Consider the following 43678-nt stretch of genomic DNA (forward strand, 5'->3'; position numbering starts at 1 on the left):
GCCCGGCCGGCCCGGCCCGGCCTGCGCAGCCACGCGCGTGCTCGCGCCGGCGCTCATCGCGTCTCGACCCCGCGCGGCCCGGTGGGGGCGCTGCCGTGCAGCAGCTCGCGCACCTGGCTGACCGAGTGGAAGAAGTCCGCGTCTTCGCGCAGATTCTCGCCGCGGTCGCTCATGCGGCCGAGGTTCACGCCGAGCACGTCGCGGATGCGGCCGGGCCGCGGCGACATCACCACCACCCGGTTGGAGAGGAACACCGCCTCGGGGATGGAGTGGGTGACGAAGACGACGGCGGCGCTGGTCTCGGCGCAGATGCGCACGAGCTCGTTCTGCATGCGCTCCCGGGTCATCTCGTCGAGCGCGCCGAACGGTTCGTCCATCAACAGCAGGCTCGGGCTTTCGGCCAGCGAGCGGGCGATGGCCACCCGCTGCTGCATGCCGCCGGAGAGCTGGTCGGGGTAGTGCCCGGCGAAGTCGCTCAGGCCGACAAGTTCGATCAGCTCCGCGGCGCGCTCGCGGCGGGCGGCCTTGCCGGCGCCGTGCAGCTCCAGCGGCAGTTCGATGTTGCCGGTCACCGTGCGCCAGGGCAGCAGGCCGGCCTGTTGGAAGGCGATGCCGTAGTCCTGATCGATGCGCGCCTGACTGGCGGTCTTGCCGAACACCTTGATCGTCCCGCTGGTGGGGGTGTCGAGGTCGGCGATCAGCCGGAGCAGGGTGCTCTTGCCGCAGCCGCTGGGCCCGATCAGCGAAACGAATTCGCCGGGGGCGACGGTGAGGCTCACCGCATCCAGGGCCGTGACGGATGCGCCCTTGCGGCCGGCGAAGACCCGGCTGACGTCGGTCACCTCCACGGCGTGCTGTACCGGTGCTGCTGCCGTGGTCATGCGGCCACCTCTCCCCTGCGGAATCGACGTAGGAACAGTGAGATCAGGCCGACAAAACCGGCGGCGACGAGGCCGACCAGGATCGACCCGAAGATGGGGGCCCAGGGCTTGCCAGGGTCGCTGCCGGCGGCGCCGGCGTATTCGACGATGAGCCGGCCGATGCCGCCGCGCAGACCGATCGACACCTCGGCGACGACGCTGCCGATCACGGCGCTGGCCGCCGCGAGGCGGAGGGCAGGCAGCAGGTAGCCCACGCTGGCCGGCAACCGCAGCCGCCAGAGCGTCTTCCACCAGCCCACCGCGTAGCAGTGCATCAGGTCAACGTGGTTGGTGTCCGGGGAGCCGAGGCCCTTGAGCGCGCCGATCGAGACCGGGAAGAAGGCGAGGTAGGACGCGATCAGCGCCACCGACATCCAGTTCTCCCAGGTGAAGGCGCCGAACTCAAGCTGCGCGCCCCACCGCCGCACCAGCGGGGCCAGCGCGATCAGCGGCACGGTCTGGCTGAGGATGACCCAGGGCAGGATGGCCGATTCGGCCAGCGCGAAGCGCTGCATCAGCAGTGCCAGGGCCAGGCCCACCGAGACGCCGACGATCCAGCCGACGGCCGAGATGCCCAGGGTGAACAGGGACGCTTCGAAAACGGCCTGCCACATCGGTACCGCGCTGGCGCTGCCGGTGACGGGCTCCAGGATGCGCTCGAGCATCACCCACAGGTGCGGCATCGCCATCTCGCTGGCCCGCGGCAGCACGGTGAGACCGCCGATGACCACGCCGTCTTCGGGGCCGAAGAAGATGTAGAGCTCCCAGAGCACGGCGAGCACAAGCAGGCCGAGGGCGCCCACCAGGATGCGCCGCGGCATCCCCTGCCCCAGCCAGGCCCGGCCCCGCGCCGCCGCGCTGGACCTCGCGGGTCCGGTGCGCACGGAGCCGGCCGGGGTCATGCCTTGGCCGTGATGTGGTTGGCGAGGGCGGGGATCACGGTTTCGCCGTAGACCCGCAACGTCTCTTCTTTATTGTCGTGCTGCAGGTAGCCGGCGAACTGGTCGACGCCGAGTTCCTTGAGCGCCTTCAACTTCTCGATGTGAGCCTCGGCCGGCCCGAGCAGGCAGAACCTGTCGACGATCTCGTCGGGCACGAAGTCGGCGTGGGTGTTGCCGGCGCGACCGTGCTCGTTGTAGTCGTAGCCCTCGCGGCCCTTGATGTAGTCGGTCAGGGCCTGCGGCACCGCCCCGGACTGGCCGTACTTCTCCACGATGTCGGCCACGTGGTTGCCGACCATGCCGCCGAACCAGCGGTTCTGGTCGCGCATGTGCTGGATGTCGTCACCGATGTACATCGGCGCGGCCACGCAGAACTTGATGGCGTCAGGGTCGCGACCCACGTTCTCGGCGGCGGTGCGCACGGTCTTGATCATCCATTCGGCCACGTCGAGGTCGGCCATCTGCAGGATGAACCCGTCGCCGACCTCGCCGGTGAGCTTGAGCGCCAGCGGGCCGTAGGCGGCCACCCACACGTCGAGGGTGGAGCCCCTGCTCCAGGGGAACTGGAGGGTGGCACCGTTGTACTCGACCGCCCGGGAGTTGGCGAGTTCACGGATGACGTGAATCGATTCGCGCAGCGTCTTCAGGGTGCTGGGCCGGCCGTTGGTGACCCGCACCGCGGAGTCGCCACGCCCAATCCCGCAGATGGTGCGGTTGCCGTACATCTCGTTGAGGGTGGCGTAGGTGGACGCCGTGACGGTCCAGTCCCTGGTGGCCGGGTTGGTGACCATCGGGCCCACGATCACCTTGCGGGTCTCGCTCAAGATCTTGCTGTAGATCACATAGGGTTCCTGCCAGAGCAGGTGCGAGTCGAAGGTCCACACGTGGCTGAAGCCGTGGTTCTCGGCCAACTGGGCCAGCTGCACGGTGCGCGCCGAGGGCGGGTTGGTCTGAAGTACTGCGCCGAAGTCCATGGGGTTCCCGCCTAGATCAGGTACTGGCTGAGGCCGCGTTTGATGTACTTGCCATCACCCTTGGCGCCGAGGTACGCGTTGTCGTCGATGACGACCTTGCCGCGGGAGAGCACGGTGTCGACGTGGCCGTCGATCTCGAAGCCCTCGTAGGCGGAGTAGTCCATGTTCATGTGGTGGGTCTTGTCCAGGCCGGCTTCGGGCATCCCGATGGAAGTGTGGCCATTGGGGTCGTAGACCACCACGTCGCCGTCGGCACCGGGCTGGATGACACCCTTGGTGCCGTACATACCGAACATCCGCGCCGGGGTGGTGGAGGTGACCTCCACCCAGCGTTCGAGGGAGATCTGCTTGTCGACGACGCCCTGGTAGAGCAGGTCCATCCGGTGTTCGACCGACCCGATGCCGTTGGGGATCTTGGAGAAGTCGGTGAGCCCCATGTCTTTCTGTCCCTTCATGCAGAACGGGCAGTGGTCGGTGGAGACCATCTGGATGTCGTTGGTGCGCAGGCTCTGCCACATGTGGTGCTGGTGGCCCTCTGCCTTGGAGCGAAGCGGTGTCGAACAGACCCATTTGGCGCCCTCGAAGTCGCCCCACTCCTCGCTGTGGGCACCGAGCTGGTCCTCGAGTGAGAGATAGAGGTACTGCGGGCAGGTCTCGCCGAACACGTTCTGGCCGCGGTCCCGGGCGACGGCGATCTGCTCCACGGCCTGCTTGGCGCTCACGTGCACCACGTAGAGCGGCGCCCCGGTGAGGTTGGCGAGCATGATCGCCCGGTGGGTGGCCTCCTCCTCGGCCTGCCAGGGCCGGGTGAGGCCGTGATAGTAGGGCGTGGTGTTGCCGGCGGCGACGGCCTGCTGCACGAGCAAGTCGATGACGCTGCCGTTCTCGGCGTGCATCATGATCATGCTGCCGTTGCTCGCTGCCTTCTGCATGGCCTTGACGATCTGGCCGTCGTCGGAGAGGAACACTCCCTTGTAGGCCATGAACAGCTTGAAGCTGGAGACGCCCTCGTTGACGAGTTCGTCCATCGCGACGAGGGAGGAGTCCTGCACGTCGGAGAGGATCTGGTGGAAGCCGTAGTCGATGGCGCACTCGCCCCGGGCCTTTTCCTGCCAGAGGTGGTACTGGTCAAGCACGTTTTCGCCGGCGTACTGCACCACGAAGTCGACGATGCTCGTGGTGCCACCCCACGCCGCGGCGCGGGTGCCGGTCTCGAAGGTGTCGCTGGCCTCGGTGCCGCCGAACGGCATCTGCATGTGGGTGTGCGCGTCGATGCCGCCGGGGATGACGTACTTGCCGGCCGCGTCGATGACGGTGTCGACGTTCCGCTCGATGTCGAAGCCGAGCAGGGTGGAGCCGGGTGCGAGCACCGCGGCGATTCTCTCGCCGTCGATCAGCACATCCGCTGTGGCCGTTCCCGTGGAATTGACCACGGTGCCGTTCTTGATCAGGGTCTTCACGATGTTCTCCTGTTCGCTGCTTCGTCTGCGGGTCGCGCCCGTCTCGTTGGTTGAGCTTGTCGAAACCCCGTGAGCTGTTCTCTGAACGTAGGCTCGGTCACGGGGTCTCGACAGGCTCGACCGACGGATGGCCGGGTTTCGAGGTCGGGTGACGGGTGCTGCCCTTACGGCTTGGGGATCGAGGTGTACGAGTCCGGGCGGCGGTCCCGGTAGAACTGCCAGTTGTTGCGCACCTGGCGGATCATGCCCAGGTCCAGGTCACGAATCACGACCTCCTCGTCGACGCCGCTGCCCAGCTCGCCCACGTAGTTGCCCTGCGGGTCGACGAACTGGCTGGTGCCGTAGAACGTCACGGCGTCCTCGCCGTACTCGTTGTCCTCCCGGCCCACCCGGTTGGGCGCGGCCACGAAGTATCCGTTCGCGGCGGCCGCGGCCGGCTGTTCGATTTCCCAGAGCCGGTTCGACAGACCGGGCTTGGTCGCGTTGGGGTTGAAGACGATCTGCGCGCCGTTCAGGCCCAGCTCCCGCCAGCCCTCTGGGAAGTGCCGGTCGTAACAGATGTACACGCCGATCGGTCCGACGGCGGTGTGGAAGACCGGGTAGCCGAGGTTGCCGGGGCGGAAGTAGAACTTCTCCCAGAACTTGTCGAGGTGGGGAATGTGGTGCTTGCGGTATTTGCCGAGAATGGTGCCATCGGCATCCACCACCACAGCGGTGTTGTAGTACACGCCGGGCTGCTCTTCTTCGTAGATGGGCAGCACCATCACCAGGTTGAGCTCCTTGGCCAGGGCCGCGAAGCGTTGCACGATGGGGCCGTCGGCCGCCTCGGCATAGTCGTAGTACTTGGCGTCTTCGGTAATGCCGAAGTACGGGCCGTAGAACAGCTCCTGGAAGCAGATCACCTGCGCGCCGTCTGCGGCCGCATCGCGGGCGAACTTCTCGTGCTTGTCGAGCATCGAGTCGATGTCCCCCGTCCACGTGGTCTGGGTGATCGCCGCTCGCACGATGTTTGCTGTGCCACGGCTGGGTGTGTCAACGCTCATACTGTCTGCCTCCACTGGGTCTCACACTGTGGAACCTCGTCAGCGGGGGTCGGACGGCAACGCGATGTTCTGCGAGCTGAACGGTGAGAGAGCCTGTCGAGATCGAGCCACGTTACGGTGTCCGGTTTTGTTATTATTCGACGTAAACATTTCTGTTCTGTTTCTTCACATGACGCATGCGTAAATCATCATCCTGTCGTCAGAGGATGCTGCTGGCAAGCATTTGCCCCGGAAGGACCCCGTGCAGCTATACCTGGACGAGATCGAACAGGCCACGCCGGCCGGAATCGCCGCCGCCCTCGGCCGGCTGATCAGCACCGGCCGGATCGCCCCCGGCGAGCGCCTGCCCACGGTGCGGGACCTCGCCGGCGGACTCGGGGTGAGCCCCGCGACGGTCAGCCACGCCTGGCAGGCGCTCTCCGCAGCGGGGTTGATCGTCTCCCGCGGCCGCAGCGGCACCTTCGTGCGGGAACAGTCCCCACACTGGCTGCCGGCCCGCACCCAGTCGCTGGCCGGGCATCTGAGCGACACCCGCATCGACCTGTCCCGGGGCATGCCGGACCCGCTTCTGCTGCCCGCGCTCGGCCCCGCGCTCTCCAGGGTGTCCCAGCGGGCGATGACGCCCAGCTACCAGGCGTCACCGGTGATCCCGGAACTGCTCACCGTGCTGACCGGGTCCTGGCCGTACCGGTGCGAGTCGATCACGGTGGTCGACGGGGCCCTCGACGCGATCTCCCGCAGCCTCGAGCAGGTGGCCAGGTTCGGCGACAGGGTCATCGTCGAAGACCCGGGCTTCCCACCGTTCTTCGACCTGCTCGAGCAGATGGGCATCGAACGTCTGCCCGTGGCGGTGGATGCGGAGGGCATCGACCCGGCCGCCTTCCAGGCGGCGCTGGCGCAGTCGCCGGCCGCGGTCATCCTGCAGCCACGCGCGCACAACCCCACCGGCGCGTCGATGTCGCCGGACCGGGCCGAGGAGCTGGCCCGACTGCTGGCCGCCAGTAAACGCGCCGCGCATACCGTGGTGATCGAGGACGACCACTCCGGCGCGATCAGCACCTCCCCGGACGTGTCGCTCGGCCGCTGGCAGCCCGAGCGCGTGCTGCACGTGCGCAGCTACTCCAAGTCGCACGGGCCGGACCTGCGCATCGCCGCCCTCGGCGGGCCGGCCGCCCTGGTCGACCGGATCGTGTCCCGGCGGATGCTCGGCCCGGGCTGGACCAGCCGGATGCTGCAGACCATCCTGCACGAGCTGCTCACCGACAGTGCCAGCATGGCGCTGGTGTTCGAGGCCCGGCACGTGTACTTCGCAAGGCAGAAGGCGCTGGCGGATACCCTCACCGGGTTCGGCCTGCCCCTCGCCCGCGCCGACGGCATCAACGCCTGGGTGCCGGTTGCCGACGAGCGCGACGCCATCGTGAGGCTGGCGGCGTCCGGCATCCGGGTGGCCGGCGGCAGCCCGTTTCTCGCGGTGGACCGGTCCGAGGCGTTCATTCGGGTGACGGCAGGGGCGCTGGTGGACGACATGGTGCCGGTGGCGCGGGCGATCGTGGCTGCGGCCGGGCGCTGACGCATCCGCGCTCATCTGGCGCAATCGCGGCCGGGGTCGCGGGCGCCGGGACCGGGGGGCATGCTAGGCGCAACCGGAGACTCACCGGTGCGGTCCGGCGGATCCGACTCGGGCATGATCGACGCCGCGCTCGACAGGTGTGGAGGAATGATGATCGACGGCTTCGCGGGCACTGTTCTCCTGCCCGATTCGGACGAATTCCTGATGGCGGCCACGGCCTACGGGAAGGTCGGCAGTCCCGCGCTGGCTGTTCGCCCGACCACTGCGGCAGATGTCGCGGCGGCGATCGCCTATGCCAGGGCCCAGGGCCTTGTGCTGTCGGTACGGAGCGGCGGGCACAGCCCGTTGAACACCAACGATGGCGGAATGGTGCTGGACCTCTCCCGCATCCGTGACGTTGAGGTTCTCGAAGGAAACCGGGTACGGCTGGGCAGCGGCGCGACCTGGGGCGGTGTGGCCCAGGAACTGATCGAGTACGATCTGGCGGTCTCCAGCGGCGACACCTACACGGTGGGCGTTGGCGGTCTCACCCTGGGCGGCGGCATCGGGTGGTTGGTGCGACAACATGGCCTGGCGATCGACAGCCTGTGTGAGGTCGAGGTGGTGCTACCCAGTGGCGCCGTCGTGACGGCCAGCGAATCCAGTGAGCCAGAGCTGTTCTGGGCACTGCGCGGGGGCGGCGGCAACTTCGGCGTCGTCACGAGGTTCACCTTCCAGGCGCACCCGCTGCGGGGTGTGGTCTTCGGCACCATCCACGTGCGGCCGACGCATCTCGCCGACACTCTGCGCGGCTGGCGGGACGTCATGCGCGCGTCTCCGGAAGAACTCAATTCGACGGTGTATGCGACGCCCGAGTTCGGACCGGAGATGCCCGCGGAGACAAAAATTCTGGTCTGCTACGGCGGTGCCGACCAGGGCGAGGCCATGTCGGCCATCCGGCCCCTGCTCGCTCTGCCGGGGGTGACCGGCAACGACGTGGAACTCACGCTCTTCGTGGAGGTCTTCGACGAACCATCGGCCCCGCCGGGGTCGATCCGGATTGTCGACCGCAACGGCTTCGCCAGGGACTTCGACGACGAGCTCATCGAGCGGCTCACCATCGCGAACGCCGCGCCCGATTCGGCGGTGCTGATGGTGCGCTACCTGCGCGGGGCGATGAACCGGGTGCCCGCAGCTGCCACGGCATTCGCGCACCGTGATGTGGAGGTGCTGGTGATGTCGGCGGCGTTCCTGCCGCTGGATGCCCCCGACGAGGCCGAGCGGCGCATCCTGGACGGCTGGTGCGTCGTGGCCGCGAGATTGACGGGCACCTACGGCAGCTTCAATCTGCGCGCTTATCCCGACGTGCTCGGCCTGGCGTACCCGCCGGCCACCCTGGACCGGCTGCGGGCGGCGAAACGTCGCTATGACCCCGAGAACGTGCTGGCCCACAACCTCAACATCGTGCCCTGAGCCCGGTCCGCGGGGCGGGCGCCGAACATCTGTTGCCGATCCGGACAAGTGTTGCCGGCACACCGGGCGCAGATGTCCGCACGGGCAACAGTCGGCCGCCCGGCCCATTCGCGCTCCGACCACGGCATCCGCCCCGAACAGCAGGGGTTTAGGCTGATGGTGACCCCCGGTTCGATCTGACCGGTTGCGCCGGCCCGGATTTGGGCGGCAGGTCGGGGCTTTGCCTTCAGTTTCACCCCCACCTCGTTCGAGCCTGCTCCGACGCGTTCCGCGGCGCCGGCCGGTGCCTGTGTCGCCCGCGACACCGTGTTCGGTCCGTTACGTCGCGACCTTGTCGACGGATGCCCGGCTCCCGCCGCTCAGATTGGTCCCATGAAGACTCGCTACCCCGCCATCGCCACCACCGCGGCCGTGCTGCTGCTCGCCGGCTGCGCCTCCGGATCGACGGCCGCCGCGCCGGCTCCCAGCGCCTCGGCCGGCGACGCCGGTGCCTTCCCGGTGTCGGTTGAGAATTGCGGCACCACGCTCACCCTCGAGGCCGCGCCGGAGCGCATCGTCACGATCAAGTCGAACACCACCGAGCTGCTGCTCGCCCTGGGACTCGGCGAGCGCATCGTGGGCTCGGCGTTCCTCGACGGCCCGCTGCCGGCATCCCTCGCCGACGCCGGCGCCGATCTCAACGTGATCAGCGATTTCGTGCCCGGCCAGGAGGCCGTTCTGGCGCTCACCCCCGACTTCATCTACGGCGGTTGGGAGTCGAACTTCTCCGCCGAGGGCGTCGGCGAGCGTGCCGCGCTGACCGACCTGGGCATCGGCAGCTATGTTTCGCCGGCCGCGTGCAAGGGCGACGCCATGCCGGACCCGCTGACCTTCGAGACCGTGTTCGCCGAGATCGACGAGGCCGGGGCCCTGTTCGGCGTGCCGGATGCCGCCGCCGAACTGGTTGCCGAGCAGGAGGCCGAACTGGCCGCGCTTGAGCCCGCCACCGGTGACACCACCGCACTCTGGTACTCCAGCGGCACCGACACCCCGTACGTGGGCGCCGGCATCGGTTCGCCGCAGCTGATCATGGATGCGGCGGGGCTGACCAACATCTTCGCCGACGTGCAGGACACCTGGACCTCGGCCGGCTGGGAGTCCGTCGTGGCGGCGAACCCGAGCGTGATCGTGCTCGTGGATGCCACCTGGAACACCGCGGACTCGAAGATCGCCAACCTCAAGGCCAACGCGGCGACTGCCGGGCTCGACGCCGTGGTGAACGACCGCTACATCGTGGTGCCGTTCGCGGCGACCGAGGCGGGCATCCGCAACGTGGAGGCCGCCGGGTCTATCATCGACCAGCTCGCCGCGCTCGAGGCCAAGTAGGCCGACGGCAGGCAGCCAGACCGCACACCAACCCGATTCGAAGGACCGCGGATGACCGTCACCCCGAGCAGGCAGGGCCTCGGCACCGACTTGCCCAGCGGGTCGGCCGCGCCCGGGGGGTCCGGCTCGCCCGGCGCATCCGGCGCATCCGCGGCATCAGCTCGCGCCCGGCGCAGCGGCACGGCCCGGTACCTGGTCTGGCTGGTCGCAGCGCTGGTGGCGCTCGTGCTCGGCAGCGCGGTGGCCGTGACGATCGGCCCGGCCGACGTGAGCCTGGCGCAGGTCTGGGGCAGTGTGGCCGGCCACCTCGGCCTGCCCGGGCTCGCCGGCGACACCCCGGTGCCACCGCTGACCGACGCCATCGTCTGGCAGCTGCGGATGCCGCGGGTGCTCACCGCGGCCATGGTGGGCGCGGGCCTGGCGCTCAGCGGAGCGGTGATGCAGAGCGTCACCCGCAACCCGCTGGCCGATCCCTACCTGCTCGGCCTGTCCTCCGGGGCGTCGCTCGGCGCGGTCTGCGTGGTCATCCTCGGCATCGGTTTCGCGCTGCCGGCGGCCGCGTTCGCCGGGGCCCTGATCGCCCTGTTCGCCACCCTCAATATCGCCCGCGTCGGCGGCAGCATCACGCCCGGCCGGGCCGTGCTGGCCGGGCTGGCGATCGCCCAGCTGGGCTCGGCAGGCACCTCGTTCATCATCTTCTGGGCGGCCAAGGGCGACTCCTACCGGGAGATCCTCAACTGGCTGCTCGGCTCCCTGGCCGGCAGCTCGTGGAGCAGCGTACTGATCTCCGCGGTCGCGCTGGCCGTGGTGGGCACCGGCATCCTGCTCGCCGCCAGCCGGCTGGATGCGTTCACCTTCGGTGACACCAACGCCGCGTCACTGGGCATCAACGTGAACGCCACCCGCTGGGGATTCCTCGTGGCGGTGGCCCTGCTCACCGGAGCGATGGTGGCCGTCAGCGGGGCGATCGGCTTCGTGGGGCTGATCCTGCCGCACCTGGTGCGCGGGCTCAGCGGGCCGGGCCACCGGCGCCTGCTGCCGCTCGTCGCGGTGGTGGGGGCACTGTTCCTGGTGCTCGCCGACACCCTCGCCCGCACGGTCTTCGACCCACGCGAGCTGCCGGTGGGCATCATCACCGCGTTCATCGGCGTGCCCGTGTTCATCCTGCTGATCAAGCGCAAACGAAGCGCGGCCTGGGCATGAGTCGCGAGCACGCGGCCGCCGCGGCCGCACCGCGAGTTGCCGCAGATACCCCCTTCGAGGGCTCTGAAGGGGCACTTTCCCGCAATTCGGGAGAGTCCGGCTCGCGAGTTGCCGCAAACTCCCTCATGAGCAGCTCTGAAGCGGCACTTTCGAGCAACTCGCGCACGCCGGGCGACGCGGGGGTCGTGCTCGACGGGGTGTCTCTGAGCATCGAGGGCACGCGCATCCTGCAGGGTGTCTCGGCGACCCTGCCGCCCGGCACCGTCACGGGGCTTCTCGGACCGAACGGGGCGGGCAAGTCCAGCCTGTTGCGCATCATCGCGGGCATCGACCGGGCGGATGCCGGCACCGTCACCCTCGACGGCGCCGTCGTGGGGCAGCTGCGGCGGCGGGAGGCCGCCCGGCGCATCGCCCTGCTCGAGCAAAACGTGGCGCCCAGCGTGGACCTGTCCGTGCGGGAGGTGGTGCTGCTCGGCCGCATCCCGCACCGCAGCCGGCTGCTGGGCAGCTTCGGCGGCGAGGACGACCTCGCCGTGGCCACGGACGCGCTGACGATGGTGGGCGCCACCGACCTGGTGGACCGGCGCTGGCACACCCTCAGCGGTGGCCAGCAGCAACGGGTGCAGATCGCCCGCGCCCTGGCCCAGCGGCCGAGCCTGCTGCTGCTCGACGAACCCACCAACCACCTCGATGTGAGCGCCCAGCTGTCGCTGCTGCACCAGGTGCGCGGGCTGGGCCTCACCTCGGTGCTCGCCCTGCACGACCTCAACCTCGCCGCCGCCTATTGCGACCACATCGTGCTGCTGCAGGGCGGCCGACTCGCGGCGTTCGGCACCCCCGCCGAGGTACTGCGACCCGACACCATCCGGGCGGTCTACGGCGTCGACTGCGACATCGTGCCGCACCCCCGCACGGGACGGCCGGTGATCGTGTTCTCCGGGCCCGACGAGCAGCCGCCGCCATCCGCCCCGCCCGCGGCGCGAGATGCCACTTCAGGCCCCCTCAGCGCCCCGCAACCGGCCGCAACTGGCAACTCGCGCCCCACTCCCCCACGAAATGCCACATCGCGCCCCCTCAGCGCCGGTCAACCGGCCGCAACTGGCAACTCGCACCAGCACCCCTAGGCCTGCAGAAGGAACCCCATGACCCGAGTCACAGTTCTCGCCGGCGGTGTCGGCGGCGCCCGCTTCACCCGCGGGTTGCTGCAACAGCTGGCACCAGGCGACGAGCGAATTGCCGCAAATGCCCCCTTCGGCGGCCCGGAAAGTGCACATTCCGGCACGTCGGCGCAGGACGGCACCGCCGGCGAGGTCACTGTGATCGTCAACACCGGCGATGACATGTGGCTGGACGGGCTGCGTATCTGCCCCGACCTCGACACCGTGATGTACACCCTCGGCGGCGGCATCAGCGAGGAGCAGGGCTGGGGCCGGCCCGACGAGTCCCGGCGCACCTCCGCCGAGATCGCCGCCTACGGGCGCGGCTGGTCCTGGTTCACCCTCGGCGACCTCGACCTGGCCACCCACATCGTGCGCACCGACCTGCTCCGGGGCGGCGCCACCCTCAGCGCCGCCACCGAGTTCCTCTGCCGCCGCTGGAAGCCCGGCGCGCGCCTGCTCCCGATGAGCGACCAGTTCGTGGAGACCCACGTGCGCCTGGCCGCCGACGCCGACGAGCACCGCGCGGGCGACCTTATTCACTTCGAGGAATGGTGGGTGCGCTACCGCGCCGGCCAACCCGTCACCGAGTTCGTGCAGGTGGGCCTGGCCGACGCCGTCGCGGCGCCCGGCGTGATCGACGCCATCCTCAGCGCCGACCTGGTGATCCTGCCGCCGTCGAACCCCGTCGTCTCGGTCGGCACGATCCTGAGCATCCCTGGCATCCGCGAAGCCCTGCGCGCCACCACCGCCCGGGTCGTGGGCATCTCACCGATCATCTCCGGCGCCGCTGTGCGCGGCATGGCCGACACCTGCCTGACCACCATCGGCGTGGAGACCTCCGCCCTCGCGGTGGGCCTGCACTACGGCTCCCGCCAACGCGACGGCGTGCTCGACGCCTGGCTCGTCGACGAGACGGATGCCGACGCCGTGCCCGCGCTCGAGGCCGCCGGCATCCGTTCGACCGCCGTGCCGCTCTGGATGAGCGATGTGGCCGCCACGGCGCAGATCGCCGCCGAGGCCCTGCGGATCGCCGCCGACCTGACGGCCGCCGCTCACCCGGCGACCCACGACCTGCCGATCGCGGAGTTCGCCTTTCCCGGCCCGCTACGCGACCAGCTTGTCGCCGCGATCCTGGACGGCTCGAAAACGTCGACGACGTCCACACTCATCGAATACGGCATCGAGGACGAGCCGCTGCCCGTGATCGGCAGCCGGCAGGTCGTGATCGACTCGGCCGGCCGCCCGGCGGCGATCATCGAGACCACGGGGATGCGCGTGGTGCGTCTCGGTGCCGTGGATCTCGACCACGCCCGCGCTGAGGGCGAGGGTTATGACTCCGTGGCCGCCTGGCGGGTCGGCCACGAGTCCTTCTGGCACAGCGACGACATGCGCGCGTACCTCGGCGATCCTGCCTTCACCGTCACCGACGACACCGAGGTCGTGCTCGAACGACTGCGGCTGATCGAGGTGCTGCCCCGCGCCTGACCCGCCCGGCCAAGCGGAACTCCGCCGAGCGGCCTACTATCACCGGTAAGCCGGTTCGATTGTACGGAAGGCGGAACTGTCATGGACACTGCCACGGTCATCTGGATCATCGTGGGTATCGTCGTCGTGCTCGCGATCATCGGCGTCATTGCGGTCGTCGCGTCCCGGCGTGGCCGGGAGCAGCGCGAGAAGAAACGCCGTGCCGACCAGCAGCGGGCCGAGGAGATGCGCCGGGACGCGGAGGCCCGTGCCCTCGACGCCCGCGAGAACGAGGCCAAGGCCACCCGTGCTCAGGCGGATGCCCAGCAGGCGCAAGTGGACGCCGACCGCCTGCGCCAGGAGGCCGACCAGCGCCAAGCCCAAGCGCAGGAGCTGCGCGCCCACTCCGAGAAGCAGAGTCGGCATGCCGACGAGATCGATCCGACCGTGGACACGCGCCACGGCGGACGCCACGACGACCCCGCGACAGGTGTCGGCACGGCAGACGAGCGCCAGGAGACCACCAAGGCGCGCCACACCGATCCGCCCCCGCCGCAGAGCACCGAGAACCGAACCTGAGACAACCGCATACCGCCGCGAGCGAAGGGCCAACCTCATGTCTCCAACTCCCCCGCCGCCCCGCGTCTACGGCACCTGGCCGGGCGGGATGCCGTTCCTCGCCGTCGGCGCCGGCCCTCCGCTGGTCTTCCTGGCCGGGATCACGCCCAACCACGAGCCGCCTACGGGCTCCGACCGGCGCTTCCAGACCCGGCAGCTGCTGCCCTTCGCCGCGTCCCGCCGGGTGTGGTGGGTGAACCGCCGCCCTGGCCTCGAGCCCGGCGCCACCATGGCCGATATCGCCGCCGACTACGCCAACGCGATGCTGCGGCGCTTCGACGAGCCCGTCGACGTGATCGGCGAGTCCACCGGCGGCAGTGTGGCGCTGCAGCTGGCCGCCGACCATCCCGCCGTGGTGAAACGGCTCGTGATCGTGTCGGCCGCGTATCGGTTGGGCGACGAGGGCCGGGACACCCAGCTTCGGACCGCCGACAACGTGCTCGACGGACGACCGAGGGCCGCCAGTGCCGAAATGATGCGCATGCTCGGAGCCGGCACTCAATCCAGGCGGCTGCTGGCTGCTCTCGGCTGGTTGGTCGGTGCGCGATTCTTCGGCCACACCACGGCCGACCTGATCACCACGATCCGGGCCGAGGATGCCTTCGACCTGCACACCAGGCTGGCCGATATCGTCGCCCCGACCCTGGTGATCGGCGGGGGCCGGGATGCCTTCTACTCGGCCGAGCTGTTCCGCGAGACTGCCGAGGGCATCCCCCGCGGCACCCTGGCCCTGTACCCCGGGCGCGGGCATCTGGGCACCATGCTGGATCCCCGGTTCCTGCCGGACGTGCTCTCGTTCCTGGACCCGCCCGACGACGCCGGCTCGCCGGCCACCCTGGCCGAACCGGGCGTGGGCAACGATGACATCACGCGCTGACCAGTGCGCCTGCATGCTCCGGCCGCACCTCGGTACAGTGAGTGAGACATCCGCCCCACATCGAAGTGAGCACAGTGGAAAAATCCCGCGCCACGGTCCGATCGGCATCTCCCGTCGTTCCGTTTCTGCCCATCATCGTGGTCGGTCTGATACACCTGGGCGCCATCCTGTTGTCGCTGCACGGCCTGGCGGAGTGGACGAAGCCGCTGCTGATGCCGGCCCTGGCGACCGGGCTCATCTGGGGTGCGCCGCAGCGTCGCTCGCCGGCGATTGTGCTCGGGGTGGTCGCGCTGTTCTTCTCGTGGGTGGGAGACGTCACGATCCCGTGGTGGTTCGTCGTCGGCCTGGTCTTCTTCCTGCTGGCGCACATCACCTACCTCGTGCTTTTCGTCTCCCGGATCGCGGTACGCCGGGTGCAATGGTGGGCCATCGCCTACGCGGTCTGGCTCGTCGTGTTGCTGATGATCCTGGGCCCGCATACCGGCTCGCTGCTGGTTCCGGTCATCGCGTACGGCATCGTGCTCTCCGCGATGGCCGCCTTCGCGTCTCGGTGCAACCGCTGGGTCGCCTGGGGCGGGGCGCTGTTCGTCGTCTCCGACTCGCTCCTGGCGATCAACAGGTTTTTGCCGGATGCCGGCATCCCCCTGGCGGATTTCCTGATCATGGTCACCTATATCGCGGCCCAGACGCTCATAGTGTGGGGGCTATTGCGGCACGAGCGGGCTCGGGCGGCTACGGCGTAACAGCCGCATCGCGTTGACGATCACGAGGAGAACGGATGCCTCGTGCACGAGCATCCCCACGGCCATGGTCACGCCGCCCCACAGCACCCCGGCCAGCAGCAGCGCCACCGTGACCAGGGCGAGGGCCACGTTCTGATGCATGGTGCGCACGGTGCGCCGGGCCAGGTCGATGGCCGCGGGGAGCATCAGCAGGTTGTCACCCATCAGGGCGATGTCGGCGGTTTCGACCGCCACCGCAGACCCGGCCGCGCCCATCGCGATGCCGATGTCCGCGGTGGCCAGCGCCGGGGCGTCGTTCACGCCGTCGCCCACCATCGCCACAACGTGGCCGTCCTGTTGCAGCCGCGTCACGACGTCGAGCTTGTCCTCCGGCAACAGCGATGCCCGGATCTCGTCGATGCCGACCGCGGCGCCGACAGCCGCGGCCACCAGCGGCCCGTCGCCGGTGAGCATGATGACCCTGTGCACCCCGGCGGCGCGCAAGGCCGCCACCATACCGGCGGCGTCGGGGCGCACCTCGTCGGCGACCGCGAGGACTCCGGCCACGGTGCCGTCGATCACGACGATCAGCGGCGTACGCCCGCGGGCGGCGAGGTCGGCGGCCACCGTGACGGCCGCATCCGGGTCGTAGATGGCGTGAGCGGCCAGCAGCGCCGGGTTGCCGATCAGCACGGAACGCCCGGCCACGGTGGCGGTGATGCCCTGGCCGGGGATCGACGTGATGGTGTCGGGCAGGAGGGTTCCACCGGCACCGCGATCTGCCGCACCGACCGTCTCCAGAGCGTGCTCCGCTGCGGCCAGCACGATCGCTCCGGCCAGCGGATGCTCGGAGCCGGCCTCGGCCCGAGCGGCCCAGCCGAGCACGTCGGCGCGGGTCAGCTCGGGGTTCAGCACCACGACGTCGGTCAGCCGCGGGCGACCCCTGGTGAGGGTTCCGGTCTTGTCGACGGCGACGACGGTGACCTTCGATGCGCTCTCGAGGAACTCGCCGCCCTTGATCAGGATTCCGGACCGGGCGGCGCGGCCGATGCCGGCGACGATCGCGACGGGAATCGAGACGACCAGGGCGCCTGGGCAGCCGATGACCAGCAGCGTCAGCGCGAGGAACAGGTCGCCGGAAAGCAACCCGACGACCACGGCGAGCACCAGGATGCCTGGGGTGTACCAGGCGGAGAACCTGTCCATGAAGACCTGGGTCGGGGCGGTGGCATCCTGCGCCTCCTCGACCCTGTGCACGATGCGGGCCAGGGTGGTGGCCGCACCGACCTCGGTGGCCTCGACCTGCAACAACCCGCCGGTGGACATCGTGCCGGCAAAGACCCTGTCGCCGGGAGCCTTGGCCACCGGGAGGGATTCGCCCGTGATCGAGGCTTCGTCGAGGGTGCCGGTGCCGTGCCGCACGGTGCCGTCCACCGGAACCCGCGCGCCGGACTTGACCAGCACGGTCTCCCCGGTGAGCACGTCGGCGGCCGGCACCTCGGTCTGCGCACCATCGCGGAGCACCAGGGCCACGTCGGGGGCCAGCGCCACAAGGGCGGTCAGGGCGGACCGGGTGCGGTTCAGGGTGGCCGTCTCGAGGGCGTGGCCGATGGCGAACAGGACGGTCACCGCTGCGGCCTCCCAGTATTCGCCGAGCACGATCGCGCCCACCGTGGCCACGGTGACGAGCAGGTCGATGCCGACCACCCGCCCGGACAGGCCGCGCAGGGCCGCCCGGGCGATCGGGGCGCCGGCCACAACGGCGGCCGCCACCATCGCCGCGTCCGAGGCCAGGCTCAGCGCGGGCACCGGGCCGGCCAGCCAGGCCGCCGCGATCAGCGTCCCTGATACCACCGGAATCGTCCACCGGGTGTTCAGGCGGCGGCCGATCCCGGCCGCGGTGCGCATGTCACTCCCCCAGCCTGGCCGGTCAGAACGCGGCCAGGCGGGCGGGGTAGCCGGCCTTGCCGACCGCGGCGATGAGGGCATCCGTGCTCACGACGGCCGGGTCGTGGTCGATTTCGATGCGGGCGGAGGAGAAGAACACGGCGACGCCGGTGACGCCGGCCAGTCGACCGATCAGCTTCTCGATCTTGGCGACGCAGGAGGGGCAGGAGAAGCCGTCGGCCCGCAGGATGGTGTGGGTGCTGGGTGAGGTGAGGGTGGTCATGATGGGTGCCTTTCGGTGTGCCGTGCACCCCGGTTGACCGGGGCATTAACGACGTTACGGAGGCTGCCGGGCGGCGACCATGACGGCCGTCACTTTGCCGCGAGCAGACCGGTCCGGTCGAGCACAGCGGTCCAACGCCGACCCGAGTCGATCAGCCCGTCGCGGCGGAGCCGGCTCATCGTGCGGGACACCGACTCGGCGCTGGTGCCGGCCATGGCGGCCAGGTCGGCCCGGGTCAGGGGCAGCTGGATGAGGGTCGCGCCGGGCTCGTCACCCGGCACACCGAAGGTGTCGGCCAGGCGGAGCAGGCCGGCCGCCACCCGTTCGGTGACGGTGTTGGAGGCCTGCTGCTGCTCGGTGGAGCGGGCGCGGGCGAGACGGTCCGAGACCACGTCGAGCACGCCGAGAGCCACCGACGGATGCGCGAGCATCACCTCGCGGAAGGCGCCGGCGTCGATGCGGAGGGCGCAGGTGGTGACCAGGGCGACGGCCGTCTCGGTGTATCCGCTGCGGCCCGCCCAGGTGAGGCCGCCGAGCACGTCGCCGGGCCCGAAGAAGTCGAGGCTGGTGCGCTGGCCCGTCGGGGTGGTGCGGAAGGCCTTCGCCTGGCCGGCCGCGAGCAGGTAGACGTGCTCGGCGGGGTCGCCTGCGGTGAACACGGCCTCGCCGGCCGACCAGGCCAGCGACTGGATCCGTGCGCCGATCGAGGCCAGCTCAGTGCCGGACAGGCCGTGGAAGAGGCCGATCTGCTCGAGGATCCGCAGTTGCATCGCGGGCGGGCACGGGTGCGGGCGACCGCAGGTACTGCGCAGCGGTACCGAGCGCAGCGGCACCGACCGCCGGGCCTCACTCACGGGAGCACCTCGAGGATGCCGCGGGCGCCCTTCTCGGCATCCGACATGACGTGGCTCACGAACGGGTAGTGACCGGCCTGGCCGAAGGTGAGCTCCACGAACCCGCCCTGCGCTGCGGCGAGGTCGAGCACCTGGGAGCCGCCGGTTCCGGTGCTGCCGCCGTCTTTGAGCGTGTAGTCGCCCTCCTTATAGACGGTATCGAACTGGCCGCCGACGACGTGGAAGGCGCTGCCCAGGTTGGGTCCGGCAGCCAGCACCCAGACGCGAACGGTCTCGCCCACCCGGGCCGCGAGAGGGCGGGCGGCGTACTGGTTGGCGTAGCCGTTGAAGACGACCAGGTCTGGGGTCTGCGCCTCGACCTTGAGGTCGTCGACCTCGCCGCCCTGCGTGCCGAGGTAGAGCTCGGACTGCACAACGAGGTACTCCCGATCCACCTCGGCCAGCCCGGGCGGGTCGATGATGACGGCACCGAACATGCCGTTGGCGATGTGCACCGACATGGGCATGGTGGAGCAGTGGTACAGCCAGATGCCGGACCGGGTGGCGGTGAACGTATAGACCAGGCTCTCGCCGGGTTGGATGGTGCGCATCACCTCATCCGGGGCGACGTCGCCGGCATGGAAGTCGATGGAGTGCCCCATCGTGCCCTCGTTCACCAGGGTGATCTCGAACACGTCGCCCACAGTGCCGCGCAGAGTGGGGCCGGGCGCGGTGCCGTTGAAGGTCCACAGCATCTGGGTGACCCCCGGGGCCACCTCGGTCTCCACATTGCGCACGGTCAGGGTCTGCCGGTGCACGGTGGCGGATGCGGCGGGCGGCAGTGCGGCGTCCCTCGCCTGGAAATCGGCGTCGGGTTCAGCCATCGGGTCGAGGTCGTCGGCGGCGGAGGCGCCCGTCGCGGTGGAACCGTGGCCGGTGTGGGTGCCGTCCGCGGACGTGCCCGCCGTGCCGTCCATCGACGTGCCGGCACCGGCCGTGCTGTCGTCGCCGCCCACCGCGATGATGCTGATCTCCATGCCCAGCAGCCGGTGTCCGGCGATCGAGCACCAGCCGTCCACACTCGCGCCGATCACGCCCACCGCCACTGTCTCGGTGGCGCCAGGGTCGAGCGACGACGAGACCAGCCCGGACTCGAGCACCAGGTTGTGCACCATGTCGTCGCTATTGGTGAGTTCGATCACCAGTTCGTCACCGACCGGCACCTCGATGCGGTCGGGCACAAAACGGGTGTCCACCATGTCCACCGCCACCGTGGTGGTGTGCCCGGTCGCGGCGGCGGCCGTGCCGGCGGCCGGGGCGGCCATGGTCGACAGGCCGATTGAGGCCGGGTCGGCCACGATGCCCGCGGTCACCGTGAGCAGCAGCACGGTCGCGGCCGCGAGCATCCGTCCGGTGCTGCGGGGTCGCTCGGTCGGCGCGGTGCGTTCGCCCGGCGCGATCCGCACTAGCGGGAGGGCGCGTACCCGACGGTTGGTGCGGAGGGCCAGGCTGAACAGCACCAGGAAACTGGCCAGGGTGCCCACGGTCAGCACCGACAGCAGCACCGTGATGGTGCTGGACACCGGCAGGAGCGAGAGGACGAGGGCACCGTTGACGAGGACGACCCGGACCAGGCCGCCGCGGTCGAGTTCGGCCGCGGTGGCCTTGAGGGCGGGCGGGCCGCCGCCGAGCACCACGGGCACCAGGTGGCTCAGGGCGCCGAGCAGGATCTGGGCGGCGAAACCGACCGCAAAGTAGGGCACCAGGGTTTCCACGCCGGCGGCGGCCGCGGTCCAGCTCGGGGCGAGTGCCAGCTGCAGGCCGAAACCGAGGGTGCAGAGCGCGAACCAGACCATCGCGGCGCCGAGGCTCCACGCCGCGAAGGTGACCGCGGGCGCGCGGCGCAGGTGGCCGACGGCCTCCCAGAGCACCCGGCCCAGCCCGGCCAGGTAGACCAGCACGCCCAGGGCCACGATCAGGCGCAGGTCGGCCAGGCAACCGAGGGCGAGCAGACCGAGGGCGCCCACGAGCACCATCAGGGTGTGCCCGCCGGCGAGCGTGGCGCCCTCCACTCGGGTGTGCAGCACCGTGGGCCAGAGCAGGGCGATGGTGCCGATCACGGTCAGGCCCACCCAGCCCAGTAGGTTGAGGCCGAGGTGCCCGATGAAGAGGCGTTCGTAGTCCTCACCGCCACCGTCGAGCCTGGCCATCAGGATGCCCAGGACCACGCCAGCGGCCAGCATCAGCGCACTGGCTACGTAGTAGCGCACCAGCGGGGCGAACCGGCCCGGCATCGCGCCGCGGGACTGGCCGACGATCACGACGGCGTGAATGACCGCGTTCAGGCCCACCAGGATGCCGCCGACCAGCACCAGCGGGTACCCGTCGATGACCATGCCCGTCATCACCAGGATCGCGCCCACGGTGTGCACGCTCAGCCGCAGCCCCAGCGAAAGCCGGTGGCCGAGGGCCTTACGTCGCAACAGGGTGTCGGCGAAGTGCTGGCTCCAGATCAGGATGGCGGTGCTCACCGCGCCGAGCAGCAGCAGGTGCACGAGCAACCACCCCGATGACGGCACCAGGCGGTGCAAAAAGGTGAAGACCACCGCGGCGACCAGCCAGGCCGGCACCAGGGTGCCCGAGACGATGTGCCAAAGCTTGTCCTTCATAGGAGCGAGCCTCGCGGGGAGGGTGCCGGCGGCACGGCGGTACTGCGCGCTGCTGCTCGCGCGGGCAACACGGTGCTGCCGCGCAGCACCGAGACCACGGCGATCAGTACAAACAGCAGCACCGCGACGATGTTGAAGACGCCGCCCCACTGCACCAGGGCCGGCACACCGTAGGCGTCACCGAACAGGACCCGGGCCAGCAGCGAGGCGTGCAGCAGCCCGGCCGGCAGGTACATGATCGGTCGGTAGGGCAGCGGTCGGCGCAGCACGGCCGGAAGGATGGTGGGGGCGTGGGCCATGATCATCGACATCACAAAACCGAGGAACACGGCGTGCATCATCGCGTCGTAGCCGGGGCCGGAGTAGACCGGGCCCTGCAGAAGCCAGATGCCGCCCACCACGACGAGCCAGCCGTAGCCGGCCAGGAGGCACCAGGCCATGTAGCGGGGCAGCCCGACCGAGCGCACCATGCGGGTAGCGATGTCGTGGCGGAACAGCCAGGCCACCAGCGCCAGCATTCCGGCGCCCAGGAGCGGGTAGCCGGCGATCGGCCAGACCAGGGCGATGACCGAGCCGAAGCTGAGGGAGAGGCTGATGCCGAGCATCCACTGTTCGGCTCGACGGTTCACGGTGGGCGAGATGCGGGACAGCTCGAGGCGCTCGCCGGCGATGGTGAGCACGAGGTACAGGATGAGCAGCGGCGCGAGCTGCGGGATGCCGATACCGCGCAGCCACAACACCGTGGCCATCAGCCCGGCGACGGCGCCGAGCACTTGCACCGCGGTGGACACCGACCCCTGCCGGCGCCAGATCTCGGCGTAGATGGCCAGCAGCACGGCGCAACCGGCGACGAGGGCGACCTGGCCCACGACCACCGGCAGCGGCGAGATGAGGGCGAGGCCGCCGGCGCCGAGCAGGCCAGGGGCGAGGTACGCCCAGCCGCGGCGCACGGCCACGGCCCGCTCGAGCACGACGACGGTGCCGACGAAGCCGAACACCATCAGCGGCCCGTGCACCGCACCGAGCCGGGCGCTGTCGACCGGGGCCGCCAGGCCGAGCAGCAGCAGGGCGCCGTCGAGGCCGGCGAGCAGGGCGATGCCGCCGAGGAGCAGGAAGACCAGCCGGCCGGTGACCTTCGGCCGTGCCGCTGGACCGGTGCCGCGCAAGGCGCTGCCGGTGCGGCGGAGGGGGCTGAGCATGGTCATCGGCGGCGTCGGGCGGGCAGGTGCCGGCTAGTTGGCGCGGGTGAGGCGGATGGTCCAGGTTTCGGGGCCGTTCTCGAGGTACGAGACGACGAAGTCGCCGGGGCGGCTGCTCTCGAGCTGGCCGAGCAACGGCAGCGGGTTGTGCGAGGCGATCAGGTCGAGGGCGAAGCCGGGCTGGATGGCGCCGAGAGCTCCGAAGATCGTGGCGTGGCGGATGGCGTGCGGGATGGTGCGGGAGTCGAGGACGATCTTCTCGGTGTCTTCGTGGCCACAGGCGCAGGCATGCCCAGCGGGGGCTGCGACGTCCACGGCACCGGGGCGGCTGGATGAGAGGTTGATCGGTTCGGCAGTCACAGAAATTCTCCTTCGCCGGGTCGAATGACCCTAGTGAGTCACTTTAGAGGATGTCTATCCTTTTAATCGGGACGTTCGTCCCATCGGCCCAGGCCGCAAGAAGAATCGGCAGGAACGAGAAACAGATGGCAACCAGGGTGTGCGCGGAATCCGAGCTCGAGCTCGGCGAGGCGATCAAGGTGATGGTCGACGGTGTGGCGGTGGCCCTGGTGAAAGACAGCGCCGGAAACTGCTTCGCGCTCGGCGACATGTGCTCGCACGCCGACATCTCCCTCTCCGACGGCTTCGTCGAGGGCGACGACCTGGAGTGCTGGGCGCACGGCGGCCGGTTCGAGCTGTCCACCGGGCGCGCCCGCACCCTGCCGGCCTCAGAGCCGGTGCCGGTCTACCCGCTCACCATCGTCGACGGCGACGTCTACGTGGACGTAACCGCGCAGGTCGACGTGTCCTCCTACGTGGGGTGACAGTTCGCGAACTGTGAGAAAAGCACCGACTTCGGCCCGCACTGGGGGCTTTTCCCTCAGTCCGTGAGACCCGGGGGCAACTCCACGAGGCAGAGGTCGGGCTGCACGAACGGGAGCAGGCGGATGGCGGACGCGTCGTGGCCTCGCTCCCGCACCAGGCCCTGGATCAGGCCCAGGTGCACCGAGCAGACCACATTAGGGTTGGCCCGCGCCTCGGCCCGGAACGGGCAGGCCGGCAGCGCGATGGTGTTCTCGTATGCGCGCAGCTGAGGCTCGAAGCCGATCTCGGTGAGCACCCGCAGCAGCGGAGGCACGATGTCGGTTCCGGCCGAGGCGGCGGACGGGGTGCCCACCAGGTCGACCGGATCGGCGGCATCCGCCCCGGCCGCGTACTGCGCCGACCAGCGCTCGCCGGCGCGCACCGAGCGGGCGCGACCGCCGTCGGCGTCCTCGCCGATCACCGAGGCGAGGGCCTGGGTGAGCTGCTGTTGGGCGTCTTCGACGGGCAGCGGCGCCGCCACCGGGCTGAACAGCACGTGCGGGCGGCCACGCTGGCCGGCCCTGGCCACCTGGCGCTCGACCAGTCCCACGGCCTCGAGCTGCTCCAGGTGGAACCGGGCGGTGGTGACATGCAGGCCGATGCCCGCAGCGACGGTGACGGCGTCCAGCGGCTCGGCGGCAGCGGTGAGCAGGCCCAGCACCCGGCGGCGCGGCTCACTGGCCAGGGCCGCGTGCCTGGCGTCACTCTGATCGATCGAAACCATGATTTTAGAGTAGCAGCGTGCGGTTAAACCGGGTCGGGCGGCGATCATCCGCCGATGTAGGACATCTCGATCTTCTTTCCGGAGGAGCGCACCGCTCCGGTCTGGGCGCTGCGCAGTGCGGAGGCCCGGTCGGTGCGCTGCCGCCAGATGGAACCCATCGCGGCCGAGAGCTGCTCGTCGCTGCTGCCGTCGCGAAGCAGCGCGCGCAGGTCGTGGCCCTCGCTGGCGAACAGGCAGGTGAACAGCTTGCCGTCGGTGGAGACCCGAGCGCGGGAGCAGGTGTGGCAGAACGACTGGGTGACGCTGGAGATCAGGCCGATCTCGCCCTCGCCGTCGATGTACCGCCAACGACGGCTGGTCTCGCCGGTGTAGTTGGGCGCCACTTCCTGCAACGGCAGTTCGGCGTGGATGCGGTCACGCACCTCACTGGACGGCAGGACGGCGGCCATGTCCCAGCCGTTGCTCGTGCCCACGTCCATGAACTCGATGAATCGCAGGATGTAGGGGGTGCCCTTGAAATGCCGGGCCATGTTGACGATGTCGTGGTCGTTCTGGCCGCGCTTGACGACCATGTTGATCTTGATCGGGCCCAGGCCCACGGCGTGGGCGGCGTCGAGGCCGGCCAGGATGCGGGCGACCGGGAAGTTGACGTCGTTCATGGTGCGGAAGGTGGTGTCGTCGAGGGAGTCGAGGGAGACCGTCACGCGCTTGAGGCCGGCATCCTTGAGCGCCTGCGCCTTCATCGCCAGGGCGGAACCGTTGGTGGTGAGGGCGATGTCCACGGGCCGGCCCGCCGGGGTGCGGAGGGCGGCGAGCATTGCGATGAGCTCTTCGAGGCCCTTGCGCAGCAGCGGTTCGCCGCCGGTGAGCCGGATCTTCTCCACCCCGTGCGCCACCGAGATACGCGCCAGCCGGGTCATCTCCTCGAACGAGAGCATCTCGTCGCGGGGCATGAAGGCGAAGTCCTTGCCGAAGATCTCCTTGGGCATGCAGTACACGCAGCGGAAGTTGCACCGGTCGGTGACCGAGAGGCGCAGGTCGTGCAGCGGGCGACCGAGGGTGTCGACGAGCTGGGTATCCGGGGCCAGGGCTGGCCCGAGCGTCACGTCACCGGCCAGCGGCTCGATGACGCGCACGGGAATCGGTGCACCGGGCATACACCGACCCTAACCCCGAACGGTTCGGGTTCGCCGCAGCCCTGGCCCCGGCTAGATCCAGCCCTGCTGCCAGGCGATCTCCGCCGCCTCGTGCCGCGACCGCGCGTTGAGCTTCGTCATCGCCGATGACAGGTAGTTGCGCACGGTCCCGGCCGCGAGGTGGAGCCTGTCGGCGATGTCCTGCACACTCATCGTCGACCGACTGAACCGCAGGGCGTCGAGTTCACGGTCGGTGAGCGGGCAGCGTTCCGCCGTCAGCGCCGTCGCCGCGATCTCGGGGTCGACGTACCGTTTGCCTGCTGCCACGGCGCGGATCACGTCGGCGAGGTCCTCGGCCGGAGTCGACTTCGGCACGAATCCCGACACCCTTGCTCCCAGCGCGCGCCGCAGTACACCGGGGCGGGCATGCCGCGTCACGATCACGACCTTCGTCGCCACGGTCGAGAGGATGCGCGTGGCCGCCTCGATGCCGTCGGCCTCGGGCATTTCGAGATCGAGCAGGCACACGTCGGGCTTCGTCTCCAGCGCCCGCTCCGCCGCAGCGACGCCGTTGCCGACGCTCGCCACGACCTCGATATCGGCCTCCAGGCTGAGCAGGGCGCTGAGCGCACCGCGAATGAGGTGCTCATCGTCGGCGATCAACAGCCGGATGACGCGGGGCGCCGCGCTCACGCGCCGACACCCACTCCGGCGGCGACGAACGCCCGCAGCACAAAGGTGTCGCCGTCACTTTCGGTGACCAAGTGCCCGCCGATCGCCGCGACCCGGTCCCGCAAACCGGTCAGGCCGCTGCTGAGGACGCGCCCCGGCGCATCCGTCGCGGGCGACGCCGCGTTGTTGACGACCTCGAGGGTGCTGCCCTCGGCGTTCGTCGAGAGGGTGATCGCCGCCTTGCTCGCGGTGCTGTGTCGCAGGATGTTGGTCGTCGCCTCCCGCACGACCAGCGCGAGGACCCTGCGGACCTCGATACCCGCGGGCAGGACACCGAGTTCGAGCGCGCAGTCGGCCCCGGATGCGGTCAGCACCTCTCGGGCGTTCTCGAGTTCGGTCGCCAGGTCGACCTGGCGGTATCCGGCGACGAGGGATCGGGTCTCTTCGAGCGCCTGCTTGGCGATGAGCCGGGTCTCGTGCAGGTGCTCCCGGGCGGCATCCGGATCGATGGAAAGGAGGCGTTCGGCAAGTTCGGACTTGAGCGCGATCACCTGCAGGTGATGGCCCTGGATGTCGTGCAGATCGGAGGCGAAGCGCAACCGCTCGTGCGCGACCGCGAGCTCCGCGGCGACCGACCGGTGCCGATCGAGGGTCACCACGATCTCCCACCACCACAGGCTGGAGAGCACCATCATCGGCAGAAACGCGCCATAGGTGAACAACAGCCAAACCCCCGAGATGCCCGACGCCTCGAGTGGATGGCCGAAGAGCGAGGACGCCAGCAGCGGGTGTGCCAGGGTCACGGCGGCTCCGCCGACAAGAACCGTCCACCGGCGGGCACGGGGCAGCAGGGGTGCGATGGCGTTGAGACCCATCCACAGCGGGAAGGCGGCGAACAAGCCGGCGCCCGGGGTGGCGAGGCCGAGCAGCCACACGGTGACGGCGGGAACGATCAGTGCCACGGTCCAGGCGAGCCGCGGCATCCCACCGCCCCGCCCGACGCGGAGGAACCAGCAGTAGCGCACGTGCATCGCCCCGCACACGAGAATCAGCACGATGAGGGCGGCGTCACGGCCATCCTCGGTTGCCTCGAAGTTCGACGCAGCGACGCCCAGCAGGATCGAATCCAGCACGACGAAGAAGAAGACGATCGATGCGAGGGTGTAGGTCCAGGTCGTGTGCACGCTGCGCGCCTGTCCGGCCGGGCGCGGTGATTCGCGGGTGAGGGCGTCAGGCATGCTGCCAGCGTAGAGCAGTGACATTTGTCACTATCCGATGTGTGGAAGTGCCCGGCACGCGGTGACACGGCGACACTTCAGCGGAGAGCGGCCGGCCCGGAGGATTGAGTCATGACCCGGACCACCGGGCCCTCTGACGAAAGGCTTCATCTTGATTGACGCGCTGCGCGACTTCACCGCCTCCCTGCCCGAGCTCCTGCAGTGGGTCGGTATCGTCCTCGCCGCCGCGATCCCGTTCGTGGAGTCGTACTTCGGAGCAGCCATCGGCATTCTCGCCGGGGTCAATCCGGTCGTCGCCGTCCTCGCCGCCATCGTCGGCAACGTGCTCTCAATGCTCGTTGTCGTCCTCAGCGCCCACGGGGTGCGGTCCCGGGTTCGCCTCGGCAAAGCCACCAAGCCCGACTCGCCCCGCCGGGCCAAGTTGCGCGAACGCTTTGACAGGTACGGCGTTGCCGGCGTCAGCCTCCTCGGCCAGACGATCCTGCCGAGCCAGATCACCTCGGCCGCGATGGTGTCCTTCGGCGCCTCGAAGAACGCCGTCATTTTCTGGCAGATCATTTCGATCATCATCTGGGGCGTGGTCTTCGGCGTGCTCACCACCGTCGGCGTCACCGTCCTCCGCTAGGCGCGGCTGGAGGCCGGTATGGCCCAAGAAAAGTTATCCACAAGTTGACTTTTGCTCACACAAAGTTTCGGAATCGGGCTAGATTCGGGGCATGACAAACCGGTCGAGTGTCGCAGACATCTTCGCTACTTCCCGCGGCGATGGGCTGGTGGATGCGGCGGTCGACGTGGCCCGGCTGGGCTCCTGCAGTGCCGATTACGACAAGCTCACGGATGCCGCTGTCCTGTCCGGTCAGCAGACCCTGGCCCGGGCCCAACGCGAGCTGGACACCCGCAAGGCGTGGCTGGCGAAGACCCTGGCCCAGCGGTCCCGGTGGGAGCTGGGCCAGTCCGGTTTGGCTGCGCAGCAGGGCTTTTTGAATCCCGAGGGGTTGATTCAGAAGCTGACCGGCACCAGCAAGGTCGAGTCGCGGAAGCTCGTGGGGGTGGGCCGGATGCTCGCCGAGGTTGAAGACGCCCAAGCGCAGGCGGCCGCGACCGACGCCGAAGCGGCCCGCCGGTTGCTCGAGGGGGTGCTGGACCCGGACATCCCTGATGGGCTCGACGGGGTCGACGGGTTCGACGGCCACGGCGGGGTCGCTCCGGTCGTTCCGCTGCCGGCGCCGATGCCGTGGCACGCACCGATCTCGCACGCCGTGACCGGCGGAACCCTCTCGATCGATGCCGCGCACGCCCTACGCACCGGCCTGGGCGACATCGATACCGTCGTCACCGGCCCGGTCCTCGCCGATGCCTTGGCGGGGCTGCTCGCCGACGCCGCGGCGATGGACGTGGACCAGCTCCTCAAACGGGCCCGGCAGACGCGCGACAGCCTCGACGAGGCCGGCATTAGGGTACGGGAACAGAAAGCCTGGGACGACCGCTACCTGCGCATCTGGACCCTGAACACCGGCCAGGTCCGCATCGACGGGCTCTTCCCGGCGGAACAGGGCGAGTTCATCAAAGCCACCTTCGACAGTCTCACCAGCCCCCGCCGCGGCGGCGTGCGCTTCGTCGACACCGAACGCGCCGCCTGGGCCAAACGCGTCAAGAACGACCCCCGCAACACCAGCCAAATCACCTGCGACGGCTTCCTCGACCTCCTCAAAGCCGGCACCACCATCAACCCCAACGAGATGCTCGGCGGCCGCCGCCCCGCCGTGCAGATCCTCACCACCACCGCCACGACGGCCAGACCCGCCGCGCCCACAGGACCGGCCGCCGCCGACGACATCCTGATCTGCCTTCCCGGCCAAACCGGGCACGGCTACATCGAGGGCAACAACGCCCCGGTCTCCCCCGAAACCATCGAACGCCTCATCTGCGACTCGGGAAGTGTTGAGATCACCGTCGACGAGGTCAACCGGCCCCTGGACCTGGGCCACGAACAACGCCTGTTCAACCGGGCCCAACGCCAAGCCCTCGCCGCCCGCGACGGCGGCTGCCGGTGGCCCGGCTGCGACCGCCCACCGGCGTTCACCGAAGCCCACCACATCGAACACTGGCTCAGAGACCACGGCAGAACCGACATCAACCAGGGCATCCTGCTCTGCCCCGCCCACCACCTGCTGCTCCACAACCAGCACTGGCAGATCTTCGAAAACACCGGCCGCTACTGGCTCCGCCCACCCACAACCATCGACCCCGGCCAAGCACTCATCGAGATGCCCGGCCGCACCCGGGACGGACCGCCAAAAACAACAGCACCACCCAGGGCCTGATCCCGCAATCCGCGGATCGCCCACCCGTCGCCTGTCACACGCCAGCGCCGCCCGCCGCCCGCCGCTGCCACCCATCGACTGCCGCCCGTGCCGCCCGCCGCGTACCGCCAGCCACCTGCCACCTGCCACCTGCCACCTGCCACCTGCCACCTGCCGGGATTGTGCAGCGGCAGGGGTCGTCGCCGACTACCCCGCGCGGTACAGTCTGCGCGTGACGACAGACGACCACAGCTGCTGTGCACCCGCACACGAGGTGATGACCAACGCCCAACGGCCCGAGGCCGCGCCAGAGAAGTCCACTGGACACGTTACGCAGCACAGCGCCCGGCACGATGCCGTTGACTCTGCGACCGGGCTCGCCAGCCGGCATCATCTCGACCAGGCGCTGGTGCCGGCGCAGGTCTTCGCCATGGGCGACGCCGACGGCGCGGGCAATCCCGGTGACGGCGAGACCCCCGTGCACGAGGTGCGGCTGGATGCCTTCTCCATCGACACGACGACGGTCACCAACGCCGCCTTCGCCCGGTTCGTGGCCGATACCGGGTATCGCACCGAGTCGGAGCTGTTCGGCTACTCCGCGGTGTTCCACCTCGCGTTGCAGGCCGACCTCGATGACGTGGTCGGCCAACCCCCGCAGACACCCTGGTGGCTGGGGGTGCGCGGCGCGGACTGGGCGCATCCGGCCGGCCCCCGTTCATCGCTCGACGGGCTGGCCGAGCATCCGGTGGTGCAGGTGAGCTGGAACGACGCGCTGGCCTACTGCGCCTGGGCGGGGCGACGGCTGCCGACCGAGGCCGAGTGGGAGTGCGCGTCGCGCGGCGGGCTGGCCGGCCGGCGCTACCCGTGGGGAGACGAGTGGGAGGAAGGGCAGCGCTGCAACATCTGGCAGGGCCGGTTTCCCGCGGTGAACACCCTGGCCGATGGCTGGCTCAGCACCGCCCCGGTGCGGGAGTTCGCGCCGAACGGCTACGGCCTCTGGCAGAGCGTGGGCAACGTCTGGGAGTGGTGCGCCGACTGGTGGGCGGAGGGCTATTACGCGCACTCCCCCGCCGAGAATCCGGCCGGCCCGGCGACAGGCGAGCAGCGTTCGATGCGCGGCGGCTCGTACCTCTGCCACGACTCCTATTGCAACCGGTACCGCAACTCCGCTCGGGCCTCCAACACCGCGGATTCCGCGGCCGGAAACGTGGGCTTCCGCACCGTGGCGCTGACCTGAGCCGCCGCCGCCGAGGCACAACTCGTGCTCGATTCCGCCGGTGTGGCCGACCGCCTCGTGATTCCGGGGCGATCACCGGTCGGCGGCAGGGAATCGCAGGAGTCATGCATCCGCGGGTGCGGATGGTCGTGGTCTGCTACCCCGGCGCGTGCAGCCGGGGCGCGTCGAAGAAGAGCAACTCGAGGGCCGCCGACCGGGCGAACACGGCGCGCATGAGCGCCCGGTCGACGGCCGTCGCGGTGGCCGCCGCGGTGTCGGTGAGCAGGATGGCCTGCCGGGTCGCGGCCGCGAACCCCTCGTCGGCGTAGGTCTCCAGCCAGTCGGCGTACGGATGCGCCGCGTCGCGCCGGCTCGCCGTGAAGCCGGCGTGCAGGCGCTCGCCGACATCCGAGTAGAGCCAGTAGCAGGGCAGGACCGCTGCCAGCAGCACCGCATAGTTGCCTGCCGCGCTGACCGCGACCAGGTGGTCGACGTAGGACCGGGTCACCGGGCCGGGCGCCGGCCGCGTGTCATGGCCGGTCAGCCAGGTGCGGTGCAGCTCGAGTTCCACCTCGATGCAGTTGGCGGCGCCGGTAGCCCAGAATTCCCGTTCGGCGGGGGTGGGCGCCAGGACGCTCGCCTGCGCCAACACCCGGGAGTACGCGGCGAGGTAGAGGGCATCCTGGGCCAGGTAGTAGGCGAAGTGGCCGGCGGACAGGCTGCCCTCGCCGAGTTCCGAGATGAAGAGCAACGCATCGATGGCGGTGCGGGTTTCGGCGATGTCGGCCCAGAGCAGCCTGCTGAACGGTTCGGTGCGGTCCGGCTCCGGCTGCCGATCCGGGTCGGCGTCCCGGCGTGATTCGGCGGCGTGAACGTACATGGCGACATCCCTTCGCTAGTGCTAACTAGTCAGGTTCGACGGGTTTGGATCTCAGCGTCCGCATCCGGCGGAGGCACCCCGTGTCGCGTCCCACCCTAGCGGCCGGCAGGGCCGAAAGACTCTCGAACGCACCGGGCGCCGAACTGTACGCTGGACAGGCTGCTGCATTCTTCACCGGGTGAGCACGCGCTCCATGGCCGACGGGCCACCGGTCGTCGGCGTCGTCCTGGAAGGACACCGCACCATGCCTGACACCCCGACCGACACCACCATCGCGCCGCCCACGGTGTTGATCCTGGCGATCACGGCCTGCCCAACGGGCATCGCCCACACCTACATGGCTGCCGAGAAACTCGACGCGGCCGCCACCGAACTCGGCTACGAGATCCGGGTCGAGACGCACGGGTCCGTCGGCGTCGAAGGCACCTTCAGTCAGGCCGACATCGACCGCGCCGACGCTGTCGTCGTCGCCGCCGACACCCAGATCGACCTGTCCCGCTTCGGCGGAAAGCGCATGGTCTCCACCCGCGTCTCCGACGGCATCCACCGCCCGGCCGCGCTGATCGCCGAGGCGCTGGCCGCCGCCCCCACCGGCCGCGCCGCCGTGACCACGGATGCCCCGGCGAGCGCCGGGAAACGCGACATCGGCGGTTTCATCTACCGCGCTCTGATGAACGGCGTGTCGTACATGATCCCGTTCGTCGTCGTCGGCGGGCTGCTCATCGCGATCTCGCTGTCGATCGGCGGCGAGGCCACCCCGCAGGGACTCGTGATCCCCGAGGACAGCTTCTGGTTCACCATCAACCAGATCGGCGTGCTCGGCTTCACCCTGATGGTGCCGATCCTCTCCGGCTTCATCGCCTACGCGATCGCCGACCGGCCCGGGCTCGCACCGGGCATGATCTGCGGTTGGATCGCCACGACCGGCTCCTTCTACAACTCCGAATCGGGTGCCGGCTTCATCGGCGGCATCGTCACCGGTTTCCTGGTGGGCTTCGTGGCGCTGGGCATCAAGAAGATCCCCGTGCACCGCTTCATCAAGCCGATCATGCCGATCCTGGTCATCCCCGTGATCACCACCCTCGTCGTCGGCGGCCTGTTCGTGCTCGCACTCGGCCAGCCGATCGCCTGGGTGTTCTCCTCGATGACCGACTTCCTCTCCAGCCTCGACGGCGGCAGCGTCGTCGTGCTCGGCCTGATCCTGGGCGCGATGGTCGCGTTCGACATGGGCGGCCCGATCAACAAGACAGCGTTCCTGTTCGGTTCCGCGCTGATCGCCTCCGGCAACCCGGGCCCGATGGGCATGGTCGCCGCGGCCATCGCCGTGCCGCCGCTGGGCATGGGGCTGGCCACGGTCATCCGTCGCCGGTTCTTCACCCCGGTGGAACGCGAGGCCGGCATCGCCGCGCTGTTCATGGGCTTCTTCGGCATCACCGAGGGCGCCATCCCGCTCGCGGCGGCCCGCCCGCTGCAGGTCATCCCCGCGAACGTGCTCGGTGGCGCCGTCGCCGGTGCCATCGCCGCGATCGCCGGGGTCACCAACGCCGTGCCGCACGGCGGCCCGATCGTGGCCGTTTTCGGTGCCGTGAGCGGCGTGCCGATGTACTTCGTCGCGATTCTCTCCGGTGTGGCCGTCACCGCTCTGGTGTCGGTGCTGCTGATCGGCATCTCGGTGCGCAAGGTCGTGCCGGCGGATGCTGCCGCGGCCGCGCCCATCGGCACCGCTGCGGACGCCGCTGTGCCGGTTGCCGCGCCGGGTGCTGCGGCGAGTGCCGTTTCGCCCGTGGCTGCGGCGCCGGTTCTTGCCGCGCCTGCTGCCGCCGAGCCGGTGGCCCCCGCCCCGAAGACCGTGCTCGACTACATCGACGAACGCACCATCGTGCTCGACATCGACGAGACCGACCGGGACGCCGTCATCCGTCGTCTGGCCGGTCTGATGCAGACCACCGGGCGGGTGCTCGACGTCGACGCCGTCGTGCAGGCGGCCATGGACCGTGAACTGATCAGCACGACCGGCATCGGCGAGGGCATCGCGATTCCGCACGCCAAGTCCGACGGCGCCACCTCCCCGGTGCTCGCGTTCGCGCGCAGCCGGGACGGCGTTGACTGGAACTCGCTGGACGAGGCCCCTGCGCACCTGATCTTCATGATCGCCGTGCCGGAGGCCGCCGCCGGCACCGAGCACCTCAAGGTGCTCGCCCAGCTGTCCCGCAGCCTGATGAAGCCCTCGTTCCGCGCCTCGATCGAGATGGCGGCCACCCCGGCCGACGTGCTCGCGGCACTGGCGTCCTCGGTGCGGCCGGCGACTCCCGCCGCGCACTAGCCCCCATCCTGGACCGCACGTAGGGGCGGACTTTTTCGGGAAACGCCGCCGCGCGCGCCTGCGCAACCCGGCGTTTCTCGAATATCTCCGCCCTTACGTACCGAGTTCGGCCGAGTCGGCCCGGTCGGCCGCCGCCGCCGCCCGAGTGGATGCGGCGCTACCGCGCGCTCCCGGCCGGCGCATCCCTCTGACCCGCCCGGGTTGTTCGCAGGGCGATGCCCGCCGCGGCGAGGCCGAGCGAAGCCAGGACGAGTGCCGTGTGACTCCAGCCCGAGGTGGCGAGGACCGTGCCTCCGCTGGCTGCGGCCCAGGTGCAGCTACGGCCCAGCGGCCACCAGGAGAAGCTGCCGCTGACAACGTCGGCGCGCTCCGACAGCTCGGCGAGAGGAGAGAACGGCCCCTCCACGGCGCAGGCGTAGTCCAGGCCGCCGTGCACCGCAACGAGGTACGCGCCGGAGGTGGCGATAGCGGCAAGACAGAGACCGGCCGCGATGAGGACGGCACCGAATCGTGAACGCTCCGAGGCGGACAGCCGCTGCGTCCCGATGTCCCGAGGGAGGAGCGCCGTACGCCCGAGGAGCACCGCGATGAGGCCGATCCAGAGCGGGCCACCGGCCAGGGTGAAGCCGAGGATCGCGGCTGCGAGGACCGCGGGACCGCCGGCAGCGCCCGGTTCACCGGGAATCCACTCGGCCGCAAGGAGCAATGACAGCGCCGCGAAGATCACTCCTGCATACCCGGCGATCACGCTGCGCCCGCCGAGGCCCCAGCGACCGGTCGGCGGCGAGAACACCAGAAGCAGGGTGAGTGTGGCGGTGCCGGCGAGAGCGGCGACCGCTGCCAACAGCGAAAGGCCACCGACGATCAGGTCCCAGGCCTGAGCCACCGTCGCGCCCCGGCTGAACATGAAGATCAGGGTGGCGACGGTAGCGGCGAAGACCGCCGTGAGCATCACGGTGCCGGCGAAGCGGGCGGCATGACCCAGATGCATCCGGGCGTCGGTGTTCCCCATGACTGCACGCTAGCGCAGTGGCCGGCGCTGGCTCACTGGCTGGTGTCTATCAGCGCCCCTCTGGGCCGGGCACCTGCTGCGAGCGGGCGATGACGGCGCTGGTGTGCGCACCGACACCGCGGCGCAGCACCTCGGCAAGGTTGTCGACGGTGTCGACGTCGCGGCGGATCGACGCCGTGGCGGGCAGGTCGAGCGGCACGTGGCCGGCCGTCTCGTGCGCAGCACGGGAGCCGGGCCCGAACCGGGGCGTGAGCGTGATGCCGGCGCGGGCGAGCAACGTGGTCGTGCCGGTGCCCTCCTCATCGGCAACCATGGCCAGGTCATGGGCGGTTGCGGCGGTGAGGGTCGACTCGACGTCAGCGACGGTGAGCGCGGGCAGGTCTCCGGTGAGCACAGCGACGCTGCAGAGCGGGTACTGCTCGTGCGCCACCCGGATGCCCTCGGCGATGGCCGCGTTGAGCGGGTCCCGAGTTGCCACACAAGCGCCCGTCCCGGCATCCGAAGCGGATGTGTGCGGCATCTCGGGAACGATCTGGGCGCCCAGCACCTTGAGCGGCGCGGCGGCAGCGGGGTCGGCGGTCACCACGAGCACCTGCTGCACCATCTCGGCGGCCAGCAGTGCGGCCACGGTGTCCAGCGCGAATGCTTCGGCGAGCTCCCCGCGGGCCGGGAAGGTCTCCGGCAGCGCGCTCAGGCGGCTCTTGGCGTTCGCACTGCCCTTGACGGGCACCACGCACACCCATCTCACGCGGATGCGGTTCCGCGAGAAGCCACTTGAGGCCCGGTGCCGTGCGCGGTGGGGGTTTCAACCGGCAACTCACCAAGGTGGTCGTCGGCGGCAGCATCCCGAACCTCACGAGTTGCCGCAAAGTGCCCCCTCGCGGGCCCGGTAGGGGACTTTTGCGGCAAGTCGGCATCGGGAGTCTCGCGACTTGCCGCAATGTGCCCCCTCAGAGGCGCTGTAGTGGCATCTTCCGGCAAGTCGGCGGCCGCGGTCCTGTCATCAGCAGCCCTGGCCGTCCCCGCCTCATCAGCGTTCGTGGGTGCGCTATCCGTCCCGCGGTCCGCCTCGGCAGCCGCCAGCCCGGCCGCATAACCCTCCGCGTACGCCTCGGCGCTGCCGACGCGGAACATGTCGTTCGCACTGTCGCGCAACAGCCGGCGCGCGCCGCGATCCCCCGCGTCGATCGCGCCCACCAGGTGGCCGAGGCCGCGGAGCACGGCGACGGGGTTGCCGCTGGTCTTGCCCTTGATCAGGTCGGCGGCGCCGGCGATCTCGTCCGCGACGGCGGCGACGGTGACGTCGAGGCGGCGACCGTGCGCATCCATGCTGCCGCGCAGGTCGTCGAGCACGGCCACGCCGGCAGCGCCGATGGCGATGTCGGTCTGGCCGTCCCGCCACGGGCGGCCAACGGTGTCGGTGATCAGCACCCCGAGGTGCAGCCCGGTGGCGGCGCGGAGGGCTGCGCAGAGGCCGCGCGCGGAGGCATCCGGGTCGACGGGCAGTAGCAGTACAGTGCCGTGCTCGACGTTGCTGGCGTCGACACCGGCGGCGGCCATCACCAGGCCCTGCCGGTTTTCGACGATGCGGGTGACCCCGCCAGGATGCGCGCGGGTCGCGACGACCCGTACGGTCTCGTCGGCGATGGCCTGCTCCCGGTCGGTCGCGGCCACCTGCCTGCCCTCGGCCTTGGACACGATCTTGCTGGTCACGGCCAGGATGTCACCGTCGGCCAGACGGGACGCGGCGGGACCGGCGACGGCCAGGATGGTCGCGGCCAGGTCGTCGCCGGCCCGGACCTCGCCGATTCCGGGCAGCACGAACACCTCGAGCCGGTGGCGCGCACCGTCCGCCGCGGAATGCATCGTTACCGGGCGAGCTTCGGCAGCACGTCGCGGCCGAAGACGTCGATCCACTGGCGCTGGTTGCGCCCCACGTTGTGCAGGTAGATCTTGTCGAAGCCGAGGTCGACGAACTTCTGGATGTAGGCACGGTGGTCGTCGGGGTCGGCGGAGATGATCATCCGGCCCTCGAAGTCCTCCGGACGCACCAGTTTTGCCATCTGCTCGAATTCGAACGGCGAACGGATGTCGCCCTTGGGGAATTTCATGCCGCCGTTGGGCCACTCGTGCAGCGCGTTGGCCATGGCCTCTTCGTCGGTCTCGGCCCAGCTCATGTGCAGCTGCAGCACCTTGGGCATGGTCGACGGGTCCTTGCCGGCCTCGCGGGCGCCGTCGTCGAACTTGCCGAACAGCATCGAGATCTTCTCGAGCGGGGCGCCGACGGTGATGAGGCCGTCGGCGTGCCGGCCGGCGCGCTTGGCGGTGACCGGGCCGGCGGTGGCGACGAGGATCTCGGGCGCTACCTCAGGCATGGTCCACAGCCGGGTGGACTCGAGCTTGAAGAACTGGCCGGAGTGCTTGACGTCCTTCCCGGCGATGCTGGCGGTGAACAGCTTCGAGATGATTTCGATGGCCTCGAACATACGGTTGATGCGCTCGGGCGCCTCGGGCCAGTAGCCGCCGACGATGTGCTCGTTGAGCGCCTCACCGGAACCCAGGCCCAGCCAGTGCCGGCCGGGGTACATCGAGGCGAGTGTGGCGGAGGCCTGCGCCACCATGGCCGGGTGCCAGCGGAAGGTGGGCGCGGTGACGCCGGGACCCATGTCGCCCTTGGTGCGCTCACCGATCGCGGCGAGAACGCTCCACACGAAGGAGGATTCGCCCTGGGCGGGCACCCACGGTTGGAAGTGATCGGCCGCCATCACCCCGGAGAAGCCGTGCTCCTCCGCATAGGCCGAGAGCGCCACCGCCTCGGCGGGGGCGAACTGCTCCAACATGGCCGCGTAACCGATCTGCAATTCCGACATACAGCCATCCTGCCACTCGCGTGTGTCGGCGAGGTTTCTGGGGCGCCCGCGCCAAATAGGCTTAGAGCCATGCGCATCGCCACCTGGAACGTCAACTCCATCCGTGCCCGCGTCGACCGAGTGGTCGACTGGATGGTGCGAGAGGACATCGACGTGCTCGCCATGCAGGAGATCAAGTGCAAGCCCGAGCAGTTCCCCGCGCAGGCCTTCGAGGATGCCGGCTACGAACTGGCCATCCACGGCGTCAGCCAGTGGAACGGCGTCGCGTTCGCCAGCCGCCACGAAATGACGGATGTGGTCACCGCCTTCCCCGACATGCCCGGCTTCCTCAAGGGTGAAGAGGGCCCCGGCCTGCCGCTGGAAGCCCGCGCGCTGGGCGTGACCGTGAACGAGATGCGCCTGTGGAGTCTGTACGTGCCCAACGGCCGATCGCTGGATGACCCGCACTACGTCTACAAGCTGGACTGGCTGACCCGGCTGAAGACCCACGCCGCCGACGAGCTGGCCAAGAACCCCCGGCTGGCAATGGCGCTGATGGGCGACTGGAACGTGGCCCCGCTGGACTCCGACGTGGGCGACCCCACCCTGGTACCCGGCGTGTCCACCCACATCTCGCCGGCAGAGCGCAGCGCCTTCGAAGCGTTCGAGGCGGCCGGTTTCACCGACGTGGTGCGCCCGATCGTGCCGGAGGGCTTCACCTACTGGGACTACAAGCAGCTGCGCTTCCCGCGCAACGAGGGCCTGCGCATCGACTTCATCCTCGGCTCACCGGCCTTCGGTGAGCTCGTGACGGATGCGAGCATCCACCGCAACGAGCGCAAGGGCGACGCCCCGAGCGACCACGTGCCGGTGCTGGTGGACATCGAGACCGAGGACGAGGACGACGACCGCCCGATGATCTTCTAGGCCCCGCTGGTCGAGCTCGTCCCGCTGGTTGAGCTTGCCCAAACCCGGCGAGACGCAAGCGGTGTCGCCCATACTGGACGCATGTCTCCTGCTGTATCCGGGAACGACGCGGCGCCACAAGCCCCCGCCGACGTTCCCGTCACCGTCTCCATCCGCCGTAGGGTCGACCCCGCCCGGTTCGACGAGGCCACCCACTGGGTGCAGACCGGGATGGACCTCGCCAACGAATACCCGGGCTTCCTCGGCTCCGGCTGGGTGCGCGCGCACGCCGGTTCCGCGCACTGGCACATGCTCTACAAATTCAAGGATGCGGCCTCGCTGGAGGCCTGGGAGCACTCGATCGCCCGCACCAGCTGGCTGCTCGAGGGTGAGGGCCTGGTGCTCGAGTCCCACGTGGTGCGGCGCACCGGCATCGAGGGCTGGTTCGACGACTCCCAGGTCAACGCCGGTCCGTCCGCGCCGGTCCAGCCGCCGCGCTGGAAGCAGGCCGTGGCCATCGGGCTGGGCTTCTTTCCGCTGAACGTGATCTTCACCTACCTCGTCACCGGGGTGGACCCGCACTGGAACGACATCCCGACCGTGCTCCGGATCCTGCTGACCACCTTCGTGATGGCGCCCATGATGACCTACGTGGTGATGCCGTTCATCACCCGCCGGCTGCGGCCATGGCTGCAGAAAGCGCCCAAAAAGAAGGCCTGATCCGTCGGCGGCTCAGGCGAGCAGGGCCGCGACGATCACCAGCGCCGGGATCGCGCCGATCGTGGTGACCAGCACGGTGTCCCGGGCCACGACCACGCCCCGGTCGTAGCGGGACGCGAAGTTGAAGATGTTCTGCGCTGTCGGCAACGCGCTCACGGTCACCACGGCGAACAGCTCGGGGCCCTCGAGAGCGAACACGAACCGGCCGAACAGGTACGCGATCACGGGCATCAGCGCCACCTTGATCACCGACGCCGCGACCACCTGCTTGCGTCCGGTGCCGGCCTGCAGCAGTCGCTGGCCGTGCAGCGACATGCCGAACGACATCAGCACCAGCGGGATCGCGGCACCGCCGATGATGTCCAGGGGCGCGATCACGGCGTCGGGCACCGGGATGCCGAAGGCGGCGACGAGCACGCCGAGAACCGAGGCGATGATCATCGGGTTCCGCAGCGGCTGGGTGAGGATGCTGCGCACCGACACCCGTCCGCGGGTGGACGCGTCGAGGATGCTCAGGGTGATCGGCGCGAGCACGAGCAGCTGCAGCAGCAACACCGGCGCCACATACTGGGCGCTGCCGAGCACGTAGATGGCCACCGGCAGGCCGATGTTGTTGGCGTTGACGTAGGTGGCGCTGGTGGCGCCGAGCACCGTCTCGGGCAGCGGGTTTCGAAAGAAGATCCTGGCCAGCACGACATACAGCAGCATGCCGACGATCACGCTGCACAGCACCGTGGCGAGGAACGCGGAGAACAGCACCCGCACATCCGCCTGCGCGAGCACGGTGAACAGCAGCGCCGGGGTGGCCACGAAGAACGCGATGCGGTTGAGCACCCGGCCGGCGTCCTCGCCGGCCACGCCGGTGCGCTCGACGACGTAGCCCACCAGGATCACAAACCCGATGATCGAGAATCCGACCAGTACACCGCCCACGTTTCGAGCCTACGGGGTCGCCGATGCACCGCCGGGCCGCGAAAAAGTCCCCCACCCGCGGCGCGGCCGTCGTACGCTCGACTCATGCCTCACCTCACCGTGCCGGGCGCGAGCCTGTACTACGAAACCGACGGACACGCCTCCAAGCCGGCGCTGCTGCTGATCCACGCGGGCATCGCGAACCTGCGCATGTGGGACCCGCAGATCGACGCGCTGGCCGAAGAGCACTTCGTCATCCGCTTCGACACCCGCGGCTTCGGCCAGACCAGCACCGAGGACGTCGAGTTCTCCAACCGGGCGGATGCCCTGGCCGTGCTCGACCACCTCGGCGTGGCCCGCGCGACGCTGATCGGGTGCTCCCGCGGCGGCACGATCGCCATCGATCTTGCGGTGGAGAGCGCGGACCGGGTGGCCGGGCTGATCGTGATCGGGGCGGGCCCGAGCGGGTTCCCCGACACCGAGCTGACCGAGGTGGAGGATGCCCGGTTCGACGAGATCGACCGGGCCTTCGCCGCCCAGGACTGGCACCGGCTGGCCCGCCTCGAGGCCGCGATCTGGGATTTCGGCCCGTTGCGCCGCGAGGAGGACCTCGACCCCGAATTCGTCTCCACCGCCTACGCGCTCAACCGGGTGAACGTCATCCACGCCGAGGAGCGCCCGGTGTCGCTGCCGCTCGAACCTCCCGCGTTCGACAGGGTCGTCGACATCGAGGTGCCCGCCCTGGTGACGGTGGGCGAGTACGACATGTCCGAGGTGCTCGCGGCGTACGAGTACCTGGTGACGACCCTGCCCCAGGCCAGCGGATGCGTGTTCCGCGACACCGCGCACCTGCCGAACGTGGAACAAGCGGCCGATGTGCAGCGGGTGCTGCTCGACTGGCTCACCGAAAACGCCCTTTAACGGCCGCGAAAGCGGCCACGTGGTTGCTTCGAGAGGCTCGAGGCAACCACACGACCGCTTTCGCGGGATGGTGCGGTGCGGAACTAGACGCTCGCGGCGGCTCGGGGCGAGCCTGTGACGGCGGGGGCGGCATCCAGCGGCCGGTTGTCGGCGAGCACCTTTTGGTAGGCGGGCAGCTCCACGAACAGCTCGTCCTTCAGCGGGTTGCGCTTGGTGCGCACGATGACGCGTACCTGGTAGACGACCACGGCGATGTTGGCGGCCAGCGAGATCGCACTGACGATGAACAGGGCGGTGGGGTTGTGCGAGGACTCGACGGCGAACTTCGAACTGGTCACGAAGGTGGGCACGGCCATCGTGAACATCATCCAGAACGCCAGGGTCTGCGCCCGGTGCTGCAGCCAGGCGCCGCGCTTGATGAAGAACGCGGGGATGGTGCAGGAGATCAGTAGGGCGGCGCCGGCGTAGAAGGAGTGGTCACCGACGGCGTTGTAGACGTAGGCGAAGTTCCACAGGTCGTACGCGATGATCCAGAACCAGAGCATGTCGGGCCAGATCATGTCCTTTTTCTTGCCGCGGCTGATGATGATGCCCGCCCAACCGCAGATGGTGACGAGGTTGAGCAGCCCGGCGATGCCGTTCATGATGTTCCACGGGCCGCCGACCATGAAGACGCCGTCGACCATGCCCTGCATGCCGTAGACCTGGAAGTCACGGATGACCGCTTCGAAGATGTTCAGCGCGAGGATCGCCGCCGGGAACATCAGCCAGTACTTGTTCTTCGCCAGCTTCGGGATGAAGCGGATGGCCATGAAGCCCAGGCAACCCGCCAGCGCGGAGTACACCTTGACCCAGTGGAACCAGGTGCCGGTGCTGGAGTCGGCGCCCGCGGTGTGGGGCCAGACGAAGATGGTGAGCACCACCGGTAGCCCGATGAACAACACGAGGGCGGCCCACTTGCTGGCCCGGGCGATCTCGTTGGCAAGCATGAGGCCCGCCACCACCGCAACCCACATCAGCGTGGAGTACCAGGGGATTGACTCGTACAGGAACATCTTCGTTTCTCCTTATTCGGTTTTCTTTGTGGGGTGGTGCGTCTTGCGGGTGGTGCGTCTTTACAGGGTGGTGTTCGTGGTGCCCATGTCCAGGTGCAGTGTCTGTCGCACGATGGCGACGAGCACCTGGTCGTCGACGTCGGGCGACGAGCGCACGAGGCCGATCAGTCCGTAGACCAGGACGTAGAAGACCTCGCCGACGTGTTCGATGTCAATGTGGTGCGCCCGCGCGTAGGCCTCGACGGTGGTCACCCGCAGGCGCTCGACGATGGCGCGCACGGCGCGGTCCACAAACCGGTTGTACAGTCCGGCGTTCTCGGGGTGGCCGAGGTCTTCACGGAACATGTCCTTGGCGTGCAGGTGGTGGCGGAACAAGACCACGCAGTCCAGCAGCGCCTTGGCGACATTGCCGGGCTCCCGGTCGGCGTCCCAGCGGGAGACGGCGTCGACGAACTCAGTGATGTGGTCCTCGAAGATCAGGTCGATCAGGGCGTCCCGGTCGGGAAAGTAGTGGTAGATCAGGCCCCGCGTGACGCCGACGCGCTTGGCGATCTCGGTGACGGAGACCTTGGCAACGCCCCGTTCGGCGAAGAGCTGCCGGGTCGCGGCGACGATCTCGTCATGACGCTCGTCGGGCTGCTTGCTCTGGCGAGGGGAGGCCGTCGGGGTGCTCATGCTTGAACGCTACTCCCGCCGTTGACACAGCGTCAATGACACCGCGTCAATCGCCCCGAACTGGGGAGTGCGCCGCTAGGTGACTCTCTCGGTCCAGCCGTCGAACCACTAGCCTGTGGAAGCCGCACCATTCATCAGGGGGATTGATGTCATCGAGCAGCTCCATTCGCGACTTCGCGCAGTACGTCGGGCGATTCCGCTGGCCGCTCAGCGCGGCCGAACTCACCGACACCACCCGCTGCCCGGCCTGCGCGGCCACGCTGCCGGCGCCGGTCTGCCCGTCCTGCGGGCTCGACCTGCGTCATCCGGCCGCCCGTGAGCTGCTCACTGCGTCGACAGATGCCGCCACCGCCCTCGACAGGCGGGTGCAGCTGATCGGTCAGATCCGCTTCGAAGTTGCCGAGGCGGAGGCGGCCAGGGCCGTTGCGGCAGAGCAGCTGTTGGCGGTGCAGCTGGTGGCCGCACGGGCCGACGAGGCCGAGCGCCAGGCACAGGCACAGGCACAGGCACAGGCCCAGGCGCACGCACAAGCCCAGCGCGCCGCCGAGGCTGCGCGTGCCGCACAGGCCGCCGCGCCGGCCCTCGCACAGGCATCCGCCGCCACCCAGGCCGGCGCGCAGACCCCGGTCAGC

Annotated in this window: 40 protein-coding genes, 1 pseudogene and 1 riboswitch; of the genes and pseudogenes, 18 read left to right on the forward strand and 23 right to left on the reverse strand. The window is 69.7% G+C overall.

What is annotated here, in order from left to right; translation table 11 throughout:
• Positions 1-53 precede the first annotated feature (53 nt).
• The 5 genes from E3O57_RS04740 to E3O57_RS04760 form a co-directional block, all read right to left on the reverse strand.
• The gene (locus E3O57_RS04740) at positions 54-881 is read right to left on the reverse strand and encodes an ABC transporter ATP-binding protein (RefSeq protein WP_103478533.1); all 828 of its coding nucleotides are present in this window, start codon (positions 879-881) and stop codon (positions 54-56) included.
• On the reverse strand, positions 878-1822 hold the full coding sequence (locus tag E3O57_RS04745; protein ID WP_103478532.1) for an ABC transporter permease: 945 nt from the start codon (positions 1820-1822) through the stop codon (positions 878-880). Before E3O57_RS04745 ends, E3O57_RS04740 begins: the two co-directional genes overlap by 4 nt.
• Complete coding sequence (locus E3O57_RS04750) at positions 1819-2835, reverse strand: TIGR03842 family LLM class F420-dependent oxidoreductase (protein ID WP_088457445.1); 1017 nt, start codon at positions 2833-2835, stop codon at positions 1819-1821. The genes E3O57_RS04745 and E3O57_RS04750 overlap by 4 nt, the downstream gene beginning before the upstream one ends.
• Positions 2836-2846: 11 nt before the next feature.
• Positions 2847-4298, reverse strand: a complete 1452-nt coding sequence (hydA, locus tag E3O57_RS04755) for a dihydropyrimidinase (protein ID WP_103478531.1) — start codon at positions 4296-4298, stop codon at positions 2847-2849.
• Between the two features lie 161 nt (positions 4299-4459).
• Positions 4460-5338 carry a nitrilase-related carbon-nitrogen hydrolase gene (locus tag E3O57_RS04760; RefSeq protein ID WP_103478530.1) on the reverse strand — a complete coding sequence of 293 codons (879 nt, stop codon included), beginning with the start codon at positions 5336-5338 and terminating at the stop codon, positions 4460-4462.
• A 241-nt stretch (positions 5339-5579) separates the two neighbouring features.
• On the opposite strand from E3O57_RS04760, the gene E3O57_RS04765 reads away from it, so the two are divergent.
• The 9 genes from E3O57_RS04765 to E3O57_RS04805 all read left to right on the forward strand — a co-directional run bounded on the left by E3O57_RS04765 (position 5580) and on the right by E3O57_RS04805 (position 15790).
• A complete protein-coding gene (locus tag E3O57_RS04765) occupies positions 5580-6908 on the forward strand; it encodes an aminotransferase class I/II-fold pyridoxal phosphate-dependent enzyme (RefSeq protein WP_241990306.1) in 1329 nt (442 codons plus the stop codon).
• 114 nt (positions 6909-7022) lie between these two features.
• Positions 7023-8360 carry an FAD-binding oxidoreductase gene (locus tag E3O57_RS04770; protein ID WP_165787851.1) on the forward strand — a complete coding sequence of 446 codons (1338 nt, stop codon included), beginning with the start codon at positions 7023-7025 and terminating at the stop codon, positions 8358-8360.
• A 372-nt stretch (positions 8361-8732) separates the two neighbouring features.
• Positions 8733-9725, forward strand: coding sequence for a putative F420-0 ABC transporter substrate-binding protein (locus E3O57_RS04775; RefSeq protein WP_103478527.1), 993 nt, complete (start codon positions 8733-8735; stop codon positions 9723-9725).
• A 51-nt stretch (positions 9726-9776) separates the two neighbouring features.
• Positions 9777-10928 carry a putative F420-0 ABC transporter permease subunit gene (locus E3O57_RS04780; protein WP_103478526.1) on the forward strand — a complete coding sequence of 384 codons (1152 nt, stop codon included), beginning with the start codon at positions 9777-9779 and terminating at the stop codon, positions 10926-10928.
• A 125-nt stretch (positions 10929-11053) separates the two neighbouring features.
• Positions 11054-12052: an ABC transporter ATP-binding protein gene (locus E3O57_RS04785; protein WP_103478525.1), complete on the forward strand. Its 999-nt coding sequence runs from the start codon at positions 11054-11056 to the stop codon at positions 12050-12052.
• Between the two features lie 18 nt (positions 12053-12070).
• Positions 12071-13573: a 2-phospho-L-lactate transferase gene (gene cofD, locus E3O57_RS04790; protein WP_103478524.1), complete on the forward strand. Its 1503-nt coding sequence runs from the start codon at positions 12071-12073 to the stop codon at positions 13571-13573.
• An 81-nt stretch (positions 13574-13654) separates the two neighbouring features.
• Positions 13655-14131, forward strand: coding sequence for a hypothetical protein (locus E3O57_RS04795; protein WP_088457453.1), 477 nt, complete (start codon positions 13655-13657; stop codon positions 14129-14131).
• A gap of 37 nt (positions 14132-14168) precedes the next feature.
• The gene (locus E3O57_RS04800; protein ID WP_198415047.1) at positions 14169-15047 is read left to right on the forward strand and encodes an alpha/beta fold hydrolase; all 879 of its coding nucleotides are present in this window, start codon (positions 14169-14171) and stop codon (positions 15045-15047) included.
• Between the two features lie 74 nt (positions 15048-15121).
• Entirely contained in the window at positions 15122-15790 is a 669-nt protein-coding gene (locus E3O57_RS04805; protein WP_088457455.1) for a lysoplasmalogenase, read from the forward strand.
• On the opposite strand, the gene E3O57_RS04810 is transcribed toward E3O57_RS04805, so the two are convergent.
• From E3O57_RS04810 to E3O57_RS04835, 6 genes are all read right to left on the reverse strand, one after another.
• Positions 15752-17677, reverse strand: coding sequence for a cation-translocating P-type ATPase (locus E3O57_RS04810; protein ID WP_103478523.1), 1926 nt, complete (start codon positions 17675-17677; stop codon positions 15752-15754). The two genes, E3O57_RS04805 and E3O57_RS04810, sit on opposite strands and share 39 nt — an antisense overlap.
• Before the next feature lie 22 nt (positions 17678-17699).
• Positions 17700-17939: a heavy-metal-associated domain-containing protein gene (locus E3O57_RS04815; RefSeq protein ID WP_103478522.1), complete on the reverse strand. Its 240-nt coding sequence runs from the start codon at positions 17937-17939 to the stop codon at positions 17700-17702.
• Between the two features lie 89 nt (positions 17940-18028).
• Entirely contained in the window at positions 18029-18793 is a 765-nt protein-coding gene (locus E3O57_RS04820; RefSeq protein ID WP_241990307.1) for a Crp/Fnr family transcriptional regulator, read from the reverse strand.
• Positions 18790-21441: a multicopper oxidase domain-containing protein gene (locus E3O57_RS04825; protein WP_103478520.1), complete on the reverse strand. Its 2652-nt coding sequence runs from the start codon at positions 21439-21441 to the stop codon at positions 18790-18792. Before E3O57_RS04825 ends, E3O57_RS04820 begins: the two co-directional genes overlap by 4 nt.
• Positions 21438-22646 carry a hypothetical protein gene (locus E3O57_RS04830; protein ID WP_241990308.1) on the reverse strand — a complete coding sequence of 403 codons (1209 nt, stop codon included), beginning with the start codon at positions 22644-22646 and terminating at the stop codon, positions 21438-21440. Before E3O57_RS04830 ends, E3O57_RS04825 begins: the two co-directional genes overlap by 4 nt.
• Before the next feature lie 27 nt (positions 22647-22673).
• On the reverse strand, positions 22674-23000 hold the full coding sequence (locus E3O57_RS04835; protein ID WP_241990309.1) for a DUF2249 domain-containing protein: 327 nt from the start codon (positions 22998-23000) through the stop codon (positions 22674-22676).
• A gap of 125 nt (positions 23001-23125) precedes the next feature.
• Between E3O57_RS04835 and E3O57_RS04840 the strand changes: the two genes are divergently transcribed.
• Positions 23126-23464 carry a non-heme iron oxygenase ferredoxin subunit gene (locus E3O57_RS04840; RefSeq protein ID WP_103459341.1) on the forward strand — a complete coding sequence of 113 codons (339 nt, stop codon included), beginning with the start codon at positions 23126-23128 and terminating at the stop codon, positions 23462-23464.
• A 56-nt stretch (positions 23465-23520) separates the two neighbouring features.
• Here the strand turns inward: E3O57_RS04840 and E3O57_RS04845 are convergent, their stop codons facing one another.
• From E3O57_RS04845 to E3O57_RS04860, 4 genes are read right to left on the reverse strand one after another with little or no spacing between them, the layout of a single operon-like run.
• Complete coding sequence (locus E3O57_RS04845; protein ID WP_165787849.1) at positions 23521-24228, reverse strand: metalloregulator ArsR/SmtB family transcription factor; 708 nt, start codon at positions 24226-24228, stop codon at positions 23521-23523.
• A 44-nt stretch (positions 24229-24272) separates the two neighbouring features.
• The gene (moaA, locus tag E3O57_RS04850) at positions 24273-25385 is read right to left on the reverse strand and encodes a GTP 3',8-cyclase MoaA (protein ID WP_103478518.1); all 1113 of its coding nucleotides are present in this window, start codon (positions 25383-25385) and stop codon (positions 24273-24275) included.
• A gap of 51 nt (positions 25386-25436) precedes the next feature.
• The gene (locus E3O57_RS04855) at positions 25437-26057 is read right to left on the reverse strand and encodes a DNA-binding response regulator (RefSeq protein ID WP_103478517.1); all 621 of its coding nucleotides are present in this window, start codon (positions 26055-26057) and stop codon (positions 25437-25439) included.
• On the reverse strand, positions 26054-27274 hold the full coding sequence (locus E3O57_RS04860; RefSeq protein ID WP_103459349.1) for a sensor histidine kinase: 1221 nt from the start codon (positions 27272-27274) through the stop codon (positions 26054-26056). The genes E3O57_RS04855 and E3O57_RS04860 overlap by 4 nt, the downstream gene beginning before the upstream one ends.
• A 151-nt stretch (positions 27275-27425) precedes the next feature.
• On the opposite strand from E3O57_RS04860, the gene E3O57_RS04865 reads away from it, so the two are divergent.
• From E3O57_RS04865 to E3O57_RS04875, 3 genes are all read left to right on the forward strand, one after another.
• Entirely contained in the window at positions 27426-27899 is a 474-nt protein-coding gene (locus tag E3O57_RS04865) for a hypothetical protein (protein WP_103459345.1), read from the forward strand.
• Positions 27900-27990: 91 nt separating this feature from the next.
• Positions 27991-29598 carry an HNH endonuclease signature motif containing protein gene (locus tag E3O57_RS04870; protein WP_103478516.1) on the forward strand — a complete coding sequence of 536 codons (1608 nt, stop codon included), beginning with the start codon at positions 27991-27993 and terminating at the stop codon, positions 29596-29598.
• A gap of 211 nt (positions 29599-29809) precedes the next feature.
• Positions 29810-30814, forward strand: a complete 1005-nt coding sequence (locus E3O57_RS04875) for a formylglycine-generating enzyme family protein (protein ID WP_255455733.1) — start codon at positions 29810-29812, stop codon at positions 30812-30814.
• Between the two features lie 136 nt (positions 30815-30950).
• On the opposite strand, the gene E3O57_RS04880 is transcribed toward E3O57_RS04875, so the two are convergent.
• Positions 30951-31673 (reverse strand): hypothetical protein, encoded by a 723-nt coding sequence (locus E3O57_RS04880; protein WP_103478515.1) that lies wholly within the window; start codon positions 31671-31673, stop codon positions 30951-30953.
• Positions 31664-31764, reverse strand: a riboswitch (TPP riboswitch). It overlaps the preceding gene by 10 nt.
• A gap of 87 nt (positions 31765-31851) precedes the next feature.
• Between E3O57_RS04880 and E3O57_RS04885 the strand changes: the two genes are divergently transcribed.
• On the forward strand, positions 31852-33996 hold the full coding sequence (locus E3O57_RS04885) for a fructose-specific PTS transporter subunit EIIC (RefSeq protein ID WP_198416798.1): 2145 nt from the start codon (positions 31852-31854) through the stop codon (positions 33994-33996).
• 157 nt (positions 33997-34153) lie between these two features.
• On the opposite strand, the gene E3O57_RS04890 is transcribed toward E3O57_RS04885, so the two are convergent.
• Genes E3O57_RS04890 through E3O57_RS04905 form a run of 4 tightly spaced genes read right to left on the reverse strand, consistent with a single transcriptional unit; the run spans position 34154 to position 37878 of the window.
• Positions 34154-35008, reverse strand: coding sequence for a hypothetical protein (locus E3O57_RS04890; RefSeq protein ID WP_103478514.1), 855 nt, complete (start codon positions 35006-35008; stop codon positions 34154-34156).
• 49 nt (positions 35009-35057) lie between these two features.
• A complete protein-coding gene (gene cofC, locus E3O57_RS04895) occupies positions 35058-35741 on the reverse strand; it encodes a 2-phospho-L-lactate guanylyltransferase (RefSeq protein WP_241990310.1) in 684 nt (227 codons plus the stop codon).
• A gap of 11 nt (positions 35742-35752) precedes the next feature.
• The gene (gene cofE / locus E3O57_RS04900; RefSeq protein ID WP_103478512.1) at positions 35753-36874 is read right to left on the reverse strand and encodes a coenzyme F420-0:L-glutamate ligase; all 1122 of its coding nucleotides are present in this window, start codon (positions 36872-36874) and stop codon (positions 35753-35755) included.
• Positions 36875-36876: 2 nt separating this feature from the next.
• Positions 36877-37878 carry a TIGR03557 family F420-dependent LLM class oxidoreductase gene (locus tag E3O57_RS04905; protein ID WP_088457473.1) on the reverse strand — a complete coding sequence of 334 codons (1002 nt, stop codon included), beginning with the start codon at positions 37876-37878 and terminating at the stop codon, positions 36877-36879.
• A gap of 69 nt (positions 37879-37947) precedes the next feature.
• Here E3O57_RS04905 and E3O57_RS04910 point away from each other — a divergent pair, with 69 nt between their 5' ends.
• Both E3O57_RS04910 and E3O57_RS04915 read left to right on the forward strand, forming a co-directional pair.
• Positions 37948-38784, forward strand: a complete 837-nt coding sequence (locus E3O57_RS04910) for an exodeoxyribonuclease III (RefSeq protein ID WP_103478511.1) — start codon at positions 37948-37950, stop codon at positions 38782-38784.
• 81 nt (positions 38785-38865) lie between these two features.
• On the forward strand, positions 38866-39483 hold the full coding sequence (locus tag E3O57_RS04915) for an antibiotic biosynthesis monooxygenase (protein WP_103478510.1): 618 nt from the start codon (positions 38866-38868) through the stop codon (positions 39481-39483).
• Positions 39484-39495: 12 nt separating this feature from the next.
• Here the strand turns inward: E3O57_RS04915 and E3O57_RS04920 are convergent, their stop codons facing one another.
• Positions 39496-40416, reverse strand: a complete 921-nt coding sequence (locus tag E3O57_RS04920; protein WP_103460431.1) for an AEC family transporter — start codon at positions 40414-40416, stop codon at positions 39496-39498.
• An 84-nt stretch (positions 40417-40500) separates the two neighbouring features.
• On the opposite strand from E3O57_RS04920, the gene E3O57_RS04925 reads away from it, so the two are divergent.
• Complete coding sequence (locus E3O57_RS04925; protein ID WP_103478509.1) at positions 40501-41316, forward strand: alpha/beta fold hydrolase; 816 nt, start codon at positions 40501-40503, stop codon at positions 41314-41316.
• 83 nt (positions 41317-41399) lie between these two features.
• Here the strand turns inward: E3O57_RS04925 and E3O57_RS04930 are convergent, their stop codons facing one another.
• Together E3O57_RS04930 and E3O57_RS04935 are read right to left on the reverse strand one after the other, a co-directional pair.
• Positions 41400-42371, reverse strand: a complete 972-nt coding sequence (locus E3O57_RS04930; protein ID WP_088457479.1) for a DUF5692 family protein — start codon at positions 42369-42371, stop codon at positions 41400-41402.
• A 60-nt stretch (positions 42372-42431) separates the two neighbouring features.
• A complete protein-coding gene (locus E3O57_RS04935; RefSeq protein ID WP_103478508.1) occupies positions 42432-43046 on the reverse strand; it encodes a TetR/AcrR family transcriptional regulator in 615 nt (204 codons plus the stop codon).
• A 146-nt stretch (positions 43047-43192) separates the two neighbouring features.
• On the opposite strand from E3O57_RS04935, the pseudogene E3O57_RS04940 reads away from it, so the two are divergent.
• Positions 43193-43678: pseudogene (locus tag E3O57_RS04940) on the forward strand (hypothetical protein); the annotation flags it as partial.

It is taken from the genome of Cryobacterium sp. TMN-39-2 (assembly GCF_004402745.1).
Lineage (GTDB): Bacteria > Actinomycetota > Actinomycetes > Actinomycetales > Microbacteriaceae > Cryobacterium > Cryobacterium zongtaii.

Bases quoted from the DNA above. Each gene is read 5' to 3' on its own strand.
- E3O57_RS04740 (WP_103478533.1), bottom strand. From the start codon at position 881: ATGACCACGGCAGCAGCACCGGTACAGCACGCCGTGGAGGTGACCGAC.
- E3O57_RS04745 (WP_103478532.1), bottom strand. From the start codon at position 1,822: ATGACCCCGGCCGGCTCCGTGCGCACCGGACCCGCGAGGTCCAGCGCG.
- E3O57_RS04750 (WP_088457445.1), bottom strand. From the start codon at position 2,835: ATGGACTTCGGCGCAGTACTTCAGACCAACCCGCCCTCGGCGCGCACC.
- E3O57_RS04760 (WP_103478530.1), bottom strand. From the start codon at position 5,338: ATGAGCGTTGACACACCCAGCCGTGGCACAGCAAACATCGTGCGAGCG.
- E3O57_RS04770 (WP_165787851.1), top strand. From the start codon at position 7,023: ATGATCGACGCCGCGCTCGACAGGTGTGGAGGAATGATGATCGACGGC.
- E3O57_RS04775 (WP_103478527.1), top strand. From the start codon at position 8,733: ATGAAGACTCGCTACCCCGCCATCGCCACCACCGCGGCCGTGCTGCTG.
- E3O57_RS04780 (WP_103478526.1), top strand. From the start codon at position 9,777: ATGACCGTCACCCCGAGCAGGCAGGGCCTCGGCACCGACTTGCCCAGC.
- E3O57_RS04785 (WP_103478525.1), top strand. From the start codon at position 11,054: ATGAGCAGCTCTGAAGCGGCACTTTCGAGCAACTCGCGCACGCCGGGC.
- cofD (WP_103478524.1), top strand. From the start codon at position 12,071: ATGACCCGAGTCACAGTTCTCGCCGGCGGTGTCGGCGGCGCCCGCTTC.
- E3O57_RS04795 (WP_088457453.1), top strand. From the start codon at position 13,655: ATGGACACTGCCACGGTCATCTGGATCATCGTGGGTATCGTCGTCGTG.
- E3O57_RS04800 (WP_198415047.1), top strand. From the start codon at position 14,169: ATGTCTCCAACTCCCCCGCCGCCCCGCGTCTACGGCACCTGGCCGGGC.
- E3O57_RS04810 (WP_103478523.1), bottom strand. From the start codon at position 17,677: ATGCGCACCGCGGCCGGGATCGGCCGCCGCCTGAACACCCGGTGGACG.
- E3O57_RS04815 (WP_103478522.1), bottom strand. From the start codon at position 17,939: ATGACCACCCTCACCTCACCCAGCACCCACACCATCCTGCGGGCCGAC.
- E3O57_RS04825 (WP_103478520.1), bottom strand. From the start codon at position 21,441: ATGAAGGACAAGCTTTGGCACATCGTCTCGGGCACCCTGGTGCCGGCC.
- E3O57_RS04830 (WP_241990308.1), bottom strand. From the start codon at position 22,646: ATGACCATGCTCAGCCCCCTCCGCCGCACCGGCAGCGCCTTGCGCGGC.
- E3O57_RS04840 (WP_103459341.1), top strand. From the start codon at position 23,126: ATGGCAACCAGGGTGTGCGCGGAATCCGAGCTCGAGCTCGGCGAGGCG.
- E3O57_RS04845 (WP_165787849.1), bottom strand. From the start codon at position 24,228: ATGGTTTCGATCGATCAGAGTGACGCCAGGCACGCGGCCCTGGCCAGT.
- moaA (WP_103478518.1), bottom strand. From the start codon at position 25,385: ATGCCCGGTGCACCGATTCCCGTGCGCGTCATCGAGCCGCTGGCCGGT.
- E3O57_RS04860 (WP_103459349.1), bottom strand. From the start codon at position 27,274: ATGCCTGACGCCCTCACCCGCGAATCACCGCGCCCGGCCGGACAGGCG.
- E3O57_RS04870 (WP_103478516.1), top strand. From the start codon at position 27,991: ATGACAAACCGGTCGAGTGTCGCAGACATCTTCGCTACTTCCCGCGGC.
- E3O57_RS04880 (WP_103478515.1), bottom strand. From the start codon at position 31,673: ATGTACGTTCACGCCGCCGAATCACGCCGGGACGCCGACCCGGATCGG.
- E3O57_RS04890 (WP_103478514.1), bottom strand. From the start codon at position 35,008: ATGGGGAACACCGACGCCCGGATGCATCTGGGTCATGCCGCCCGCTTC.
- cofE (WP_103478512.1), bottom strand. From the start codon at position 36,874: ATGCATTCCGCGGCGGACGGTGCGCGCCACCGGCTCGAGGTGTTCGTG.
- E3O57_RS04905 (WP_088457473.1), bottom strand. From the start codon at position 37,878: ATGTCGGAATTGCAGATCGGTTACGCGGCCATGTTGGAGCAGTTCGCC.
- E3O57_RS04910 (WP_103478511.1), top strand. From the start codon at position 37,948: ATGCGCATCGCCACCTGGAACGTCAACTCCATCCGTGCCCGCGTCGAC.
- E3O57_RS04915 (WP_103478510.1), top strand. From the start codon at position 38,866: ATGTCTCCTGCTGTATCCGGGAACGACGCGGCGCCACAAGCCCCCGCC.
- E3O57_RS04925 (WP_103478509.1), top strand. From the start codon at position 40,501: ATGCCTCACCTCACCGTGCCGGGCGCGAGCCTGTACTACGAAACCGAC.
- E3O57_RS04930 (WP_088457479.1), bottom strand. From the start codon at position 42,371: ATGTTCCTGTACGAGTCAATCCCCTGGTACTCCACGCTGATGTGGGTT.
- E3O57_RS04935 (WP_103478508.1), bottom strand. From the start codon at position 43,046: ATGAGCACCCCGACGGCCTCCCCTCGCCAGAGCAAGCAGCCCGACGAG.